Source organism: Demequina silvatica (assembly GCF_000971215.1).
GTDB lineage: Bacteria > Actinomycetota > Actinomycetes > Actinomycetales > Demequinaceae > Demequina > Demequina silvatica.
In genome coordinates, this window is record NZ_BBMA01000005.1 from 57,672 (window position 1) to 112,611 (window position 54,940).

Here is a 54,940-nt window from a genome sequence, read left to right on the forward strand (position 1 = left end):
CGAACTTCGCGAAGGACACCGGCACCGTGTCGATGAAGCTCTTCTACAAGGGCCCGCTGGCGCGATTCCTACGCACCCCGGAGGACGGCGCCGCGAACCTCATCTGGGCGATGGATGGCGCGACGGCGCGCTCCGGCGAGACCTACACCGAACGCCGAGCGCTCCCCCGCAAGCGTCACCCCCAGATGGACGATGCGGCGCTCGCCGACGCGCTCTGGGCGGAGAGCGAGCGGCGGGTCGGGTGGGCGACGGTCACCGGGTGACCGCCTCTGGCGGCTACTGAACGGCGCGGACCGGAGGATGGCCAGGGGTCACGTGCACGATGAAGCGGCGCCCGTCGATCTCGACCACGCGGTCCTCCCCGACCTCACCCATCGCTGCGGCGCGGATATTGCCAGGCGTGTCGCGATGCTCGATCTGATCGAGCTCGACCTGCGTGTATGCGGCGGCCGCCTGGGCCTCCGTCACGGTGAACACCGGGAGCTCCTCCATCGGACCGCTCGCCTCCTTCCAGGGCATCCGCATCGACGTCTACCCTACGCGCCGGTGGACTCGCCCGGCATGGGGCCCACCGCCGCGACATGCGCCGCGATCGCACCCTGGATGAATGCGCGCTGCTCGGCGGTCGACGCCGCGCCGAGCAGGTAGGTACGGGTCGCGCGGGCGGCCCGAGCTCGCCCTTCCTCCGCCAGTTCGACTGCCCAGCGCGCCGTCTCCCACCAGTGGTCGAGCTCGCGTCGCCGCTGCTCCGCGCGGGCCTCGAGTGCGCGCTGAGCGGAGGTGTGGACCACACCCCACGCTGCGAGCCCGGCGGCCACCGCCGTTGCCAGCGGTCCGAGGTCACCGACGATCGAGGCGGCCCGACTCGCGTCGACAGTGCCGTCGATGACGATGGCCGTCACCAGGGCGCCGACGACCCCGCCGAGCACCACAAGCGCCGCCGCTCCCGCCCAGCGAAGCGGTCGAGCAATGCGCGTGCTCGCGGTGACCATGGTCTGACGGTAGGCATCCCGTCATCATCGGGACAGCCGCGACCGCTGATCTGTGGACAGCCCCCGAGGGTCAACCGCGGCGCGAGAACAGCTCCCACGCCGCCACCGGCGCGTTGAGCTCATCGGTGCCGCCGCCCATCATGCGGGGCAGGCGGGTCTCGGGGTTCGGCACGCCATGGCCGCCGCCCTCGACGGTGTACAGCAGCACTGGGGCCTCGGCGTCGGCGCCGTAGGCGGTCAGGGTGACGGCACCTGCCTCGCCCGGCTCTCCCCCGACCACGGACTCGGCCGGTTCGCCGCTCACGCCGTTGATCTCGGCGATCGCCGCCGCGGACTCCGCGGCCGACATCACCGTGCCGAGGTCCTGCCCGAACGCGCCGGCCTGGCCACCCTCGAACGGGTTGATCGGGTCGCCCGTGCCCTCGACCAGGATGGTCGGGATCGGCGCGGTCCAGGACTCGCAGAACCAGTTGTCCTCGGTGGGCAGGTTCGCCGCGTTCGCCTCGATGCCGGCGAACGTGCCCGGCGACTCGGCGGCCATGCGGAAGAGCATGTGGGAGCCGTTGGAGTAGCCCACGCCGTACACGTGGGACGTGTCGAGCCCGTACGCGCTCGCCGCCTCCGAGACGAGCGCCTCGAGGAACGCGACGTCGTCGACGCCCTGGTCGGTCGCCGGGTAGCCGGTGTCCGGTCGGCAGTCGTGCCAGGTGTCCTGGTAGCCGTCGGGATAGACCACCACGAAGCCGTGCGCGACCGCGAGCTCATCGAGCTGGTAGCCGGTCGCGGCGCGCATCCCGTCGCCGTCCATGCGCGACCCGTGCAGCGCGACCCACAGCGGCGCATCGTCCGCAAGCGACGACGGCACCACGGCCGTGAAGGTGCGCTCCATCCCGTCGACGGTGATCGAGCGCTGCTCGACCGTGGCGTCGAGCGTCGGCTCCTCGGGTGCAGGGGTGTAGGCGAAGTACCAGCCGGCGGCCCCGGCCGCGAGCACCAGCCCGCCGACCACGCCGCCGGTGATCGCGAGGCGGCGGCGCCAGCGGCGCGGCGCAGAGGGGCGGGACGATGCGCCGGTCGCCTCGGTCGTGCGGGCGGCGGTCATGCGTCGGCCGCCACGGTCTGCGGCGCGGTCGGACGCACGCGACGGAGGGGCCGCCCGCGATCCTTGTCGAGCAGCAGCGCGAACGCCCACCACATCAGCGCGGCGAACGCCGCGCCACCGAGCACGCCCGCGACCGCGTCCGTGAACCAGTGCGCGTTGATGAGCGTGCGCTGCCAGATCATCCCGACCGCGAGGACGGCGCCCACCGCCCACCACCAGCGCCGCACGGCCACAGGCACGAGGGCCGCGACGGCGACCACGAAGGCACCCATCGTGACCGAGTGCCCCGAGGGGAAAGAGCCGTGGTCCGTGTGGAACAGCGGCCCGTAGAGCCCGGCGGCCTTGTCCAGGGCGGGACGCTCCCGGTCGAGGAGGTGCTTGACCGCCTGCGACACCACCAGGTTCGCGCCCATCATCGCGGCGATCCAGAAGAGCGCGCTGCGCCAGCGACGGGTCACCAGCAGCGCGACCGGCACCAGGATCAGGTGCACCAGGAAGCCCGGACCCTCGCCGAAGTTCTGGAAGAACATCGGGAGCGGACCGTCGACGGCATCGACGGTGGAGGCACCCACGAGCGCCCGCCACGCGTCGTCGATGCCTTGCGAGAAGGCCTCCGGCAGCGTGGCGCGCATGGCGAGCGTGGTCAGCGCGAAGAGCGCGAGCCCCGAGAGACCGAGCAGCAGGGCGAGGCGCGGTCGGGACGTGGTCGGTGTCGTCATCGACTTTCCGTTTCTCTGAAGGAGGGGTCCGCAAGGGGACGATGCGCCGGCGGGGTTCACGCAGGTCGCGGGGCTGTGCACGGATAGGCAGGGCGGATCAGCGATCGATCCTGCATGCAGGTGGAGGGCCACCCGTATGGCGGACGGATGCGGGATCCGTCCGCCATACGGGTCGGGGGGAAGGTGGTCGGCGGCGCGCCCCGCTAGGACGCGTCCATCGCGTGCGATCCGGCGACGGTGAACAGGATGTTGTGCACGCGCTCGCGCAGCGCCTCACCCATGCCCACCGGGTCCGCGTCGACGGCGGCCTTGGTGGACTTCACGGTCGCGGAGGGGAACACCGCGAGCATCCAGTCGTTGCCGCCGCGCGCGGCGAGCTCGGGGTCCATCCAGCCGCCGAGCACGGCGTCGGTGGACACGAAGCCCTCGAAGCCCCACTCGCCGCGCAGGACCTCCTCGAGCAGGTCCTCGTTGCCGCCGGCCCAGCTCCCGCCGAGGTTGATGAACGAGCTCATCGCGCCCGCCGCATCGGCCTCCTTGACCGCGATCTCGAACGGCTGGAGGTACAGCTCACGCAGCGCCTGCTCCGACGCGAACACGTTGATGCCCGTGCGTGCGTTGGTCTCCTGATCGTTGAGCACGAAGTGCTTGATGGTGGTCGGCACGCCCTGGTCCTGCGAGCCCGACACCACGGCCGCGGCCATCTTGCCGGTGAGCAGCGGGTCCTCCGAGAAGTACTCGAAGTCACGGCCGCCCAGCGCCGTGCGGTGCAGGTTCATGCCGGGGGCGTACCAGACCTCGACGCCGTACGCCTTCGCCTCGTTGCCCACCGACTCGCCCCACGCGTACGCGAGCTCGTCGTTCCACGTCGAGGCGATGACCACCTCGGTCGGGTAGGCCGCGGAGTCGAGCGGCGAGAAGAGCGAGTTGAGACCCGCGGGGCTGTCGAGCATGGTGATCGAGGGGACGCCCAGGCGCTCCACCGCGACCGACTGGTACGCGCCGTAGGAGAACAGGTCCACCTGCTCGTCGAGCGTGAGCTGGTCCAGGAACGCGTCCCACTGCGGGTCGTCGTGCTCGAGGCCCACCATGTCGGCGAGCGTCAGCCCGTTCTCGGCGCCGTAAGTGGGCGCCTCGCCCTCGGCGGGCTCGAACGTCGGGTCCATGAGCGCGAGCACCTGGTCGGACGCCTCCTCGGTGCCGTCGGGAGCGGCCGGGTAGGTGGCCTCCCAGTCCGCGCGGGAGAGGTAGGTGAGGTCGCCCTCGACGTAGTCGAAGCGGTTCTCGTACGCGACGCCGGTGCCCGCGTCCGCGTCGAAGGTGACGTCGTTCGCGACGGTCACGGTGGACGATGCGACGGGCGAGTGGACGTCGGAACGTGCGGAGATCTCGTAGTCGCCGGCCTCCAGCACGTACGCGCCGCCCGCGGCGGTGTCCCAGGACGCCATGTCCTGGACCGCGAACTCGACGGTGACGGTCTCGGAGGCGCCGGGCTCGAGCAGCCCCGTCTTCGCGTAGCCGGCAAGCTCGATCGAGGACTTCTCGATGTCGCCGGTGTACGGTGCGGAGAAGTAGACCTGGACCACGTCCTTGCCCGCGACGTCGCCGGTGTTGGTGACGGTCACGTCGACGGACACGGTCTCGTCGGTCATCACCGGCTCCGCGGTCTCCCAGTCGAAGGAGGTGTAGCTGAGGCCGTAGCCGAACGGGAACTGCACCGTCTCGGCGTAGCCCGCCTCGTCGCCCTCGTAGCGGGTCTCGTAGTACCGGTAGCCGACGTAGATGCCCTCCTCGTAGTCGAGGAACGAGCGCTTGACGTTCGTGTAGTCGTGGTCCCCGAAGTTCTCGGTCGCGGGGGCCGTCGACACGTCGTACGCGTACGTGTCGGTGAGGCGACCGGACGGGTTGACCTCTCCGGTGAGGACCTTCGCGAGCGAGGTCGCGCCCTGGGGCCCGGGGGTGCCCATCCACACGGCGGCGGTGATCTCGGGGTACTCGTCGAGGAAGCCGAGCTCCATCTGGTTGCCGGAGTTCACGACCACGATGACGTTGTCCTGGACCGCCGTGACCTTGTCGAGCAGCTCGCGCTGCGCGTCGTTGAGCTGGAGCTGCTCCTGCGAGAAGTCGGAGCCTTCGGAGCCGTCGTTGCCCACCACCACGATCGCGGTGTCGGAGAAGGACTGCGCCTGCGCGAGCACGTCCTCGGTGAGGTAGTCCGGAGCGGGCTCCTTCTCCCCGCCGAGCATCGCGCCGGCGATCTGCACCAGGAAGTTGCTGGAGCCCTCGGAGTGCTCGGCGCCCGCGTCCTCCATCGTCGCGTAGAGGTCCGTGTTGTAGGCGACGCCCTGGGCCTCGAGCGCCTCGTACAGCGTGGGCGCGCCCGCGGTGTCGGAGCCGCCGGAACCGCCGCCGCCCAGGCGCAGGTTGAACGAGGAGAACGAGAACACGTTGACGCCGCCGGTCAGGGGCAGCGCGTCGCCCTCGTTCTTGAGCAGCACCATGCCCTCGTCCGAGATGGACTCGGAGACGCCGAGCGCGGCCTCACGGGCGGCGGCCGCCTCGGGGGTGTCGTCGGTGAAGCTGAGCGACGCGACGCGCGCGAGCCCGCCCACGTAGGGGGCGGCCAGGGCGCCGATCCCGATGACGGCGACGCCGGTGACGCCCCAACCGATCGCGCGGCGACGGCGGTGGCTGACCTTCCGGTAGACGCGCTCGCGTCGCTTGAGCTCGCGACGCTGGGCGCGGTTCATGGTGGCGCGCACCTCCGCGCGCTCCTCCTTCGCCGTGGCCTTCGCCTCCTTCGCGGCGGCCTTGTCGGCGGCCTTGGCGGCGGTGCGCTCGTCGGGCGTCATCGCCTTCAGCTCGTCGCGGCGCGCCTGCGTGGCCGCGCGCTCGTCCTTGACGCGCGCGACGGCCTCCTGCTTGATCTCTTTGCGGGTAGCCATGTCTCTCTCAATCCTTGCGTGACGCGCGCTCGCTCCTTCGCCGAGCGCGCCAGGCGCCTCCGACGCGGGCGAGCCCGCGCCAGAAGCGACGGTTGACCATGAGCAGCAGGCCGTCGAGCATCGCCTCGTCGACCCTGCCGCCGCTCATGCGCGCGACCGACCGGAACGGCAGGTCGAGCACGAATCTGGTGTTGTTGGCCGCGAGCGGCCTGCCGAGCGCCATGAGCACGGCGCCCGCCGTGTCGACCGTCCAGTACAGGAGGCCGCCGAAGCCGCCACGCCCCCGGCATTGGGCGATGATGTCGGCGCGCGTGAGCGGCCGGTCGCGGTCCCAGGTCGCCGCCGGCAACGGCCGTCCGAGCAGGGCCTCGAACTCGGCCGCGTCGACGTCCTCGACGTGGCCCGACAGGTAGTGCGGAAGCCGCGCGGCGTCCGGCGTGGTCCAGGGGTCGCCCGCGACCACCAGTTCCGCGCGCGCCCGGATGTCGCGGGACGATGCACCGGCCAGGATCGCGTACGAGCCTCCGACGGCGCGCCACCGGTCGGCGGCGGCGTCGTAGACGTGGAACGCGTGCTCGGCGTAGGCGATCTCGACGGTCACGCTCTCCCCCGGCGCGAGGGCGACCTTGGCGAAGCCGACCAGTTCGCGGGGGGCGCGGAGCTCGCCCTCGGAGGCGCCGGGCGCCTCCGCGTAGAGCTGCACGGTCTCATGGCCGTCGCGGTGGCCCACGTTCGTCACCGTCACCCGCGCGGATGCGGGACCTGCCACCAGCCCGGTCATCTCGAACGCGGTGTAGCCGAGTCCGTGCCCGAACGGGTAGCGCACCTCTGCGCCCACCTTGTCGAAGTAGCGATAGCCCAGGTAGATGCCCTCGCGGTGCTCGGAGCTTGCCTCCGTGCGACCGAAGGCACGGTGCGAGGGCACGTCCTCGTAGCGCAGCGGGTAGGTCTCAGCGAGGCGACCCTCAGGGTTGGCGACCCCGGTGAGGACGTCCGCGATGGCCCGTCCGCCGCCCTGGCCGGCGAGGTAGCCGTGGAGGATCGCGTCGACGTCCTCGGCGAACGGGAGCTCGATCGGCGCACCGCCCGCGAGCACCACCACCACGCGCCTGCCCAGCCGGGTGATCGCGCGCACCAGGTCGAGCTGGTTCGCGGCGAGCCGCATGTGGGCGCGGTCGACGCCCTCGGCCTCGGCGGACTCGTCGAGGCCCAGGAACAGCAGGATGGTGTCCGCGCGCATCGCGAGCGCCAGCGCCCGGTCCCGAAGGCGCGTCGACGCCTTGTCGCGGCGCGCGAAGCCGGGCTCGAAGCCGACGATGTCGAGGCCCGTGGAGCGCAGCGCGTCGAGCGGCGCGTCGACGCGGGTGGGGTTGACGAGCGAGCTGCCGGCACCCTGGTAGCGGGGAGTGGCGGCGAAGTCGCCGATGACGGCGACGCGGCCCGCGTCGGGCCCGAGCGGCAGCGCGTCGCCCTCGTTGCGCAGCAGCACCAGCGAGCGGCGCGCGGCCTCGACCGCGAGCGCGTGGTGAGCGTCGTGGTCGGCGACCGGCGCATCGTCCCCCCGCGCGCCGGAGGTGCGCTCGATGAGCGCCAGGACCTCGTCGACCCGCGCGTCAAGGACGGCCTCGTCTAGCGCGCCGGATTCGACGGCGCGCACGATCTCGGCGTCGGTCACGCCGTCCGCGGATGGCATCTCGAGGGCGTTGCCGGCGAGCAGGCCAGCGACGCGGTCGTTGTTGCCGCCCCAGTCGGTGACCACGAGCCCGTCGAAGCCGAAGCGGTCGCGCAGGATGCCGGCGAGCTCGAGGTGCTCGTTGGCGTAGGTGCCGTTGACCTTGTTGTACGAGGTCATGACGCACCAGGGCCGCCCGTCGCGGACGGCGATGCGGAAGCCCTCGAGGTAGAGCTCGTGGAGGGAGCGCCGGTCGACCACCTCGTCGATGGTCATGCGGTGGGTCTCCTGGCTGTTGACCGCGTAGTGCTTGAGGCATGCGGCGACGCCCTGGGACTGGATGCCACGGACGAGCGCGCCGGCGAGCGTGCCGGACAGGAGGGGGTCCTCGGAGAAGTACTCGAAGTTGCGGCCGGCGAGGGGGTTGCGCTTGATGTTGAGGCCGGGCCCAAGGAGGACGCTCACGCGCTCCGCGGCGGCCTCGGTGCCGAGCGCCCCGCCCACTCGCTCGAGCAGCGCCGGGTCCCAGCTGTTCGCGAGGGTCGCGGCGGGCGGGAAGCACGTCGCCGGGATGGAGGCGTTGAGGCCCAGGTGGTCGGCGGCGCCGCCCTGCTTGCGCAGGCCGTGGGGGCCGTCGGTCAGCATGATCCCGGGAACGCCGAGCCGCTCGACGGCCTTGGTGTTCCAGAAGTTGGCGCCCGACATGAGGGACGCCTTCTCCGCGAGCGTCATCGCGCTGCGCGTCAGGAGCCTGTCGCCGTCGACCGTCATGAGAAACTACCTCGCATCAAGTTCCACCGGTTGGTGGGGTTCTGGCGTGGAGCGTAACAAATTCCACCGCGTGGTGGAAAATCCGGCGCGACACGCCTGCACAGGAGAGGAACGGCCATGCCCGACGGGTACGCCACGGGACGCGCGACCAAGCAGTCGATCGTGGAGAGCGCGGCGACCGCGTTCGCCCAGAAGGGCTTCTACGGCGCCTCGCTGCGGTCGATCGCGCGCGAGGCCGGCGTCGACCACTCGACGCTGCTCCACCACTTCGGCAACAAGACCGCGCTGCTGCTCGCGGTCATCGAGTGGCACGACGCTCAGGGCATGCCCACCGAGCTGCCCGAGGAGCTGACCGCGGAGTACGTCGTCGAGGGGTTCGCCGAGCAGGCCGCGCGGAACGCCGAGACGCCGGGCCTGGTCCAGCTCCTGTCGGTGCTCACCGCGGAGGCGGGGGCCGAGGATCACCCGGCTCGCGAGACGCTCCAGAAGCGCCACGACCTGGTCGCGGGCGTGTTCGCGTGGATGATCATGCAGCAGCGCGCGAAGCTGCCCATCGACGACCCGCTGTCCCCGGCCGAGCGGGCCGCGTTCCTGGTAGGCGCCTGGGACGGGCTGCAGATGTACGACGCCCTCCACCCCGGGGTGATCGACGTGCCCGCGCAGGTGCGCCGGATGCTGCGCGAGGCGTTCGGCCTCGACTGAGTCCCAGGCGGGTCCCGGGACGCGGGGGGTCTCGCATGGCAGGCTGGGCCCCATGAGCGATCAGAGCGCGCTGTTCCCTGGTAAGCAGTTCATCTCCACGGTCCTCGACGCGCTCGAGACCAAGACCGCCATGAGCGGCGGGCTGGCCCGCGTCTACCTCATGCGCGCCGCCATGGCTGGCGTCATCATCGGCATCATGTACCTCACGAACTTCGCGGTCATCGCGGCGTTCGAGAGCGCCGGGGACGGCTCGTTCGTCAACATCGGCAAGATCCTGGGCGCGATGATCTTCGGCTTCGCGCTCGTGTTCATCTACTACTCGAAGTCCGAGCTGCTGACGTCGAACATGATGATCGTCACCATCGGCCTGTACTGGAAGCGCACCACCCCGCTGCGCTCGCTCCGGGTTCTGGCCATGTGCTACGGCGGCAACATCATCGGCGGCCTCGCGGTCGCGATCCTCGTCGCCGGCTCCACCATGGCCAGCGGAGCGATGGGCGCGCAGCTCGACGCCTCGGTCGAACACAAGCTCGCCTACTTCGATCAGGGCTGGGCGGGGATGTCGGACCTGTTCGTCCGCGCGATCCTGTGCAACTTCATGATCAACCTGGGCATGCTGCTGGTCTACAACGGCGTGATCAAGGAGGACCTCACCAAGGCGATCGCGATGATCATGTCGGTGTTCGTGTTCGCCTTCGTGGGCTTCGAGCACTCGGTCGCGAACACCGTGGTGTTCTCCGTCTCGGCCCTCACGCACGGCCTCGACTGGGGGCTCGCGCTCGCGCAGCTCGCGATCGTGCTGGTCGGCAACTTCGTCGGGGGCGGGCTGCTCATCGGCTGGTACTACGCGTACGCCAACGACGACCGGAAGTACCTGCGGCGCCAGGCCGCGCGCGACGGGCAGTAGGGCGGCCTACCCGAGCTCCTGCTCGTAGGAGTCGAAGAACCTCCCGAGCAGCGCCAGGAGCTCGCGCTCCTCCTCCGGGGTGAGCGCACCGAGGCCGGTCCCGATCGCGCCCATCGCGGTCGTGACGTCCCGGTCCAGCACCTCGAGCCCCGCCTCGGTGACCTCGAGGACCGCCGCAGCGCTCCCCTGAGGCCGGGTGCGCCGGAGGTACCCGTGCCGCCGCGCCCCGGCGACCTGCCGGTTCACCGTCGACTGCTCGAGCCCCAGCTGCTCGGCCACCTCGCGCATGGTCCGCGGCTGCCCGTCGCCCAGCAGCCACAGGAGCCGGAGATAGGCCGTCCCTAGCGTCTGCCGGTGCTCGACCAGGCGACGCGCACGCTCCGCCCGGCTCAGCAACGCGGCCATGCGCATCGCCGGAGAGGCCACGGTGGTGTCACGAGCGCCCATGTCGTGTATCGTACACATCGTCATATGTATGTAACTTACATACGGCGACGCCCGAGGTGCGATGCGCGCCCGAGGCGCCCGTGACATCGTCCCCTCCCCACAGGAAAGGCACACCCATGTCCTCCTCCCCCCAGGGCGCCACGGCCGCCGCGAGCCCTCGGGCCGCGACCGGGCGGCTGTCCATGCTGCCGATCGTGGTGCTCGCGTTCGGGTCGCTGTGCGCGGCGCTCATGCAGACACTCGTGGTGCCGATCCAGAGCGAGTTCCCCGAGCTGCTCGGCACGTCCGCCTCCACCGCATCGTGGGTCATCACCGCGACCCTCCTCGCCGCCGGCGTCGCCATGCCCGTCATCGGCCGCCTCGCCGACATCTACGGCAAGAAGCCGGTGCTGGTCGGCTCCGCGCTCGGCCTCATCGTCGGCTCGATCGTGTGCGCGCTCGCGGACAGCGCGACGCCCATGATCATCGGCCGCGTGCTCCAGGGCTTCGCCATGGGCTACGTGCCCGTCGCGATCTCCGCCGTGCGCGAGCTCGCCCCCGCCGACAAGCGCAACGGCGCCGTGGCGATGGTCAGCGCCACGCTCGGCGTCGGCGGCGCGCTCGGCCTGCCGCTCTCGGCGTGGATCGCCGACACGTTCGACTGGCACATGCTGTTCTGGGTCTCCGCCGGCCTCGCCGTGGTCGTGAGCATCCTCACCATCGTCACCGTGCCCCACCGCCACGACGCCCACCCCGCCCGCCTCGACATCGTCGGCGCGATCGGCCTCGCGATCGGCCTGGTCGGCGTGCTCGTCGGCGTGTCGAAGGGCAACGACTGGGGCTGGGACTCCGCGACCACGTGGGGCATGATCGGCGGCGGCATCGCGGTCCTCGCGCTGTGGTCCGCCTACGAGCTGCGCCACCACGACCCGCTCGTGGACCTGCGCACCTTCGCCCGCCGCCCGGTCCTGGTCGCCAACCTCGCCGCGGTGCTCATCGGCTTCGGCATGATGGCGCAGTCGATCGTGGTCCCGCAGCTGCTCGAGATGCCCGAGGCCACCGGCTACGGGCTGGGCCAGACGATCCTTCAGGCCGGCCTGTGGATGGCGCCCGGCGGCATCGCGATGATGCTCTTCACACCGCTGTCCGCGCGCCTGCTCAACACCATCGGCGCACGCCTCACCATGGCGATCGGCGCCGCGGTGCTCTCCGGCGGCTACATCATCGGCATCTTCCTCACCGATGCGCCATGGCAGCTCATGCTGCTCGCCTGCGTGGTCTCCGCCGGCGTCGGCATCGGCTACGCCGCCATGCCCACGCTCATCCTCTCCAACGTGCCCGCCGAGGAGGCCTCGTCCAGCGTGGGCGTCAACACCCTGATGCGGTCGATCGGTACCACCACCGCCGGAGCCGTCATGGCGCTGGTGCTCACCAGCTCCACCATGGACCTCGGCGACCACCCCGTGCCCACCGCGAGCGCCTTCACCTGGTGCTTCGTGATCGGCGCGGCCGCTGCGGCGCTGGGCGCCGTGGTGGTGCTGTTCGCCCCGAAGGACGGCGCGTCGGATGGGGACGATGCGCGGGTCGCCTCCGCGTCGATGTCCGGCACCCCGGTATCAGCGTCCGCGAGCTGACGCACGCCGGCGCGCGGACGGCCCTCCCCGCGGGGGGAAGCGCCATCCGCGCGTCGGTGCTCGGCGCCGGGCGCGCTCAGTGCCGGATCGCGTCGTCCAGATGAAGATCCTGCGCGAGGAACAGCTCGAGCAGCAGGCGCCGCCAGCGCACCGCGCGGCTGCGGCCGTAGTCGCGGAGGATGGCCTCCGCCCGCTCGATCACCTCGACATCGTCGCCCATGGCGGTTCCTTCGGGTCACGCGGAGCCTCATCGCCCCGCCCCCTGAAACCTATGCCCGTCCGCGGCCGCCGCGCGGGACCATCGGCCCGCCGGGCTGCGGAATAGACCGCACCCCGGTTACGCTCAGTAGTTGACGCCTCAACAACCGGCGCCGACCACGAGGAGCCCGCATGACCACCCCCGCAGCCGACGTGAAGTTCGGCATCGAGACCTTCGGCGACCTGCCCCTGCACGACTCGGGCGAGCCGATGTCCCACGCCGCGTCCCTGCGCCAGGTGGTCGAGGAGGCGGCGCTCGCCGACCAGGTCGGGATCGACGCCGTCGCGCTGGGCGAGCACCACCGCCCGGACTTCGCGATCTCCTCCCCCGAGATGGTCCTCGCGGCCATCGCGTCGCGCACCGAGCACGTGACCCTGGGCTCCGCCGTCACCGTGCTGTCCTCCGACGACCCGGTCCGCGTGTTCCAGCGCTTCTCCACCCTCGATGCGGTGTCGAACGGCCGCGCCGAGGTCATCCTGGGCCGCGGCTCCTTCACCGAGTCCTTCCCGCTGTTCGGCTACGACCTCGCCGACTACGAGGTGCTCTTCGAGGAGAAGCTCGAGCTGTTCGCGCAGCTGCTCACCGAGAAGCCGGTGACATGGCAGGGCACCACGCGTGCCGCGCTCACGGAGGCCGACGTCTACCCCAAGACCGACTCCGGCGCCCTCACCACCTGGGTGGGCGTGGGCGGCTCCCCCGAGTCCGTGATCCGCACCGCACGCTACGGCCTGCGCCTCATGCTCGCGATCATCGGCGGCGACCCGGGCCGCTTCGCTCCGTATGTCGACCTGTACCGGCGTGCGACCGCGCAGCTCGGCACCACCGCGCACCCCGTCGGCATGCACAGCCACGGCTTCATCGCCCCCACCGACGAGGAGGCGCGCGAGTCCTACTTCCCCGGCTACAAGGCCATGCGCGACCGTATCGGGGCCGAGCGCGGCTGGCCCGCCATGACGCGCGCCCAGTACGACGACGAGGTCGACTTCGGCTCCCTCTACGTCGGCTCCCCCGAGACCGTCGCCATCAAGATGGCCGCCGCGATCCGCGCGCTCGACGTGGGCCGCTTCGACTTCGTCTACACCGGCGGCGGCGCCATGCCCGCGTCCTCGCGCCTGCGTGCGGTCGAGCTGTTCGGCACCCAGGTCATCCCGCGCGTGCGCGAGGTGCTCGCCGAGGGCGCCGCGTGACGGGCACCGCCATCCGCACCGTGGGGATCCTGGGTGCGGGCAAGCTCGGCACCGTGCTCGCGCGCCTCGCCGTCGCGGCCGGCTACGAGGTCGCGGTGGCCGGCTCGGGCGACCCCGACCGCATCGCGCTCATCGTCGAGGTGCTCGCGCCCGGCGCGCGGGTCGCGACCGCGGCCACCGTCGCCGCCGAGGCGGACGCCGTGATCCTCGCGCTGCCGCTCGGCAAGCACCACACCGTGGACGCGACCGCCCTCGACGGCGCGCTCGTCATCGACGCGATGAACTACTGGTGGGAGGTGGACGGCGTCCGCGACGACCTCACCGACCCCACCACCACGTCCTCCGAGACGGTCGCCCGGCGCCTGGCCGGCGCGCGCGTGGTCAAGGCCTTCAACCACATGGGCTACCACGACCTCGACGAGGGCCCGCGCCCCGCCGGCACGGCCGGCCGCCGCGCGATCGCGCTGGCGGGTGGGGACGATGCGGCGGTCGCCTCGGTCTCGGGCCTGATCGACGCGCTGGGTTTCGACCCGGTGCCGATCGGCGGCCTCGACCAGGGTCGCCACCTGCAGCCGGGTGCCCCGGCGTTCGGCGCGAACGTCGCCGCGGAGGAGCTCATGCGGCTCGTCGCCGCGTCGCGCGAGCAGGAGCGGGAGGCCGCGCGGGCGTGAGCTGAGGGCATGCCCGCGCGGCCGAGGGTCGCCTCTCGGCGAGCCTCGGCCGCGACGCGCGTCAGCGCGCCCCGAACCGCTCGATGTCGGCGAGCACCTCGGCCGGCTCGTCCGCGAGCGCGACGCCCGCGTCCTGACCGCCGGCCAGGGCCACCGCATCGTCCCGCCGCAATGGCGCGAACACGCCGTCCCAGCCGGTCGGCATCTCGCCCTCCTGGGCGAACAGCTCGAGCGTCACCCCGGCGGCGGCCTCGGAGAGCAACGCGTGGACCAGCACGGCCGCGATCTGCGAGCGCGCGACGCCGCGGTGGCTGTCGACCGGGGAGGTGTCGCCCTGCTCGATGAGCAGCGCGCGCTCCCCCGCGGCCTGGTAGTCGAACCAGCCCGGCCGGACGATCGTGTACGCCGCGCCGTACGCGCGTACCAGCCGCTCGGACCGGCGCTTCCAGTCGAGGACGCCGCCGTACTCGGAGCCGCCCTTCGACGTCGACATCGAGGTCATGAGCGCGATCCGCGGTCGCCTCCCGGCGAGCGCGTCGAGCACGTTCACCACGCCCTGGTAGTCGACCGGGCGGGGCGCGCCGCCGTGCGTGAGCACGATGCCGTCGACGCCGTCGAGCGCCGCGTCAAGGCCGGCGCCCGTCTCGATGTCGCCGACCGCGAGCTCGACGCCGGCGGGCAGCACCCGGCGGGCGCGGGACTCGTCGCGCACGAGCGCGCGGACCGCGAGGCGCTCGTCGAGGAGCGCGGGCACCACGTGGCGCCCGATGGAGCCGGCGGCGCCGATCGCGAGGACCGTCGCTCCGGGTTGCAGTGCTGAGGTCATGATGTCCTCCCTGGAAGTGAAGGGATGGGCCGCGGTCGCCTCCCGGCGAGCGCGGCCCATCCAAGGTTGGTCAGAGGCTCGGGTTCACCATGACCTTGAGCGCCTCGCGGTCGTTCATCGCGGCGTAGCCCGCAGGGACGCCGTCGAGGCCGACGGTCATGTCGAACACCTTGCCGGGGTTGATCTCGCCGGACACGACCTGCTGGATCGCGTCCTCGAGGTAGGCCCGGACCGGCGCGGGGCCGCCCGCCAGCCGGGCGTTCTTGCCGAAGAGGGACCCGAACCCGATGGGTGCCTCCTCGTACTGCGGCACGCCCACGCGGGAGATGATGCCGCCCGCGCGGACCACGCCGTAGGCCTGCTCGTAGGCGGGCATGTGCCCCACCGCCTCGAGAACCACGTGGCTGCCCTCGCCGCCGGTGATCTCCATGACCTTCGCGACACCCTCGGCGCCGCGCTCGGCCACCACGTGGGTGGCGCCCCACTCGCGGCCCAGGTCGGTGCGGGACTCGTGCCGACCCATGAGGATGATGCGCTCCGCGCCCATCTGCTTCGCGGCGAGGACGGCAGACAGGCCCACCGCGCCGTCACCGATCACGGTGACCGTATGGCCCGGCTTGATCTCCGCCATGAAGGCGGCGTGGTAGCCGGTGAGGTAGACGTCCGACAGCGCGAGCAGCGACGCGAGGAGCTCCTCGGAGGCGGTCTCGGGGTCGACGTCGTGGACCACCACGGCAGAACCGTCGGCCTGGGGGACGCGGGCGTACTCGGCCTGGAGGCCGGGGACCGCGGGGGTGCCGTACCAGCCGCCGTGCGGGCACGCGGTCTGGAAGCCCTCCTTGCAGATCGCGCAGGTGTTGTCCGAGAACGCGAACGGCACCACCACGAAGTCGCCGACCTCGAGGTTCTTCACCTCGGAGCCGATCTCCTCGACCACGGCGATGAGCTCGTGGCCCATGCTCTGGCCGTGCTCGGACGCGGGCATCGAGTGGTAAGGGTGCAGGTCGGAGCCGCAGATGCACGCGCGCACGGTGCGCACGATCGCGTCCGTGGGCTGCTGGATCTCGGGCTTGGGAGTGGTCTCGACGCGGACATCGCCGGCGCCGTACATGAAAGCGGCCTTCATCAACTGAGGTCTCCTTGTGGGGGTGTTGCTGGGGACTTCTCCAGCCTCCCGGCTGGGGACGATGCGCGGGAGAGCGGGTGGGGACGGGTACCGGCAGTACCCCTCAGCCGCGCCCGTGCACCTCTCCACGCACCGATGGGTGAATGTCGCAGTCAGCAGCCATGCGCACGTTCACATTCGGGGATCTGGTGGGGCAGCGCCTCGGGCGCGTGGATAGGTGTTCGCGGTCAGCGGGCGCGTGGATAGGTGTTCGCGGTCAGCGGGCGCCGGGCAGGTGCTCGTCGGCCACGTGTTCCTTCCACACCGTGGTGGTCGCCGGGTCGTCGCCGTTCTCGAGGATCGCGAGGTGCTCCATGAACGCGTCGCCGGCCGCGTGGAAGTGGTCCTCCCCCGGCGGCGTGTACAACGTCTCGCCGGCACGCACCTCGATGAGGCTGCCGTCGCGGCCGCCGAAGTACGCGACTCCCTGCGTGACGTGGAGGTACTGGCCGCGCGCGTGCGAGTGCCACGCGGTGCGGGCGTGCGGCGCGAAGCGCACCTTCGCCACCACGGCACGCTGGTCGTCGGTGTGCGGCATCACGACGGGGTCGAGCCACACGTCGCCCGCGAACTGCTCCGGCGGGTTCTTGATGGTCGGGATGGCGGGGTCGATGTTCATGCGGCGTCTCCTGTCGATGCGAACAGCTGCTTGGCGAGGGTGAGCGCGGACACGGCGCGCGGCCAGCCGGCGTAGAACGCGACGTGGGTGATCGCCTCGACGATCTCCTCCTGGGAGAGCCCGTTGGCCAGGCCCATGGGGATATGCGCGGACAGCTGCTCGATGTTGCCCGCGCTCACCAGGCTGGTGATGGTCACGAGGCTGCGGTCACGCGCGGACAGCTCCTCGGTGCGCGCCCAGACGCGCCCGAACAGCACGTCGTCCGTGAGCGCCGCGAACTCGGGCGCGACGTCGCCCAGCATGCACTGGATGGGGGTCTCGGACATGGGTGTCTCCTTCCGACGTGGTCGGTTCCAGGATGGAACCGCGCGCACACGGGAGGGAGACCCTTCGTAGAGGGGTACCCGCAGTACTCGTCTCTTGTACGGCTCCCCGCTCGGTCGCGAACCGGCGCGCCCTGCGGCGGGCGGGGATGACGGGGCGATCAGCCCCAGTAGGCGTTCTTGCCGACCACCGTGTAGGCGCCGTTCTTCCACTTGAAGTCGACCTGCGCGTATCCGTACTCGGAGTCGACGGGCCACTCGACCGTGATGGTCTTCTGGTACTGCGAGAGGTACTCGTAGACGTTGGTGCCCTTGGTGCCCGCGATCGAGCGCACCTGCGCGATGGTCTTGCCGTTCCAGATCTTCTGGAACTCGGCCTTGGTCATCTTGTCAGCGGTGTTCGTCGCGTCGACGCCCCAGTGCACGGCCTTCGAGTCCAGGACCCACACGCCGTTCTTCTTGGTGAAGTCGACGATCACCCAGCCGTACTCCGACGTGGTCGTCTTCCACTCGCGGGTCTGCGACTTCACGTAGGTGCCGATGTACTCCGACGTCTTCTTGCCGGTCGCGTCGAAGGTCGACTGCACCTTAGTCAGCGAGGTGCCGCGCTTCACGGCCGCGAACTCGGTGCGGTCGACCTTGGGCGTCGAGTCGGCGGACGCCGGGACCGCGACGCCGATCGCGAGTGCCGCGCCGGCGAGGGCGACGACGATGCGCTTGAGCATGATTCTCCATTCGATGAGTGGGTATGCCTGTGAGGGCGCGACGCGAACGCACGTACCGCTGCTCATGAATGCCCCCCGGCGTAGACCACGCGCATCCGACGGTGGAGCGTGTGGTGTGGCATCACCATAACCGACCTATGGGACACCCCCGGACCACGCGCCGGAGCTAAGCCGAGGAGTGCCCCGCGGTCACCTTGCGCGACGCCCACCAGCTCGCGAGCAGCCGCAGCTTCTCCTCGGAATCGGACCCTGGCGGCGCCGTGTACGTGGTGAGGTCGAGGCCCGGATCCGCCGGCAGCTCGAGCCGGGTGAAGTCCAGCTCGACCAGCCCCACCTCCGGGTGGACGATGCGCTTGCGGCCCAGCTGGTGAAGGCGGACGTCGTGGCGGGCCCAGCGCGTACGGAAGTCCTCCGACCGGGTCGACAGCTCGCCGATGAGGTCCGAGAGGGCCCGGTCGAACGGGTCGCGCCCCGCGGCGGTGCGCATGGTCGCGACGTTGCCGTCGGCGATCTCCTCCCAGTTCGGGTAGAAGGTGCGCGCGGCGGGGTCGAGGAAGATGAACCGCCCGTAGTTGACGGGCTCGTCCTGCCGCTCGTACATGGGCGAGTACAGCGCGCGACCCAGGGCGTTCGCCGCGACGATGTCTCCGCGCGGGTTGCCCACGATCGCGACGGCCTCCCCCATCGCGTCGATGAGGTGCCGCAGCTCAGGCCGCAGACCCGGCGTGCGCGCCGCGCGTCGGCGCGCCTTCACGCCGGCGTTCGCCGCCCGGGCGAGGTCGAAGAGGTGGGCGCGCTCCGCATCGTCCATCCGCAGGGCCGTCGCGATCGCCTCCAGAACCTCGTCGGAGACCCCGCGCAGGTCGCCGCGCTCGACCTTGGTGTAGTACTCGACGCTCACGCCGGCGAGGATCGCGACCTCGCCGCGGCGCAGGCCGGGCACGCGGCGGGTCCCGAGGTCCGGCAGGCCGAGCATCGCGGGCGTCACCTTCGCGCGGCGGCTGGTGAGGAAGTCCCGTACGTCGTCCTTGGAGGCTGTCATGGCACCGACGCTACGCGCCACGCATCATGGGAGGGAGACCCTGGCGGTACCCGCCAGCCCGCGTCCGGGTCACCCGGGACCTTTACCCAAGGAATCGCAAAACTCATGCCATAGATTGATCGCATCGCAAGCCGTTAAACCGGACGACCCGCCCGAACGAGACTCATATGACAACGACACTCCTGCCCCACGCCTCGTCCCCCACCTCGGTGCTCGCCGCGCTCGACGCGTCGCGCACCGGCCTCAGCGCGGCCGACGCCGCCGCCCGTCTCGAGCGCCACGGCCGCAACGAGCTCCCACCGCCGCCCCGCAAGCCGGCGATCCTGCGCTTCCTCGCCCACTTCAACGACGTCCTCATCTACATCCTGCTCGGCGCCGCCGTGCTCAAGGCCCTGATGGGCGACTGGGTGGACTTTTCCGTGGTGCTCGGCGTCGCGGTGATCAACGCCGTCATCGGGTTCGTGCAGGAGGGACAGGCGGAGCGGGCCCTTGACGGCATCCGCACCATGCTGTCGACCGAGGCGCACGTGCTACGCGACGGGGAGTGGCGAGCCGTGCCCGCGGAGACGGTGGTGCCGGGCGACGTGGTGCGGGTGCGCGCGGGCGACCGCGTCCCTGCGGACGTGCGCCTGCTCGACTGCGCGAACCTCCAGGTCGACGAGGCGGCCCTCACCGGCGAGTCCGTCGCCGCGATCAAGGACGCCTCCGAGGTGGCCGCGGACGCCGGGATCGGCGACCGCATCTCCATGCTCTACTCCAGCACCCTGGTCGCGACCGGCTCCGGCAGCGGCGTGGTCACGGCGACGGGCCCCGCGACTGAGATCGGACGCATCCAGCAGATGGTCACGTCCGCCGAGTCGCTCGAGACGCCGCTGTCGCAGCAGCTCGACCGGTTCGGCAAGCAGCTGTCGATCGGCATCCTCGGGATGGCGGTGCTGATGGTGGTGATCGGGCTGTTCGTCCACGGCTTCGACCTGAACGAGCTCATCTCCGCGACCATCGGCTTCGCGGTCGCCGCGATCCCCGAGGGTCTGCCCGCGGTGGTGACCATCACCCTAGCCCTGGGAGTCGCGCAGATGGCGCGCCGTCAGGCGATCGCCCGCAAGCTTACCGCCGTCGAGGCGCTCGGCTCCGTCACCACCATCTGCTCGGACAAGACCGGCACCCTCACGCAGAACGAGATGACCGTGCGCGCCGTGGTCACCCGCGCCGGCGAGTACGCCGTCGAGGGCACCGGTTACGCGCCGCACGGCCGGGTGATGAGGGACGATGCGCCGGTCACCCTGGACGGCAGCGCGGACCTGGCAGCCCTGGTCGCCGCAGCGGCGGCGTGCAACGACGCCCGCGTGGTCGAGGAGGACGGCCGCTGGCGCGTGGTGGGCCAGCCCACCGAGGGGGCGATCGCGACCCTCGCGCTCAAGACCGGCGTCGACGCGCACGCGCACGAGCGGCTCGCTGAGCTGCCCTTCGACTCGGCCCACAAGTACATGGCGACGCTCGACCGCCTGGGCGACCGGCGGATCGTCCTCCGTGCCATGGGCGCGCCCGACAGGCTGCTCGACCGCTGCACCCACCAGCGCGGCGCGGACGGCTCGCTCGAGCCGATCGACGCGGCGCTGTGGCACCGTGAGATCGAGGCGCTCGCATCGCGAGGGCTGCGCACGCTGGCCGCCGCGGAGACTCCCGCGGAGGCGGAGCTCGCGGAGGACGGGATCTCCCAGGACGAGGTGAACGGCCTGGTGTTCCTGGGCTTGTTCGGAATCGTCGACCCGCCCCGGCCGGAGGCGATCGACGCGATCGCGCAGTGCCACGCGGCCGGCATCCGCGTGAAGATGATCACCGGCGACCACGCCGGCACCGCGACCGCGATCGCGCGCGAGCTCGGCATCGCGCCCGCCGAGGGCGAGGTGCGCCACCTCACCGGAGCCGAGCTCGAGCGGATGTCGCAGGAGGACCTCGAGGCGTGCGTGCGCGACGTCGACATCTACGCACGCACCTCACCCGAGCACAAGATCCGGATCGTGCGGGCGCTGCAGGCGCACCGCGAGGTGGTCGCGATGACCGGTGATGGCGTCAACGACGCGCCCGCGCTGAGGCGCGCGGACGTGGGCGTCGCGATGGGCATCAAGGGCACGGAGGCCACCAAGGAGGCCGCGGACATCGTGCTCGCGGACGACAACTTCGCGACCATCGAGCGTGCAGTCGAGGAGGGGCGGCGGATCTACGACAACATCCGCAAGTCCGTGGTGTTCCTGCTCCCCACCAACGGCGCCCAGTCGCTGGTGATGCTGGTGGCGGTGCTGCTGGGGCTGACGCTGCCGCTCGACCCGGTGCAGATCCTGTGGGTCAACCTGGTGTGCGGCACCACGCTGTCGCTGGCGCTTGCCTATGAGGCCGCCGAGCCCGGGCTGATGCGCCGGCCGCCGCGCGGCTCCGGCGGCGCGGTCCTGTCGCGCTCCTCGCTGGCCCACGTGGTGGTCGCCTCGCTGCTGATCGGCGGCGCGACGCTCGGCGTGTACGCGTGGACCCGGGCCGCCGACCTCGACACCGCGCACGCGCAGACCGTCACCGTCACCATGCTGGTGCTCGGCCAGGTCGCGTACCTGTTCAACTCGCGGTTCCTCGACAGCACGTCGCTCACCCGGCGGGTGCTCACGGGCAACCGGGCCGTGTGGATCGCGATCGGCGCGCTCCTCGCGTTCCAGCTGGTGTTCACCTACGCGCCGTTCATGCACGCGTGGTTCGGCTCGGCGCCGATCGGTGTCGGCGCGTGGGCGGTCACCGCGGCGATCGCGCTGGGCGTGTTCCTGGTGCTCGAGGGCTACAAGGCGGTCACGCGGAGGCGGTGACCTCGAGGCAGGATCAGACTCCCACCGCGAGCCTGATCCCGTCGCCCACCTGCCCAAGGAGATGAGCAGGGACGCGACCCACCGGGAACGGATCGATGAACTCCCGGCCCACGGGTCCCACCTGGGAAACGAGCGCAACCGAGTCGCGGTCCAAACCGCTCGCCTCGTTCGGGATCATCACGTTGCCCGGGAACGCAGCGAGTCCCGCGTTCGACGTGAGAGGAACCACGAGCACGGTCGCGATCTGGCTCGCAAGCAGCCACTCCGCCTGGACCACCACCGCCGGGCGGCGCTTCGCCGGCTCCGACCCCCGCGGCACGCCGAAGTCGACCCACACCACGTCGCCGCGCGCGATCACCAGTCCGAGCCTTCAAGAATCACGCGCTGAGACTCCTGGAGCAGCGGCGCGACGAGCGCCGCCAGACCTTCACGCTCAAGAACAGAATCCGCCACCGCGGTGAGCTGGGACTCGCCCTCGAGCTCGTCAGCTAGTCGCCCCGCAGCGATCCGGTAGAACTCGGACCGACTCATGCCATGGCGTGCGGCCACGCGCTCGAATCGCTCGAAGTCGCCGTCAGGGAGCGAGATCGCGGTCTTCATGACGCCAGTATAACTGGTTATACCGCTCCTCGGAAGATCGCGTGCTACTCGACCGGGATGCCCACCGCAAGCACGTGCGTCTCCGCGATGGTGCCGTCCTTGGCGGCCCGCACCTGGAGGATCGTGGTCGACGCGGGCGACGGCCAGATGGCGCCCCAGCGGTGAGCGGGCATCCCGAGGGCGACGCCCACGATCGACTTGATCGCGACCGCGTGCGACACCAGCGCGATCCCGCGCGGAACGTCGCGCCCGCCCATGCACTCGGCGGCGTGCTCGCGCGCGAGCGCCTCGACCACCGCGTGCCCGCGCGGGCCCACCCGGGAGATCGACTCGCCGCCCGGCGCCGCCACCTCCGCCCGGCGCCACTCGTGGATCGCGTCGCCGTCGCGCGCGATGATCTCGGGGACGGTGAGGCCCTCCCACGCGCCGAACTCGACCTCGCGCAGGCCCGCGTCGGTCTCGACGTGCGCACCGACGCGCCGGCCCAGCGCGCCGGCCGTCTCCTGCGTGCGCACCATCGGCGAGGCGATCACCCGCGTGACGTGCGGGAGCTGCACCCAGGTGCGGCGCCCCATCCCGTAGACCAGGTCGGCGGCCTTCGCGGCCTGCACCCGACCGGCGGCGCTCAACGCCGGTCCTGGCACTCCGCCGCCGGACATGCGGCGCTGCTCGGTGTGCTCGGTCACGCCGTGGCGCACCAGGACGAGCGTGAGCGGCGCGACCAGGTTCGCCTCGTCGGGTGCGAAGGGCGACTGCACGCGCACGGGGGACGATGCGGCGCGCGCCTCTCCCGCGGCGTCGCCGCCGAGGTCGGTGCCGTCGTCGTAGCGGTGCCCGCGGTGCGGGACCGGGGGCTCGACCTGGGTGTCGCTCACTTCGCGCCGCGCACGAGGATGCGCCCGCACTCCTCGCAGCGGACGATCGCGTCGGGCGCCTTGGTCTCGATGTCGCGCAAGTCGCCCGGGTTCAGGACGGTGCGGCAGCCGAGGCACTGCCCCTGCGCGAGCGCGGCAGCGCCGATGCCGCCCTGCGCGGCGCGGAGCTTGTCGTACAGCGCGAGCAGGGTCGCGTCGATGCCGTCGACCACCAGGTTGCGGTCGCGCTCGAGCGTCGCGACCTCCTCGTCGATCTCGTTCCACGCGGCGTCCCGCTCGGCGGCGAGCTCCTCGACCTGCGCGGTGATCGCGTCGACCTGCTCCTTCGCGGACGCGTGCTCGCCCTCGGCGGCCTCGAGCGCCTCCATGGCCTCGAGCTCGACCTCCTCGAGCGCGGACTGGCGGCGGCCGAGCACCTCGAGCTCCGACTGGAGCGCCTGGAGGTCCTTGGGGCTCCCCTGACCCGCGGAGAGGCGGGCGTTGTCGCGCGCGGCGCGGTCGCGGACCACCTGGACGTCGTCCTCCGCCTTCTGGACGGCCCGGCGCAGGTCGGACACACGGGTCGCGGTCGCGACGCGGGCCTCGTCGAGGTCCTTGAGGCGCGACTCGAGCTCCGCGATCTGGGTGAGGACGGGCAGGTGGTCGCGACGGTGACGCGCCTGCTGGGCGCGCAGGTCGATGTCCTGCACGTCGAGGAGGCGGATCTGGTCGGCGGCGGGTGCAGAGGGCACGTGTACTCCTTGCGCGCTAGAAGCGCGCGGTCCAAGGGTCGGTGGTGAGGGTGGAGACGAGGGTGTCGATGCCGGTCGCGTCGCCGAGGTACTCGGCGGCGGCCTCCAGCCACGTCCACTCGGACGCGTAATGGGCGACGTCGACAAGGTAGGGGCGGCCGTTGCCGAGCAGCGCGGTCTCGCGCGCGTCGGAGGCCGGGTGGTGGCGGAGGTCCGCCGTGAGGTAGACGTCCGCGCCGGCCTCGCGGGCGGCGGCGAGGAACGAGTCGCCCGAGCCGCCCACCACGGCCACGGTCTGCACCGTGCCGTCGAGATCCCCGGCGACGCGCACGCCATGCGCCGTCTCGGGCAGCACGGAGGCGGCCCGCTCGGCGAACTGTCGCAGGCTGATGGGGGCGTCAAGGCGACCGATCCGGCCGGTCCCTTGCTCCGCATCGTCCCTCAGCGGGACCAGGGGAAGCGCGCCGGAGACGCCCAGCACGGTCGCCAGGGCCTCCGCGACGCCGGTGCCGGCGTGATCCGCGTTGGTGTGGGCGTTGTAGAGCGCGATGCCGTTCTCGATGAGCGCGTGGATGACGGCGCCCTTCGGGGTGCCCGCGTGGACCGTGGTGACGCCGCGCAGCAGCAGCGGGTGATGGGTGACGATGAGGTCGCATCCGGCCTCGATCGCCTCCTGCACCACGGCCATGGTGGGGTCGACGGCGAACAGCGCGCGCGTGACGGTCGCGTCCGCACGCCCGACCGTGAGGCCGTTGACGTCCCAGTCCTCCGCGAGGTCGAGGGGGAAGCGACTCTCGAGCGCATCCATCACATCGGCCACAGAGGTCATGCGGACAAGGCTACTCGGTGGCGCCGCCCTCGGCCTTCGAGCGGCGGGGCTTCTTGGTGGCCGGCGCCGGCGTCTGATGCGGCAGGCCCGACAGCCCGGCGGACGGCTGGGACAGGCCGTCGATCTTGGCCTCGAGCTCGCCGATCCGCGCGAGCAGCTGCGAGCGGGTGACCTCCTCGCGCTGCTCCTCGCGAGCCTCGTCCTCGCCCTGCGTGAGGCTCACGAACCAGGCGGCGACGGAGGCGGTGACGATGCCGATGAGGGCGATGCCCAGCAGCATGAGCACCGTCGCGATGACGCGACCCTGCACGGTCACGGGCGCGAGGTCGCCGTAGCCGACCGTGGTGACCGTGACCATCGCCCACCACAGCGCGTCGCCGAAGTTGACGATCTGCGCATCCTGGTGGCCGCGTTCCGCGTCGAGCATCGCGACGGACGCGATCCACAGGAGCAGCAGCACGGCGATGATCACGGCCTGCGTGGACTTCACCACGCCCTTGCGGCTCGCGAGCATGGTGCCCGAGGCGAAGACGCTCAGCACCTTGAGCGGGCGCGCGGCCGGGATGATGACCGCGATCACGTCGAGCGGGTGCGTGAGGAGGAACCTGAAGCGCTGCTCGTGGAGCGCGACGCGGATCACGAGGTCCACCAGGAAGATCGCCCAGATGATGCCCTGGATGGTGAGCAGCGTCGCACGGACGCTGCCCGGCAGCTCCTCGCGCCAGACGATGCGCGCGGACCACACCACCAGGAAGGCGAACGCGAGCGCCGCCATCGCTCCGTCCGCGCGCTTGGCGAACGCGTTGTACTTCTCGCCTTTGCGCAGGCCGCCCTCATGCTCCTCGAGGTCGAATGACACCGGATGCTCCCCTCGCCCGTGACTGGTTCGAGGCTAGCGCGGGCGGCAAGGGCGTCCGCAGGTCACGCGCGCACGTGGCCGGGGATCTCCTCGAGGCTGAAGTAGACCGGGATGCCGCGATCGCGCGCGATGGCGACGTCCTGGTCGGCGCCCTTCGAGTCGCCGGGCAGGCGGAGGACGGCGTCGCAGTGCGCGAGCAGGCGCTCCGCGGTGGGGTACATCACCTGCGCGGCGAGCGGGTCCTGCGGGCCGTCCGCGCCGGCGCTGCGAAGCACGGGCAGGGCGACCCACTCGCCGATCATCGGGACGTGGCCCGCGGCGAAGACGGGCCATGCCGCCTCCTCGAGGCGCTCGAGGTTGCGCGCCATGAGGGCGGGGTCGCCTCCGGTTCCGGAGGCGTAGGGACCGGCGATGAGGATGAGCATGGGTGTGTTCATGAACGCACTGTAGGCACAATCATGCAAGAATGTGAAGAAGTCGGAAGGAATCGGAATGCTGGCAGCGTCACGACGGTCGCTTCTCCTAAACCGCCTCGCCCGCGACGGGCGCATCGTCGCGAAGGACCTGGCCGTCGAGCTGGGCGTCTCGGAGGACACCATCCGTCGCGACCTGCGCGAGCTCGACGCGGAGGGGCTCGCGGTCCGCGTCTACGGCGGTGCCCTGCCGGCGTCGCCGGCCGTAGCGGACTATGCGGCGCGCACCCGGGTGGCGCCCGACAGCAAGTCGCGGGTCGCCGCGGCGGCCGCCGGCCTCATCACGCCCGGGATGACGGTGATCCTCGACGGTGGCACCACGGCTCTCGCGACGGTGGCCGCGCTCCCCCGTGACCTGGACTGCACGATCATCACGCACAGCGTCACCGTCGCCGCGGCGCTGCTCGAGCACCGCGCTCCCGTGCTGGTGATCGGCGGACCGCTGTTCAAGCACTCGGCGGTGGCATGCGGGGCGGCGGCCGCAGAGGCGGCTCTCGGCGTGAGCGCGGACCTGTTCCTGCTGGGCGTCACGGGCGTGCATGCGGACGCGGGGCTCACCACGGGCGACGCCGACGAGGCCGCGATGAAGCGGACGCTCTCATCGCGCGCAGCGGAGACCTACGTGATGGCCAGCGAGGAGAAGATCGGCGCGGCGTCGCGCTTCGCGGTGCTGGGTCTGGATGAGGTGACCGGGGTGATCACGGACGCCGATCCGTCGCTGGCGTCCATGCGGGCGCTGGCCGATGCCGGAGTGCGGCTTGTGGGTGCCGGCGTCGCTCCGGGGGGCCGCGCCTAGGAGTCGTCGCCTGCGTTGGGGGCCGACCGGTCGACGATGGGGCCACCTGTGCTCGACCTGCTCATGACGCTCGCCTTGATCTCGATGTCCGCCAGGCCCAGGGCCGGATCGGCGTTCGCGAGGGCCTCTCGTACCCGCGCGACCTCGGCCTCGAGGAACTGCGCGCCGTCAACGCCGAGGTGGAGCCGCGCACCGTTGTATTCGGGACCCCAGGAGACGATGTGCGTGTCACGCGCCCAGTCGCCGACCACGTGGTCACCGATCAGCTCCGTGGCCGCCTTGAGGTCGGTGATCGAGTGGTCGACCTGGACCACCGTGAACAACGACGCGTCGCCGACGAGCTCGAGGACGCGCTGCTCGGCCTCGGCGACGCTGCGGGTCACGGTGTTGACCACGACCACGTTGCCGGAGATGTAGCACCCGCCCCACTCCTCGGGATGCTTGGCGAAGGCCGTGAACTCCATCTTGTTCGCGGCACGAATCACAGCGCGAGGCGTCGGCTGAAGGCCGTACCAGCGCACGCCCGGCGGTTCGGCGCTCGATGAGGCCTGTGGCGCCGGGCTCGCGAGGGCCGCCACGTCGGCGACCTGCACGCTGGCGTCCGGCGTGCTCGACGCCACGGCGTCCGGCGACCCCTCGGGTTCGGACCCGGCCGTGCAACCGGCCAACGCGATCGCCAGTGCGACCGCGGCCACCGCGGACCGGTACCGCCGGACATGAGCATGAGAATCCATTGTCGCCCCCTCGGATCGTGCTCCGGACACTAGCGGGGAGCGCGTGCGCGGCGAGGGATGTCCTCAGGCGTTTCGCCTGGTAATGACGTTATGCAGTGAGTGGTGGGCCCTGCCGGACTCGAACCGACGACACCTGCGGTGTAAACGCAGTGCTCTAACCAACTGAGCTAAGGGCCCGCGGACCATTGTGGCAGGTGCGGAGGGTCGCTCCATGCGCGCCGCGGCGGGCGCCGCGCCACCCGGAGGCGTGGGCGCACCCGGTCCGCTGATAAGCCGCAGCAGAAGTCTGGCCCGCGATCAGCACCGGCGTATCAGCGGAGCGCGGCGACCATGAGCGCGGCCGCTCCTGCGAGCGCCCAGCTGACCAGCGAACCGACGAGGAACTCCTCGAGGGCCGAGCCTCGCCCTCGATCGTCCGAGATCTCAGGGAAGCGTCCGATGCCCTTGGCCGCCATCAGTCCGACGATCACGGCCTCGGCGCCCACCAACGCGAGCGCCGCGATGAGCCAGCGCTCGAGAGGCCCGATCACTCGACCACCGCGAAGGTGCGCCACCGCACGAGGCGGCGGTGCATCGTCCCGCGGCGCGGCCCTGGCACGAGCGATCACGTCACGGCACACGTCATTGGACGTGCGCGACAACAGCACGGCAACGCCGAGACCCGCAATGATCGCCGCCGCCGGGTCCGGACCGCCATCTGCCAGGAGCAGCAGCCCCCCTACGACCACCAGCACGCCCATGGCGACGTCCGCGCCGGTGCGCCAACGCAGCACCCACCACGCGCCGGCACCCGCGCTCACCGCAGCGGCGCCCCACGGCCCGACCGCACCGGCGACACCCGCGGCCGTCACGGCGAGCACCAGCCACGCCGAGGTCGCCGCGACGAGCGTCCGACCGCGCAGCCACCACCCGAGCACCTCGACGCTCGCGACCGCTGCGACCAGGACCGCCGCCGTCACGCCGGGACCGCCGACATCACCACGAGCGCGTCACGCAGCGCGATCGCGCCCGACCGATGAGCGGCCTGCGAGACCGCCGCCTGGCTGATGGACTCGCGCGCGGCGATCTCGCTCTGCCTCTCACCCTCGAGGAGAGCCGCAGCGATGCGCCGCTCCCGTGCCTTCATGCGACCCAGCACATGGTCACGCAGGAGGAGCGTCGACGAGGCCATGCCCCCATGGTCGCCCGACCCTCCGACACACCAGGCGCGCACCTCGCCGCCGGCGTCCTCGCGCCGATGCGCCTCCTCGATGGCCTCGCGCGCGCGCCACCAGGCGCTGCCATCGGAGATGTCCCCTTCGACGGCGACCACCTCGCCCAGGCCGATGCCCGCGCGCACCTCGACCTCGTCGGGCAGCACGAGCGCGGCGACGGTGGTGACGCGGATGGCGTCAGCAAGACTCGCATAGATGCCCTGGAACTCGTCCCCCACGGTGGCGCCGAGCGGCCGGACGACGTCCGCGGACCGCTCCGCGCGCGCGAAGGCGTCGAGGACGGCCTCCTGCGCACCTGCGCGGTCTGCGAGAGCGCGCGAGCGCACGATGTCCACGATGACGGCCGCCACAGCATCCATGCAGCCCACATTAACACTTATATGCGTAAGATATAAGCAGTTACGCGGAGCGGTCTGCGATCACCGGGCTCAACCGAGCAGGAAGCTCACCGCGGACCGGTATTCGGCGAGGTCACGTGCCTCGCCCTCGGGGTTGACGATCGCCCAGCGCACGGTTCCGGAGGCGTCCACCAGGTAGGAGCCGCGGCCCGCGAGCCCCTTGTGCGGGTTGAACACGCCGTACTGGCGCGAGACCTCACCGTGGGGCCAGAAGTCGGACAGCAGGTCCGCCTTGTAGGAGTGGGTGTCCGCCCACGCCTTGAGCGTGTAGACGGAGTCGCAGCTCACCACGATCACCCGGAGATCGTCTCGGCCGAGCAGGTCGTCGGCGCTGCGCAGGTCGATGAGCTCGTTGGTGCACGTGTCGGAGAACGCGAACGGCACGAAGACCAGGAGGTACGCCGTGCCGGCGAGGTCCTCGGTGGTCACGGTCCGGCCGTGGGTGTCCGTCATGCGGAACGCGGGGGCCTGCTGGCCCACCAGGGGGTGGGTCACTTGGAGCGGCCCTTCTCGACCAGGTAGGTCGCGGTCCACTCGGAACCGATGACGAAGGTGGAGGTCGCGTGCAGGCCGGCGACGGAGGCCGCCTCCTGCACCTCGCGCGGAAGCACGTGGCCGTCCTGACCGGCCTTGGGGACGCACACGCAGACGGCCGCACCGTCGTCGAGCAGCGTCTGCGCGTCCATGAGCAGGTCGGCGAGGTCGTCGTCGCCGTCGCGGAACCACACGAGCGTGCCGTCCGTGACGTCGCCGTAGTCCTCGTCGACAAGGTCCTCGCCCGTGATGGACTCGATCGCCGCGCGGAAGTCCGCATCGGTGTCGTCGTCGTACCCGAACTCCTGAATGATCTGGCCGCTCTTCAGTCCGAGCTTGGCGACCACGGCGTCTACCGCCGCTTTCGCGTCCTCCTGCGTCGCCACGGTGGCGGGACCCCCTTCATCGGTGCTTCACACGCCTGAGCATGTGCCTGGCGTCCACAGTAGAGGCACCGCGCGGCGCGGTGCAATCAACGCGCTGGTTCGGCGCGCCAGCGGCGCGGCGGGCGCCGCCCCGAACGCCACGCCGGGCGCACCCCAGGTCGCGTACCGGTCGCGCCCCGGCCGCGGAACCATCGCCCGCTCCCGTGCGTAGCACCGTCGGCATGACAGTAACCTGGTCAGTGGCAAACAATGTGAGGAACGCCGGCCTACATGCTGCGCGAGCACCCCACTCATTAGGCGCGCCACCGCGCGCCCGACAGGAAGGTCACCTGTGGCACATCACGGCGAGGTCGACAAGGACCCGAGCGAGACGCAGGAGTGGCTCGAGTCCCTCGATGGGCTGATCGAGTCCGGCGGCGAGAGCCGCGCCGAGTACATCGTGGACCAGCTGGTGGACCACGCGGCCAAGAAGCAGCTGAGCGTTCCGCTCAGCCTCAACACGCCGTACGTCAACACCATCCACAAGGACGACGAGCCCGACTTCCCCGGCGATGAGGAGATGGAGCGTCGCTATCGCGGCTGGATCCGCTGGAACGCGGCCGTCATGGTGACCCGTGCGCAGGCCGGCGGCAAGGGCGTCGGCGGCCACATCTCGTCCTACGCCTCCGTGGCGACGCTGTACGAGGTAGGCCTCAACCACTTCTTCCGCGGCAAGGACCACGCGGGCGGCGGCGACCAGGTGTACTTCCAGGGTCACGCGGCTCCCGGCGTCTACGCGCGCGGATTCGTCGAGGGCCGCTTCAAGGAGGAGGACCTCGACTCGTTCCGCCAGGAGAAGTCCGGCCTCGGCCGCGGCCTGTCCTCGTACCCGCACCCGCGCCTCATGGAGGACGTGTGGGAGTTCCCCACGGTCTCGATGGGCCTAGGCCCCGCCTCGGCCATCTACCAGGCGTGGACCAACCGCTACCTGCAGATGCGCGGCATCAAGGACACGTCGCAGCAGCACGTGTGGGCGTTCCTCGGCGACGGCGAGATGGACGAGCCGGAGAGCCGCGGCATGCTGCAGCTGGCCGCCAACCAGCAGCTCGACAACCTCACCTTCGTGGTCAACTGCAACCTGCAGCGCCTCGACGGCCCGGTGCGCGGCAACGGGAAGATCATCCAGGAGCTCGAGGCGTACTTCCGTGGCGCGGGCTGGAACGTCATCAAGGTGGTGTGGGGCCGCAACTGGGACCCGCTGCTCGAGCGTGACGAGGATGGCGCCCTGGTCAACCTCATGAACACCGTCCCCGACGGCGACTTCCAGACGTTCCGCGCCGAGTCCGGCGCGTTCATCCGCGACCAGTTCTTCGGCGGCGACCCGCGCGCCAAGGAGCTCGTCAAGGACATGACGGACGACGAGATCTGGGCGCTCAAGCGCGGCGGCCACGACTACCGCAAGCTGTACGCGGCATACGCGAAGGCCACCACCGAGAAGAACGGCAAGCCCACGGTCATCCTCGCGAAGACCATCAAGGGCTACGGCCTGGGCTCGAACTTCGCGGCCCGCAACTCGACGCACCAGATGAAGAAGCTCGCCGCGGCGGACCTCAAGGTCCTGCGCGACACCTTCGACATCCCGTTCACGGACGAGCAGCTCGAGGCGGACCCGTACAACCCGCCGTACTACCACCCCGGCTTCGAGGACCCCGCGATCCAGTACATGCTGGCCCGCCGCCAGGAGCTCGGCGGGTTCGTGCCCGAGCGCCGCGACTCCGGTAAGCAGATCACGCTGCCCGAGCCCAAGGCCTACGACCTTCTCGCGAAGGGCTCCGGCAAGCAGGAGGTCGCCACCACCATGGCGCTCGTGCGCCTGTTCAAGGACCTGGTGCGCGACAAGGAGTTCGGCCACCGCCTGGTGCCGATCATCCCCGACGAGGCCCGCACGTTCGGCCTCGACTCGATCTTCCCGTCCGCGAAGATCTTCAACACGCAGGGCCAGAACTACCTGCCGGTGGACCGCGAGCTCATGCTTTCCTACAAGGAGTCCGAGTCCGGCCAGATCATGCACACGGGCATCAACGAGGCCGGCTCCGCCGCCGCGTTCCAGGCCGTGGGCACGTCCTACGCCACGCACGGCGAGCCGCTGATCCCGTTCTACATCTTCTACTCGATGTTCGGCTTCCAGCGCACGGGCGACCAGTTCTGGGCCGCGGGCGACCAGCTCACGCGCGGATTCATCGTCGGCGCCACCGCCGGTCGCACCACGCTCGCGGGCGAGGGCCTCCAGCACGGCGACGGCCACTCGCCGCTCATCGCCGGCACCAACACCGCGATCGTCCAGTACGACGCGGCGTACGGCTACGAGCTGCGCCACATCGTCAAGGACGGCATCGAGCGCTGGTACGGCCCCGACACGGGCCGTGACCGCAACGTCATGTACTACCTCACCGTCTACAACGAGCCGATCCTCCAGCCCGTCGAGCCGGAGAACGTCGACGTCGAGGGCATCCTCAAGGGCATCCACAAGGTATCCGAGGCCCCCGAGGGCCACGGCCCCGAGGCCCAGATCCTCGCGTCCGGCGTGGGCGTGCCGTGGGCGTACGAGGCGCAGCACCTGCTGCTCCAGGACTACGGCGTCCGCGCCGCGATCTGGTCCGTGACCTCGTGGAACGAGCTCCGTCGCGACGGCCTCGAGGCCGAGCGTCAGGCGTTCCTCCACCCCGAGCAGGGCGTCCGCGTGCCCTACGTCACGCAGAAGCTCCAGGGGGCGGCCGGCCCGTTCGTCGCGACCTCGGACTACGACCACCTGGTCCCCGACCAGATCCGCGCGTGGGTCCCCGGCGACTACGCGACGCTCGGTGCGGACGGCTTCGGCTTCTCCGACACCCGCGCCGCCGCCCGCCGCTTCTTCAACATCGACGGCGCGTCCACCGCGGTGCGCGTGCTGCAGATGCTCGAGAAGCGCGGCGAGGTGCCGGCCGGCACGTACGCGCAGGCGATCCAGCGCTACGAGCTGCTCGACCCCCGCAAGGGCACGTCGGGCAACTCGGGCGGCGACGCCTGACCTAGCGGCTCACGGCCTGGGGCCGGAGCCCTCGTCCTCGGACGGGGCCTCCGGCCCCTCGTCGTCTCCGGCCGTCTCACCGTCCGCGGGCTCGCCTTCCGAGGGGACGATGCGCTCGTCGCCCTCCTCCCCCGTCCCACCTTCGTCGGCGGCCGGCTCCTCGTCGAGCGGCTCGTCCTCGGGAAGAGGCTCGACCTCCTCGAGCGGCTCCTCCTCGACCACCGGCGGCTCGCGGAACATCACCTCGGTGGCCGGGGCCGCCGAGTCGGAGCCGTCGCCCCCGTCGGTTCCCGCACCGCGCGGCGCGAACGCCGAGCTCCGTCGCACCCGGTCCTCGGCGGGAGCCGCGATGATCTCGGTGTCATCCGAGGCCGCGGAACGCCGGTCCGGCGTCCACGCGGGCACGGGGTCGATGTGGTCGGCCGGCGTGACGTCGCCCGTCTCGCCCGGCTGTCCCGCCGCGAAGCCGGTGGCGGGCGCCCCGGCGACCACCGCATCGTCCCGCGTGGCGCCCGCGAAGGTGCGCCGCACCGCGAACGCCGCCCACGCGGTCAGGAGCAGCAGCACACCGAGCGCGATCCACAGGATCACCAGGGTGTTCGTCGCGAAGAGGCCGGCGGGTGCGACGCTCACGTACCCGTCGAGCGCGCACGCCGCGGCGCCCCCGGCCACGGAGCCGTACGCGTGATAGACGCCGGAGGGCTCGAGCCACGCGCGGTCCTGGATCCACGTGATCGCGTCCGCGACGGCGACCTCGCCGGAGATCTCCTGGGTCTCGGGCGAGGCCTCGCCGCTGAGGGTGCGGATCGGGATCTCGAAACCGCCGATGACCACGCCGGCCACGCGGTCGGTGACCGCGATCGGCGAGTCGGCGGCGGCGGTCCACGTCACCACGCCGTCCGCGGGCACGGCGAGCGGCGCGAACGCGGAGGTGCCTGCGGGCGTCACCGTCGTGTCCCCGACGGTCGCCTCGAGCGTGCAGCCGTCGGAGATCGAGCCGCGGGTCACCAGCTCGGGGATGCCCACGAGCGCGACGCCGCCGAGCATGGCCGCCACCACCACCGCGGCGGTGTAACGCCCGCGCGCCCGGGCCGGCTCGCGGGTGAGCAGCCCCGTCACGAGCGCGACCGTCAGCGCGGTGATGCCGAACAGCACGGTGCGCTCGGGAGGGAGCACGCCGAGCTGCCACAGCAGCCCCACCACCACCAGCCCCAGCAGCAGCCCGAGCAGCATCCCCAGCAGCGGTCGCGGACGTGGCGTCATGTCTCCTCCTGGCGTCTGGCCTGCTCGCGACGCTACGTGCGCGCCGCCCGACATTCGTGACGACACTCGGCAAACCCCCCAAACGCGACACCCGCAACGGATCTCGCCGCGACACCCACAACGGGTCTCACCGAGACGCCGCTCCCGTGAGCAGGGTGCCGTTGCCCGCCTCACGGGGGCGCCGGGTTGTGGGGAGTCACAGCGGAGGGACGATGCGCGGGCCGGCTTCGCGCACGCCGTCACCTCGCCATGGGGAGGGTCGTTGTGTCGAATCCACAAAGCGCCGGTACGCTTGCCCGCATGGCCAGCCCCGACACGCGCGCGGAGACGCTGCGCCGGCTGCGTGCCGGCACGGGCCGCCTCGCGACCATCGCGCTCAAGAAGCTGGACGCGGACTACCCGTGGTTCCGCGAGCTGTCCGCGCAGGAGCGGTCCTACGTGGGGTCCGTGGCGCAGGCCGGCATCGCGTCCTTCGTCGCGTACTTCGCGGACTCGCACGCCGGTCATCGCGGCGCGCTCGAGATGTTCGCCTCCGCCCCGCCGGAGCTCACCCGCTCCATCTCGCTGCAGCACACGCTCACCATCGTGAGGACGTTCGTGTCGATCGTCGAGGACCACTCCGACGACTTCGCGGCGCCCGGCTCGGAGGCCATGCTGCGCGAGTCGATCCTGCGCTACTCGCGGGAGATCGCGTTCTCGGCGGCCGAGGTCTACGCGCGCGCCGCCGAGTCGCGCGGCGCCTGGGACGCCCGGCTCGAGGCCCTGGTGGTCGACGCCCTGGTGCGCGGCGAGGTGGACGACGACCTCCCCTCGCGCGCCGCCGCGATGGGCTGGAAGCCCGGACCCACGCTCGTCATGGTGGGACGCACCGACGGACCGCTCGGCGAGGTCCAGTCCGCGGAGCTGCGCCGCACCATCCGCCGCGCCTCGCACGGCGCGCTCGTCGGCATCCACGGCGAGGACCTGGTGGTCATCGCCCGCACGGACGCGGACCTGGGCGAGCTGTCGCAGTCGCTGCTGCCCTGCTTCGGACCCGGCCCGGTGGTGGTGGGCCCGCCGGCCGTCACGCTCATCGAGGTGGCCCGCGCCACCCGCGCGGCCCAGCACGGCGCGACCGCCGCGCCCGCCTGGTCGCTGGCCCCCCGGCCGGTCAACGCCGACGACCTCCTCCCCGAGCGCGTCCTCGTGGGCGACACCGCGGCGGCGGAGCGCCTCATCGCGGTCGCCTACGACCCGATCTCAGCCGCGGGCGGCTCGCTCAAGGAGACGGTCGCGACGTTCCTCGACTGCGGACGCTCGCTCGAGCTGGCGAGCCGCACCATGTTCGTGCACGCCAACACCGTGCGCTACCGGCTCCGCAAGGTCGCGGAGCTCACCGGCTGGGACGTGCTCTCCACGCGCGACGCCCACGTGCTCCAGATCGCGTTCGCGCTCGGGCGGCTCAGGGACGCCCAGACCGCCTCTTTGTAGGTTTCCGACAACAACTCGCGCCCGAATCGGTACCCGGATGCCGCGGAGGGCCCTTCGATGTGAGGCAGGCTATAACCCGTGATTGCCCTTCTCTGTCCCGGCCAGGGCGCGCAGGCGCCCGGGATGCTCGCCCCGTGGCTCGAGCTCCCCGAGGTCGCCGCCTCCCTCGCCGCCCTCTCCGAGGCCGCCGGCGTCGACGTGGTCGCGCACGGCACCACCTCCGACGCGGACACCATCCGTGACACCGCGATCGCGCAGCCGCTGCTGGTCGCGACCGCGATCGCGACGGGCAGGGCGCTGCTCGGCGATGTCGCCCCCGCCCTCGCGGCCGGCCACTCCGTGGGCGAGCTCGGCGCCGCCGCGCTGGCGGGCGTCCTCACCGACGCGGACGCGATGCGCCTGGTCGCGGTGCGCGGCACCGCGATGGCCCGCGCCGCCGCCGCCTCGGAGGCCACGTCGATGGCCGCCGTGCTCGGCGGTGACGCCGCCGAGGTCGCCGCCGCGCTCGAGCAGCACGGCCTCACCCCCGCGAACGTCAACGGCGGCGGCCAGGTGGTCGCCGCGGGCGCGAAGTCCGCGATCGAGGCGCTGGTCGCCGCCCCGCCGGCGCGCGCCCGCGTCATCGAGCTGCAGGTCGCCGGCGCCTTCCACACCACGTACATGGTCCCGGCCGTCGCGGACCTGGACGCCGCCGCATCGTCCCTCACCCCCGGCGAGCCCGCCGGGATCCTGCTGTCCAACGCCGACGGCGCCCAGGTGACGGACGGCGCGGACGCCCTCGCGCGCATCGTCCGCCAGGTCGCCAACCCCGTCCGCTGGGACCTGTGCATGGAGACCATGCTGGAGCTCGGCGTCACCGGCATCATCGAGGTCGCCCCCGGCGGCGTCCTCACCGGACTGGCCACGCGCGCCATGAAGGGCGTCCCCGCCGTCGCGCTCAAGACCCCCGATGACCTCACCGCCGCCCGCGAGCTTCTGGAGACCGTCGCATGACCACCCTCAACGTCCGGCGCGGCCCGGAGTTCACCCGCATCCTCGGCCTCGGCGTCGCCCGCGGCGAGCACCTGGTCCCCAACGACGACCTCATCGAGCCCATCAACTCGTCCGACGAGTGGATCCGCAAGATGACGGGCATCGTCACCCGCGTCCGTGCGGACAAGGACACCTCGGTCATCGACCTGTCCGAGCGCGCGGCCCGCGACGCCATCGCGCAGGCCGGCATCGACGCGTCCGAGGTGGACGCGGTCATCCTGTCGACCATCACCTACCCGCACATCACGCCGGGCGGCGCGCCCGTGCTGGCCGAGCGCCTCGGCGCGACGCCCGCGGCCGCGTACGACATCTCGGCGGCGTGCGCCGGCTACTCCTACGGCATCGGCCAGGCCGACGCCCTGGTCCGCTCGGGCGCCGCGCGGAACGTGCTCGTGGTGGGCGCGGAGAAGATGAGCGACTTCGTCGACCCCGCCGACCGCTCGATCTCCTACCTGCTGGGCGACGCTGCCGGCGCCGTGGTGATCGGCGGCTCGGACACCGCGGGCATCGGCCCCACCGTGTGGGGCTCGGACGGCGGCGGCGCGGAGCTGATCCGCCAGACCGACTCGTGGATCGACGTGCGCGACAACGGCGCCCCGTTCCCCACCCTCCGTCAGGAGGGCCCGAGCGTGTTCAAGTGGGCGTCCTTCAAGATGGCGCCCGTCGCGCTCGAGGCGATCGAGGTCGCGGGCCTCACGCCCGACGACATCGACGTGTTCATCCCCCACCAGGCGAACGTCCGCATCATCGACCAGATGGTCAAGCAGATCGGGCTGCCCGAGCGAGTGGTGGTCGCGAAGGACATCGTCGACTCCGGCAACACGTCCGCCGCGTCCATCCCGCTCGCCACCGAGCGGGTCCTGCGCGACGGCGACGCCAAGAGCGGCGACGTCGCCCTGCAGATCGGCTTCGGCGCCGGCCTGGTCTACGCGGCCCAGGTGGTGATCCTGCCCTGACCCGGGGCCGCGCGTAGAGTTCACAATCGTTCGCCACGAACACGGCGCCTGAGGCGCCACCCATCCCCAACAAAGGAGCAGCAATGGCACTGTCCAAGGACGAGGTCCTCGCCGGTCTGGCCGAGATCGTCTCGGAGGAGACCGACATCGACACCGCCGAGGTGACCCTCGAGAAGTCGTTCACCGACGACCTCGACATCGACTCGCTGTCGATGATGACGATCGTGACGCTCGCGGAGGAGAAGTTCGACGTCCGCATCCCCGACGAGAAGGTCAAGGACCTCGTCACCGTCGGCGACGCCGTCGACTTCATCGCCGCGGCCTAAGACCGCACCCCGCATCACCGTCCCCTTCCCCCTCACCCTCTCGGAGGACCGCCCATGAACGTCGTCGTCACCGGACTCGGCACCACCTCGCCGCTCGGCGGGGATGTCGCGAGCACCTGGGAGGCCGCGCTTGCCGGCCGCTCCGGCGTGCGCACGCTGGAGAACGACTGGGCGGAGAAGTACGGCGTCCCCGTGACCTTCGCCGGTCAGCTGGTGGTGCAGCCGTCCGAGGTGCTGTCGCGTCCCGAGACCAAGCGCATGGACCCGTCCGCCCAGATGGCGATCGTGGCCGCGCGCGAGGCCTGGGCCGACGCCGGCTTCGGCGAGGACGGGGTGGACCCCGACCGCCTGGGGAGCATCGTCTCCTCCGGCATCGGCGGCGTGTGGACGATGCTGAACGCGTGGGACACGGTGAGGGACCGCGGCGCCGCGCGCGTGCTGCCCCTCACCGTGCCCATGCTGATGCCCAACTCCCCGACCGCCTACGTGTCTCTCGAGTTCAAGGCTCGCGCGGGCTCGCACTCGCCCGTCTCCGCGTGCGCCTCCGGCGCCGAGGCGATCGGCATGGGCTTCGAGATGATCCAGTCGGGCCGCGCCGACGTGGTGATCTGCGGCGGCACCGAGGCGGCCATCCACCCGCTGCCCATCTCCTCGTTCGCCGCGATGCAGGCGCTGTCCAAGCGCAACGACGACCCGCAGGGCGCGTCCCGCCCCTACGACGTGAGCCGCGACGGGTTCGTCATGGGTGAAGGCTCCGGCGTCCTGATCCTCGAGTCGGAGGAGCACGCGAAGGCACGCGGCGCGCGCGTCTACGCGAACGTCCTCGGCGTCGGCATGACGGCCGATGCCCACCACATCGCCGCGCCCGAGCCCAACGGCGCCGGACAGACCAAGGCCATGCAGCTCTCGCTCGAGCGTGCCGGCCTCACCACCGCCGACGTCGCGCACGTCAACGCGCACGCCACCTCGACCCCCGTGGGCGACATGATCGAGGCACGCGGCATCCGCACGCTGCTCGGTTCGCACGCGGACCAGGTGCTGCTGTCCGCGACCAAGTCGATGACCGGCCACCTGCTGGGCGGCGCGGGCGCGCTCGAGTCCGTCTTCACCGTCAAGGCCCTCGAGACGCGTCAGGCTCCCCCGACCATCAACGTCACCGAGCCCGACCCCGAGCTCCAGGTGGACCTGGTCCGCGACACCCCGCGCGCGCTGCCCGCGGGCCAGATCGCGGCCATCAACAACTCCTTCGGCTTCGGCGGCCACAACGTCGCGCTGGTCTTCGGCGCCTGATCGGGGTTACGTTCGGGGCGTGAGGCGCCCCATCCACGCAGGGCTGATGCTGGTGTGCGCGCTCGCGCTGGCCGCGTGCGGCGTGGGCGACGCGACCTCATCGCCCACGCACGCGCCCGCCGTCCCCGAGGACGATGCGCTGGCCGGGTACGCCCTTCAGCGCACCGTGGTCGACGAGCGGCTCGCGAAGGAGGCCGCCGCGCTCGACGCGTCGATCTACGTCGCCGCTCCCCTGCTGACCCAGGGCACCCAGGCGCTGATCGAGCTGGGCGGCGACCTGGAGCCCCTGAAGGTCGTCGACGTCACCGGAGCGAGCCTCGCGGCGCTGGGCGCCACGGAGGACTCGCTGATGGGGCTCAGCCGTGCGTGCGTCTCCGACAACGGCGGCTACGCGTTCTGCGCGCGCCCCACCGCGCTCTCCGGGGCTGGCGCGGAGATCGACGAATCCGCCGAGGCGCTCGACCTCGACCACCACGCGATCGAGCCGGACCCGGACGGCGCCGGGTTCTGGGCGCTGCGCTACGTCCCCGTCCCGTGCGACGGCGCCCTCCACCCGTGCGGCCTGGGCGAGCAGGACGAGCCGCTCGAGCGGATCCTCGACTGCGAGGTGGTGCACGTGCGCGACGGCGAGGCGGTGTGGGAGTGGTCGGCGCTCGATCACGTCCCCGACGCGACCCTCGACACCGCCGCGACCACGCCCCTCTACGAGCCCGCCGACCCCTTCCACTGCAACTCCGTGCAGCCCGACGCCACGGGCGAGGTGGCGTACGTGTCGATGCGCCACCCGAGCACGGTGATGGCGATCGACGTCGCCTCGGGCGCGATCCTCTGGACCTTCGGGATCGACGCGACGGATGCCGCGCTCGCCGTGGAGGACCCCGACGGGCTGCTGGGCGACCGCCCGGTGCTCAGCGGGCAGCACGACTTCCGATGGCTGGGCGACCACCGCTTCTCCGTGTTCGACAACGGCTCGGGAGGCGCGGGCCCCGCGCGGTTCGTGGTGTTCTCGGTCTCGGATGCGACGGCGACCGTCGAGAGCGTGGTCGAGGACCCGTCGGGCCGCGAGTCGCGCTGCACCGGCTCGGCACGGCCGCTCGACCAGGACGAGTCCTTCTGGGCCGTGTCCTGGGGGTGCAGCGAGTCGGGCGTCTCGGTGGTGACCGCCGACGGCCGCGAGGTCGCGCGCCTCGCCGTCGACCTCGACGCGGCCATCGAGGCGGACCTGCTCACCGCCGTCGCAGCGGAGCAGCCCGACCTCGGGCATACCGTCTCCTACCAGGCGGTCGTGGCACGTCCGGGACTGCTGGACTGACGCATCGTCCCCCGGCGTCCCGCGGCGGACGTCAGTGCAGACGTCAGTGCAGGCCGGACTCGAGCTGCGCGAGCCCGGCGTCCAGGACGTCCTCGATCGGGTCCTCGGAGTGGCCCGCCCACCACACGGCCGAGGCGATGATGGCGCTGGTGACGGCGTGGCCCGCGGTGCGCGCCTCGAGGCTGTCCTCGGCATACGCGCCGCCCTTGGCGAAGTGGCGCGACAGCTCCTCCGTCATGTCCCCGAGCCCGCGGATGCCGGCAGCGAACACCTCCGCGGATGCGCCGATGATCTGGAGCCGCACCCGGGAGATCTCCTCCTCCTCGGACGGGACGCCGAGCGTCTGGCGCATCGCGGCGCGCAGGCCGGACATGCCGGGCGCGGTCGCCGGGTCCTCGAGGAGCTCGGCCAGGCGCCGGTAGGTGGCGAAGAAGTCGCGCCACACCAGGTCCGCCTTGTTGGTGAAGTGGCGGAACAGCGTGCGCCGCGACACGCCGGACCGCTCGGCGATGTCGTCCATGGACACCGCCGCGTAGCCGCGCTCGGCGAACAGGGTCGCGGCGATGCGTGCGATCTGGTCGGGATCCGCGATCTGGGGGCGCCCGGGGCGGCGGTGCTCTGTCACACCTTCACCCTAACGCTCCTGGTGACCGCCCACACGAGTTCTGACACCCGCGGGTCAGCCGACCCGGTGGAGCCAGCGCACCGGCGCGCCGTGGCCCGCGTAGCGGAAGGGCTCGAGCTCCTGGTCCCAGGCGGTCCCGAGCGCGAGGTCCATGGCGCGCGCGAAGTCGCCCATGGTGGCGCCGTTGTCGAGCGCGGCGCGGATGCGGTCCTCGGGCACCACCGTGTTGCCGTGGACGTCGATGACGGCGTGGAAGATCCCGAGCGACGGCGTGTGCGACCAGCGGCCGCCGTCGGCGCCGAAGGACGGCTCCTCGGTGACCTCGTAGCGGACGTGCTCCCAGCCGCGCAGCGCGGACGCGAGCTGCGCGCCGGTGCCCTGCTGGCCCTGCCACGCCACCTCGGCGCGGAGCAGGCCGGAGCCGGCGGGCTGGTCGGTCCAGTCGAACTGGGCGCGCGAACCCAGCACTCCCTGGGCGGCCCACTCGATGTGCGGAGTCATCGCGCGGGTCGCGGAGTGCACGAAAAGGACACCACGGGTGATTGCAGCCATGACCTTTTCCTTCCTCTGAGGTGCGTCTTCCCCTACGACCTCGAAAAGAAACTGCCGGTTGCACCGGGTGTGCGGTCACGATTCTGCCTCACCCGGGCGGGATGCGCCAGCGCCGCGCCGCGAGTGTCGGAGGCTCGTGCGAGGGTGGAGGGCATGGGCACCAGCGAGAACATCGTCACGGTCGCGGACCTGCGGGCCGCGGAGGCGCGCACCATGCGCGAGGTCCCGGAGGACGTGCTGATGGACCGGGCCGCGGTCGCGGTGGCCGATGCCGCGGTCGGGTTGGCCTCGGAGCGCGGGCTGCCGCTCGAGCGGCTGGGGGTGTGCGTGGTCGCGGGGCCGGGCAACAACGGAGGCGACGCGCTGCTCGCGGGGGCGCTGCTCGCCGGGCGTGGCGCGCTCGTGGTGGCGGTCGCGGTGGGCGACCGGGTCCACGAGCGCGGCGCGCGCCTGCTCGCGGAGGCCGCCGGGCCGGGTGCGCTGTCCGGGGTGGACTTCCCGCTCGGTCGCGAGCGGGTCCTCGACGCCGACCTGGTGATCGACGGCTTCTCCGGCATCGGCGGCCGCCTGGGGCTGCCGGACGCGGCCTACGGGATCCTCGGGCGCGCCGTGGACGCCGGGCGGCCCATCGTGGCGGTGGACGTGCCGTCGGGCCTCGCGGCGGACTCCGCGGAGGTGCCCGCCCGCGACTCGCCCGACGCGCCGCCCCGTCACGTGGTCGCGGACGTCACCGTCACGTTCACGGCGCCCAAGCGCTGCCTCGTGGAGGCGCCGGCGTCCGCCGCGGCCGGACGCGTGGTGGTCGCGGACGTCGGGATCGACCTCGAGGGCTGAGTCAGCCCTGCTCGAGGGACTCGCGCAGCTCCCGCATCGCCTTCTTGCGCACGTCCTTGCGCAGGCGGTCCAGGTAGAGGTGGCCGTCGAGGTGGTCGACCTCGTGCTTGATGAGGCGCGCCCAGATCTCCTCGCCGTCGATCTCGACCTTGTCGCCGTTGAGGTCGGTGCCGACGGCGCGCGCGTACGCGGGCCGCTCGCACGGGTACCAGAGGCCGGGCACCGAGAGGCAGCCCTCCTCCCCCAGCTCCTGGTAGTCCTCGCTCACCTCGACGATGTCGGGGTTGAGGATGTAGCCGATCTCTCCGTCGATGTTCCACGAGAACGCCCGCAGCGACACGCCGATCTGGTTCGCGGCGAGCCCCGCGCGGCCGTCGTGGTCCACGGTCTCGACCAGGTCCTCGACCAGCTGCCGCACGCGGTCGTCGACCACGGTGATGGGCTCGCAGGGGGTGCGGAGGACGGGGTCTCCCACGACTCGGATGTCACGCATTGCCATGGCGGTATCCTCCCACGCCCGGGACGTGGGCGTATCGTCGGGATATGACGCTCGAGACCGCGAGACTCCTGCTACGGCCGTTCACCACGGAGGATGCCGCGGACGTCCACGTCTACGCCTCGGACCCCGCCGTGTGCCGGTTCACCGAGTGGGGACCCAACTCGGAGGAGGACACGCGGGCGTGGGTCGCGCACGCCGAATCCGCCGGTATCCCCTCGCATTGGGCGATCACGCTGAGGGACGATGCGGTGGGTGCGGCGGGCGCCATCCCCGCCGGCACGGTGGTGGGCGGGGTGGGCGTCTACGGCGAGGACCGTGGCCCGCTCGACGCGAGCCCGGGGGTGCGCGAGCTGGGCTGGGTGGTGCGCCGCGACCTGTGGGGACGCGGCATCGCGACCGAGGCGGTGCGCGCCGTCATCGAGGCGCTCATCAAGGAGGACGAGCTCCGGCAGGTCCACGCGCGCTGCCGGCCCGAGCACAAGGCCTCCGCCAAGGTGATGGCGCACCTGGGCCTTTCCCTGGTGCGGCGCATCGAGAACGACGTCGAGCGCGACGGCCAGTGGATGCACTCCGACCTCTACGCGCTGTCCCTGGCCCGTTGACCCCGATGCGCCGCTGGGAGCGCGCCGACGTCGCGGCCGCCTGGCCGGTCCCCGGCGCCGCGGACGACAAGTACTCGCGCGGCGTGCTCGGGGTGATCGCGGGCTCCGAGGCGTACCCGGGCGCGGCCGCGCTCGTGGTCTCGGGTGCGATCCGGAGCGGCGCCGGGATGGTGCGCTACGTCGGGCCGGCGCGCGCGCAGGATCTGGTGCTCGCTCACCGTCCCGAGGCGGTGGTCCACCACCCCGTCGACGTGGCCGAACGCGTCCCGCGCGCGCAGGCCTGGGTGCTCGGGCCCGGGGTCTCCGACTATCCGGAGCAGGACGCGGCGATCGGCGCGGTGATCGCGGAGTCCGCGCCCATGGTGGTCGACGCGGGAGCGCTCGAGACCGTCGCGCGGGCGCGCGCGGCCGGCGTGCGCGCGGTGGGCGCGGAGCGCGTGCTCCTCACGCCGCACGCGGGCGAGCTGGTGCGCACGCTCGAGGCGCTGCGGCACGACGTCACCCCCGCGGACGTCGAGCGGGACCGGGTGGGCCACGCGCGGCTGCTCGCCGAGACGGCGCGGGCGACGGTGCTGCTCAAGGGGGCGGTCACGCTGATCGTCTCCCCCGGCGGCGCGGCGATCGAGCTGCCCGAGGCGCCCGCGTGGCTCGCGACGGCGGGCGCTGGCGACGTGCTCGCGGGGATCGCCGGAGCGCTGCTGGCGTCGGGCCTCACGGCGGACGTCGCGGGCGCGAGCGCGTCGTGGGTGCACGCGCGGGCCGCCGAGCGCGCCTCGGACGGCGGACCCCTGGCGGCGCTCGACGTCGCGACCGCGGTGCCGCAGGTGGTGGCGGAGCTGCTGCGGTCCTAGACCCGGGGCTCAGAAGCCGGGGCCGAAGAGGACCACGATCGCCCACCACACCACCGCGAACAGCCCGGCGGCGCCGATCGCTCCCGCCCACCCGCGGCGCGCGGGGGTGGCCGCGACCCACGGCAGGATCGCGCGGGTGAGTCCCGCGGTCACGCCGCACGGCACCCCGATCGCGAGCGCCGTGTAGAGCCCGCCCACCGCGTGCAGCGACTGTCCCAGCGAGATGAAGACCACCAGCGGCACGGCGAGCAGCGCACCCATCACCGCGAAGCCGCGCGACGCCGCCCGGGTGGACGCGTGCGCGGTGCGGGCGAACACCCAACGGCCGAGCGTGTGCGCGATCACCGGCACCCCGATCACCGCGACGATCACGTTGACGATCGCCACCGCCACGAACATCGCGAGACCCTCCATGCCGGCGGTGTCCGGCGCGAGCGCGTTCGCCAGCGGCGCCGCCGCGAGCGCGCAGCCCAGGGCGATGAGTCCGTAGAGCGGGATCCCGATCGCGGTCGCGAGCCACGAGGCCTGCGCGCCGCCGAGGGCGCGCGCCGTGGGTGAGACGTCGGTGTCGGTGCTGGACATCAGATCCCTCCGATCGGGCGGCAGCGGTGGCGCCCACGCCTTCAGTGTGGCAGGGGACGCGGCCGTCAGTCCGGCGCCCCGCCGAGCGGCCACGCCGTCCCCAGCAGCGCCAGCACGGCGCACGCCAGCAGCACCGAGATGACCGCGGCGATGGCGAAGCCGGTGAACACCGTCTCCGAGCGCCACACGCGGGGCAGAAGCGCGCGCGTGAGGCCGGCGACCAGCGCGCACGGCGCCACGATCGCGATGGCGACGAAGGCGATCGCCGCGGGCTCACCGCTCAGCGCGGCCACCGCCGCGGCGGGCAGCAGCCCGAGCAGGCCGCCCATGAGGGCGAACCGACCCGCCGCAGCGGAAGTCGGCAGCGACCCGGTGCGCGTGTGGACCCAGCGGCCCACCGTGTGGGCGACCGCCGCGATCCCCACCACCACGATGAGCGCGGTGGTCGCGAGCACCGCGGCCTCCGTCGCGTCGAGCGTCGCTCGGACCTCCGCGTCCGCGTCGGTCAGCGCCTCCCAGACCTGGGCGCCCGCATACGCGAAGGCGGTGCCGAGCACCGTGTAGAGCGGCACGTCGACGGCGACGGCCACCCACGACGCGACGAAAGGGCTGGCCGGCGCCGGCGTCGCGTGCGCGCGGGTCATGACAGCGGGGTGAGCCTCAGCGACGCCGTCGCGCCCGGCTCGAGCGACTCGGCCTTGAGGACCGCGCGCTTGACGGGCAGCACGAACGTGCGCCGCTCCTTGGACGGGAAGATGCTGGTCCGCCACGTGGTGGCGCCGATCGCGACCTCGACCTTGACGGCGCCGAACCCGCGACGCGGCCCGGTCTGGGCGTCCTCGATCTCGTCGGCGATGTCGAACGGCAGGTCCGCGAAGATCCAGGTATCCGTGCGGGCGTCCCACGCGTAGAGGGTCGCCTCGAACTCGTAGCCGGTCACACGAGCGACGCTAGCGCGCTCTCCACGATCCGCGCCACGGGCTGCGTCGCGTCGACGCGCACGCCGGGCTCGTCGGGCGCGAGCGGCTCGAGCGTGGCGAACTGCGACGCGACCAGCGCGGGAGGCATGAAGTGGGACGCGCGCGCGGACGAGCGTCGCAGTGCCTCCTCCTCGCTGATCGCGAGCTCGACGCAGCGCGCCCCCGGAGCGGCCGCGCGGATGCGGTCCCGGTAGGCCCGCTTGAGGGCGCTGCAGGCGACCACGGCGCCTCCCCCGGCCGCCGCATCGTCCAACGTGCGCCCCACCCGATCGAGCCACGGCCACCTGTCCGCATCCTCGAGCGGGACGCCGGCCGCCATCTTCGCGACGTTCTCCGCCGGGTGGAGGTCGTCGCCGTCGATGAACGGCACGCCGAGCGCCGCGGCGAGCGCCGCCCCGACCGTGGACTTCCCGGTCGCGGAGGGTCCCATCACCACGATCAGCGGCGGTGCGGCGGCGACGACGGGATGGTGCGTGGGGGCCATGTCACGACAGTAGAGGCTGGGGCCCCGTGTTTCGCGCGCGTTAAATCTTCGCATTCCCTACATATCGGACACGCGAATGGGCTTAACCTGCCCCTCGGGGGCCGGCGCGTCCCTCGCGCTCTCACGCGGGTCGCCGGTCGAGGGGGACCATGCTGACAGGTTCATGGAGGCACGCGCGCCGCGCCGGAGCGACGCGCGCAGCCGTGCTGGCCGCCGCGATCGCGGTGGCGCTGCTCGGGCTGGTGCTGGCGCCCGCGAGCGCGATGGCGACCGGGCTCGAGACCGGATACCCGGCGCCCTCCCCTACCCCCCGCGAGCCGGCACCGGACCGCGAGCCGGCACCGGACCGCACGCCCGCGCCGCCCGCGGTCCAGGACCCGCCCGAAACCTCCTGGGTCGCGCCCGTCACCTGGTGGGTCGCGCCCGTCGCGGTCGCGGAGACCAAGAAGAAGCGCACGCGAGAGCGCCCCGAGCCCGCCGCGGAGCCGGTCGCCCTCGCTCCCGTGACCCCCACGCCGCTGACGCTCGCGTGGAGCTTCGACCTCGCGGGCGAGGACGGCCTCTCGCTCGACGGCAGGACCCTGAGCCCGGGCGACCGCATCCGGATCCGCGCCGGCGGCCTGCCGGCGGGCGGCGAGGTCACCGTCGACCTGCACTCGACGCCGCTGGAGATGGGCGCGGGCACCGTGTCCGCGACCGGCGACCTCACCATGACCGTGGCGGTGCCCGCCGCCGCCGAGCCGGGCGACCACCACGTGGTCGCGACCCTCACCGCCGAGGGCTTCGCCCCCTCCTCCGCGTCCGCGGCGGTGACGGTCGACGGCGGCTACCAGTGGCTCTCGCCCACGGTGCCGACGCTGGCGGACCTCCACTTCACCCCGCTCAAGGTCGCGGCGACCGCGACCCTCGCCTCGGCGTTCCTGCTGCTCGCGGCGATCCCGGCGGAGCTCCTCCAGTCCACCCTTACCGAGAACTACGGCCGCGCATTCGGTTGGACCGCGCGCCGCACCCGCCGCACACGCTGGCACCTGCTACCGCGCGCGCTCCGCCGGCCGTGGCTGCTGAGCGGCATCACCGTCGCGGTGGCGACGCTCATCCTCGGGTTCGGCCAGACGGGCTGGGGTTTCGGCAGGGAGGCCGCGATCACGTTCGTCAGCCTGTTCCTGTCGCTGACCGCGCTCAACCTGGGCCTCAACGCGGGACGCCTGGTCGCCGCGCGGCGACGCCTCCGCACGCCCGGGCGGATCATGCCGATGCCGGGCGCGCTCGTGGTGGTCGCGGTGTCCGTGGTGATCTCCCAGCTCCTGCAGGTCGAGCCGGCGCTGCTCTTCGGAGCCGTGGTGACGGTCCAGTACGGCCGGGCGCTCTCCGCGCGCAACGAGGGACGGCTCGCGCTGGTCGGCGTCGCGTCCGCCTTCACGCTGGGCCTGGTGGCGTGGCTGCTGCTCAGCCTGCTCGAGACGTTCTTCACGGGCGAGCCGGGCACCGCGGTGATCCTGCTCGAGGAGACCCTCGCCGGGATCGTGCTCGAGACTCTCGCCGCGCTCGTGGTGGGCCTGCTGCCCTTCACCTATCTGGACGGCAAGGCCATCCACGACTGGAACCGTCGCGCCTGGGGCGCCGCCTACTTCGTGGCGGCGGCGGCGTTCGTGATCATCGCGGTCCCCACCGGGGACGACTGGCAGGAGTCCCAGACCCCGCTGCTCACCTGGCTGCTGATCGTGGGCGGCTTCGGCGTGATCGCCCTGACCGCGTGGGCGGTGTTCCGCTTCATCCCCGAGCAGGCCCGGCGGGCGCAGGCGCAGCAGGACGCGCCACCCGCGGAACCCGAGCGGGAGACCGCCGGGGTCTGACCCCCGGGACCTCGGTCCCGCCCACGACACCCCCACCGGCATACCGTGAAGGGGTGGCCCGCCACGGGTGCCGGGCCGCGACGCGGTGCCGGTCGGAGGACCCCATGAGGCAGGTGAGGATCCATGGGCGCGGCGGCCAAGGGGTCGTCACGGCCGCGGAGATGCTCGCCCGCGCGGGCTTCCTCGCCGGCCACGAGGCGCAGGCCATCCCGTCCTTCGGATCCGAGCGCACAGGCGCGCCCGTGGTCGCCTACTGCCGGTTCGCCGACGTCCCGCTGCGCACCCGGGAACCGGTGCTCGCGCCCGACGTGGTGCTGGTCCAGGACCCCACGTTGCTCGCCTCGGAGCACCCGTTCGCGGGCCTCGCTCCCGGCGGGATCGTGGTGGTCAACACCGAGGCCGACGCCGTGGACGTGCGCGAGGCCGCCGGCGCCACGGACGTCGACGCGACGGTCCTCACGGTCCCCGCGCTGCGCATCGCCCTCGCGCGGCTGGGACGGCCCAAGCCCGCGGCCGCGATGCTCGCGGCGTACGCCGCGGCATCGGACGACATCACGCTCGACGCGGTGAAGGCCGTGTTCAGGGACCGGTTCCCCGGATCGGTGGGCGAGGCGAACGCCCAAGCGGCGGACGATGCGTTCGCCCACGTCCGTACGGCCCTCACCCGGGAGGGGGCGGACCATGCGTGAGGTGCTCGAGGGCTCGCAGGCCGTGGCCCGCACCGTGGCGCGCTGCCGCCCCGGGGTGGTGTGCGCGTACCCGATCTCCCCGCAGACCCACATCGTCGAGGCGCTGTCCGTGATGGCGCGCACCGGCGAGCTGGCCGACTGCGAGTACGTCAACGTGGAGTCCGAGTTCTCCGCGATGTCGGTCGCGATCGGCGCGTCCGCCGCCGGGTCGCGCGCGTACACCGCGACCGCCTCGCAGGGGCTGCTCTACATGGCCGAGGCCGTCTACAACGCGGCCGGGATGGGGCTGCCGATCGTCATGACCGTCGCCAACCGCGCGGTGGGCGCGCCCATCAACATCTGGAACGACCACTCCGACGCGATGGCGATGCGCGACGCCGGCTGGCTGCAGCTGTTCGCGGCAGACAACCAAGAGGCCGCCGATCTCCACGTCATCGCGTTCGCCGCCGCCGAGGAGCTGGGGATCCCCGCGATGGTGTGCATGGACGGGTTCGTGCTCACCCACGCCTCCGACGTGGTCGAGCTCGCGACCGCTGACCAGATCGACGCGTTCCTGCCGCCGTACCGCCCGCAGCAGGTGCTCGACGTCGACCACCCCACCACCATCGGCACCATGGCCGGTCCGGAGTCGTTCACCGAGACCCGCTACCTCCAGCACCTGCGCTTCCTCGACGCCGCCGACGTCATCGCCGCCTGGTCCGACCGCTTCCGCGCGGCGTTCGGGCGCGAGGCGGGAGGGCTGATCGCCCGCTACTCCCCCGACACGCTGGACCGGGACGCCCAGGCGCCCCCCGCATCGTCCACCGACCTCACCGTGGTCGCGATGGGATCGGTGGTCGGGACGCTGCAGGCGGCGCTCGCGCCGCTGCGGGCGGAGGGAGTGCCGGTGCGGCTGGTGGGGGTGTCCTCGTTCCGGCCGTTCCCGGAGGCGGCGCTGCGGGATGCGCTCGGCGGGTCCCGTCACGTGCTGGTGGTGGACCGGGCGCTCGAGCTGGGCGCGGGCGGGGTGCTCACCGGGTCGGTGGGGCGGGCTCTCGCGGGAACGCGGTCGCGGATCCACTCGGTGGTCGCGGGGCTGGGCGGGCGACCCATCCTCGAGGCGTCCCTGCAGGACGCGGTGCGGCGCGCCCTCGCCGGGGACCTGGGAGCGCTCGAGTTCCTCGACCTCAAGACCGGCGGCGTTCCGGTGCCGGCCGCGGGCGCGTCGGAGGTGACGCGATGACCACCGTGCACATCCCGTTCCTGCAGACCGGCACGCTCGCGGTGGGCGGGCGGCTGCTCACCGAGGAGGAGCGCTCCGTCCAGTCCCACGCGGACCGGCCGTCCTCGCTCACCAAGGGCCACCGGGCGTGTCAGGGCTGCGCGGAGGCGCTCGCCGCGCGCTGGGTGATGGACACCGCGGTCGAGGCGGCGGGCGGCAAGCTCGTCGTGGCGAACGCGACCGGCTGCCTCGAGGTGTTCTCGACGCTGTACCCGGAGAGCGCGTGGAAGCCGCCGTGGATCCACTCGCTGTTCGCCAACGCGGCGGCGGTCGCGACCGGGATCGCGGCGTCGCTCCACGCGCAGGGTCGCGACGACGTCCGCGTGCTCGCCCAGGGCGGCGACGGCGGGACGGTGGACATCGGGCTCGCGGCGGTGTCGGGCATGTTCGAGCGCAACGACGACGTCCTCTACGTCTGCTACGACAACCAGGGCTACATGAACACGGGCGTCCAGCGGTCCTCGGCGACGCCGGCGACCGCGCGCACCGCCACCACTCCCGCCGTCGGGCGGCATCCGGGGCAGGCCTTCGGGCAGGGCAAGTCGATGGTGAAGATCGCGATGGCGCACGAGATCCCGTACGTCGCCTCCGCGACGCCCGCCGACCTGCGCGACCTCGAGGCGAAGGTCCGCATCGCGATGTCGATCCGCGGCGCCCGCTACCTCCACGTGCTGGTGCCGTGCCCGCTCGGGTGGGGCTCCGCATCGTCGGCGTCGATCGCGCTCGCGCGCGCGGCGGTGCAGTCGGGGATCTTCCCGGTGGTCGAGGCGCGCGCGGGCGAGCTCACCGGGGTGGAGCGGATCCGCGAGCGCGTCGATGTGTCCGAGTACCTGCGCCCCCAGGCCCGGTTCGCGCACCTGTTCAAGCCGGGCGGCGAGGACGCGCTCGAGCGGTGGCGCGCGCTCGCGGAGGCGAACATCCGCCGCTACGACCTGCTCGGAGGTGCCCGATGAGCGGCCACGACTCTCCCCCGACTGTCGGCGTCTCGACCGGCCCCGCCACCTCGCTGGCGTATCACACCGGGACCTGGCGGACCGAGCGCCCCGTGTACGTCGACCTCGCTCCCCCGTGCTCGCTGGCCTGCCCGTCCGGCGAGGACATCCGCGGCTGGCTGGGCTCCACCCAGGAGGGCGAGGCGGGCTTCGAGAAGGCGTGGCGGCGCCTGGTCGCGGCCAACCCGCTACCGGCGGTGATGGGTCGCATCTGCTATCACCCCTGCCAGACGGCCTGCAACCGGGCCTCGGTGGATGAAGAGGTCGGTATCAACGCGGTCGAGCGGTTCCTGGGCGACACCGCGCTCGAGCGAGGCTGGGCGCTGCCGGCGCCCGCCGCACAGTCCGGACGCCGCGTCCTGGTGGTGGGTTCGGGGCCCGCAGGGCTGTCCGCGGCCTACCAACTGCGCCAGCGGGGCCACGCCGTCACGGTGCGGGAGGCCGCCGCGGAGCCGGGAGGCATGATGCGGTACGGGATCCCCGCGTACCGGCTGCCGCGGGACGTCCTCGCGGCGGAGATCCGCCGCATCGAGGCGACCGGGGTGCGCGTCGAGTGCGGGCGACGGGTGGACAGCCTGGACGATGCGCTGGCGGAGTACGACGCCGTGGTCCTGACCGTGGGGGCCGGGGTCGCGCACCACGTGGACATCCCGGCGGGCGCGGCGTCGAAGATCGTGGACGCGATCGACGTGCTGCGCGACGTGGCCTCGGGTCATCCGCCGCTGCTGGGCCGGCGCGTCGCGGTGTACGGCGGCGGCAACACGGCGATGGATGCGGCGCGGACCGCGCGAAGGCTTGGGGCGTCGGACGCGGTGGTGGTCTACCGGCGCACGCGCGAGCAGATGCCCGCACACCCCACGGAGCTCGCGGACGCCGTGGGCGAGGGCGTGCGGGTGCAGTGGCTGTCGACCATCTCCGCGGTCGACGGGCCGCGCGTCACCATCGAACGGATGGCGTTGGACACGGATGGCGTGCCGCGCGGGACGGGCGAGTTCGAGGAGCTCGACGCGGACACCGTGCTGCTCGCCGTCGGGCAGGACGCGGACCTGTCGCTGCTCACCGACGCCCCGGACGTGGTGGTCGCGGAGGGGGTCGTGCAGGTGGATCCGGTGACGCTGATGACCGGGCGTCAGGGGGTGTTCGCCGCGGGCGACGTGTCGCCGGGGTCGCGGACCGCGACGTACGCGATCGGGCGTGGGGCGCGGGCGGCGAAGGCGGTCGACGCGTGGCTGGCTCCGCGGGTGCTGCCGGCGGAGCCGGTGGCGCGCGAGGCGGGCAGCGACCGGCTGAACCCCTGGTACTACTCGGATGCCCCGAAGCAGCACCGGTCGGAGCTGGAGGCGGCGCGGCGGGTGACGGGCTTCGAGGAGGTGCTCGCGGGCCTCGACGCGGAGCACGCGGTATTCGAGGCGCGGCGGTGCATGTCGTGCGGCTCGTGCTTCGAGTGCGACAACTGCTACGGCATGTGCCCCGACGACGCGATACGCAAGCTCGGCCCGGGGATGCGCTACGAGATCGACTACGACTACTGCAAGGGCTGCGGCATCTGCGCCGCGGAGTGCCCGTGCGGGGCGATCGACATGGTGCCGGAGGTCCGGTAGCGCCTCCGGGCACGGCGAAGGCCCGCCCCGGCGATCCCGTGAGGGACGCCCGGACGGGCCTTGCGAGTCCGCTGAAGCTTAGAGCGGGCGGATGTTCGCGGCCTGCATGCCCTTGGGGCCACGCTCGGCGTCGAACTCGACACGCTGGTTCTCCTCGAGGGTGCGGAAGCCCTGCGAGTTGATCGCGCTGAAGTGCGCGAAGACGTCGGCAGAGCCGTCGTCGGGGGCGATGAAGCCGAAGCCCTTGTCCGGGTTGAACCACTTCACGATGCCTGTAGCCATGTTGCTTGTCCTTCGTATTGCTGACCGCGATGCGGTCGGTGTTGCTACGCCGGCGGCGCCGACGTGCGTGGGTGACCGGCGGCGGATGCCGACGGACGAGTGTGGTGGGCCACGATGCGGTTCGCGCCCTGGTGGGCGGCGGGGCCGATGCGCGGTCCTGGCGGAGATATACACGCCTGGGCGCTAACGAGGCTCGGAACCCGGGTCCGCCGGGCTCGACGAGCATGCGAGCGGCTGCTCGCTCCCACGAGTGTACGGCATCGGCGCTGGGACGCCCAGGGCCGGGACTATGCGCGGGTTCAGTTGCGATGTCGACGTGTCAGTCGTGCTCCCACGGCGCCGCGATCGACTCGATGAACTCCTGGTCGTCGGAGCCCATGTCGGCCGCGGCAACTGTGGATGCCTGGCGCTTCGGATCTTGCATTCGCACCACGTACCTCATGTGCACAACCCGATCGCCTTGGATCACGTCGACGGGATCGTCGAGCATCTGCTGCGCGTCGACCGCACCGAAGAATCGCTTGCCCGTGCCGAACACCACGGGCACCACGTCCATGCGGACCTCGTCAACCAGGCCCGCGGCGAACACCTGCCCGCCCACGTCGCCGGCCGAGACCTCGACGATGCGGTCGCCGGCCAGTTCCTGAGCCGTCGCCACCGCTGCGGCAAATTCGTCGACGAAGGTGAACGGCGCATCGTCCCTCCACCCGTCCGGCGGCGGCCGGTGGGTGACGACCACGACGTGCGCGACGCCGCTCGGCGGAACGCCGTCCCAGCCGCCCGTCATGTCGAACACGTGGCGGCCGACCACGGTGACGCCGACCGAGTCCCAGTACGCGCGGGTGTGGTCGTAGGACGCTTGCGAGACCTTGAGGATGCCGCCGTCGTCGAGCGGGACGTCGCCGCTGAGGAGCCAGTCGAACAGCGGACCGGTGTCGTCGGCGTCGTCGGCGATGAAGCCGTCGACGGAGACCGAGGCGTACATGACGACCTTGCCCATGGGGTGCTCCTCCGCTCGGGGATAGCCCCAGGCTAAGCGCTCGCTCCCGACATCAGAACGTGGCGTCCCGCAGGTACTCGAGGCCGGCGATCGCGGGGCCGAACGGGTCGTAGTCCGCGTCATCAGGCGGGTCGCGCTCGATCACGTAGAACTGCACGTCCTGCCCGGCCGCGGCGAAGATCGACGGGAAGTCGATGGTGCCCTCGCCGACGGTGGCGATCTCCCCGGCCTCGTCCATGTCCTTGACGTGCAGCAGCGGGATGCGGTCACCGTGCTTGGCGACGATCGCGGCCGGGTCCTCGCCGGCGGCGGTCGCCCAGTACAGGTCGAGCTCGAACGCGACGTTCTCGGGCGAGGTGTGCGCCATGAGGAGGTCGAAGGCGCTCTGGTCGCCGTAGACCTGGGTGAACTCGTAGTCGTGGAGATGGACCAGGTACCGCAGGCCCTCATCGCGAGCCATCGCGCCCAGGTGGTCGATCCTCTCCGCGAACGCGACCCACTCCTCGCGGGAGGTGAACGTGCGGGGATCCTCGCCCGCGCCCACGAACTCGGCGCCGAGCGTCGCGGCGGTCTCGACCTTCTGCGCCCACTGC

The 54,940-nt window shown here is 72.2% G+C and carries 59 protein-coding genes, 1 tRNA gene and 1 pseudogene (2 of these 61 only partly in view); 23 read left to right on the top strand and 38 right to left on the bottom strand.

Annotated features, from left to right (window positions below; genetic code table 11):
• On the top strand, positions 1-263 hold the 3' portion of the coding sequence (locus tag AOM05_RS07750) for an SDR family NAD(P)-dependent oxidoreductase (protein ID WP_062520987.1). It extends 574 nt beyond the left edge of the window; 263 of the gene's 837 nt are visible here — the last part of the coding sequence; its start codon lies off the left edge, out of view; its stop codon occupies positions 261-263.
• Between the two features lie 13 nt (positions 264-276).
• On the opposite strand, the gene AOM05_RS07755 is transcribed toward AOM05_RS07750, so the two are convergent.
• The 6 genes from AOM05_RS07755 to AOM05_RS07780 form a co-directional block, all read right to left on the bottom strand.
• On the bottom strand, positions 277-477 hold the full coding sequence (locus AOM05_RS07755; protein WP_156165104.1) for a hypothetical protein: 201 nt from the start codon (positions 475-477) through the stop codon (positions 277-279).
• A gap of 59 nt (positions 478-536) precedes the next feature.
• On the bottom strand, positions 537-992 hold the full coding sequence (locus AOM05_RS07760; protein WP_156165105.1) for a hypothetical protein: 456 nt from the start codon (positions 990-992) through the stop codon (positions 537-539).
• 70 nt (positions 993-1,062) lie between these two features.
• Complete coding sequence (locus tag AOM05_RS07765) at positions 1,063-2,094, bottom strand: CE1 family esterase (RefSeq protein ID WP_062520991.1); 1,032 nt, start codon at positions 2,092-2,094, stop codon at positions 1,063-1,065.
• On the bottom strand, positions 2,091-2,813 hold the full coding sequence (locus AOM05_RS07770; protein ID WP_062520993.1) for a phosphatase PAP2 family protein: 723 nt from the start codon (positions 2,811-2,813) through the stop codon (positions 2,091-2,093). Before AOM05_RS07770 ends, AOM05_RS07765 begins: the two co-directional genes overlap by 4 nt.
• Positions 2,814-3,016: 203 nt before the next feature.
• Complete coding sequence (locus AOM05_RS07775) at positions 3,017-5,758, bottom strand: glycoside hydrolase family 3 C-terminal domain-containing protein (protein ID WP_062520994.1); 2,742 nt, start codon at positions 5,756-5,758, stop codon at positions 3,017-3,019.
• Positions 5,759-5,765: 7 nt separating this feature from the next.
• A complete protein-coding gene (locus AOM05_RS07780; protein WP_062520996.1) occupies positions 5,766-8,201 on the bottom strand; it encodes a beta-glucosidase family protein in 2,436 nt (811 codons plus the stop codon).
• Between the two features lie 117 nt (positions 8,202-8,318).
• On the opposite strand from AOM05_RS07780, the gene AOM05_RS07785 reads away from it, so the two are divergent.
• Together AOM05_RS07785 and AOM05_RS07790 are read left to right on the top strand one after the other, a co-directional pair.
• The gene (locus AOM05_RS07785; RefSeq protein WP_062520998.1) at positions 8,319-8,903 is read left to right on the top strand and encodes a TetR/AcrR family transcriptional regulator; all 585 of its coding nucleotides are present in this window, start codon (positions 8,319-8,321) and stop codon (positions 8,901-8,903) included.
• Between the two features lie 52 nt (positions 8,904-8,955).
• On the top strand, positions 8,956-9,810 hold the full coding sequence (locus AOM05_RS07790) for a formate/nitrite transporter family protein (RefSeq protein ID WP_062521000.1): 855 nt from the start codon (positions 8,956-8,958) through the stop codon (positions 9,808-9,810).
• A gap of 6 nt (positions 9,811-9,816) precedes the next feature.
• On the opposite strand, the gene AOM05_RS07795 is transcribed toward AOM05_RS07790, so the two are convergent.
• Complete coding sequence (locus tag AOM05_RS07795; protein ID WP_062521002.1) at positions 9,817-10,257, bottom strand: MarR family winged helix-turn-helix transcriptional regulator; 441 nt, start codon at positions 10,255-10,257, stop codon at positions 9,817-9,819.
• Between the two features lie 116 nt (positions 10,258-10,373).
• Here AOM05_RS07795 and AOM05_RS07800 point away from each other — a divergent pair, with 116 nt between their 5' ends.
• On the top strand, positions 10,374-11,870 hold the full coding sequence (locus AOM05_RS07800) for an MFS transporter (protein ID WP_062521004.1): 1,497 nt from the start codon (positions 10,374-10,376) through the stop codon (positions 11,868-11,870).
• A 76-nt stretch (positions 11,871-11,946) separates the two neighbouring features.
• On the opposite strand, the gene AOM05_RS14215 is transcribed toward AOM05_RS07800, so the two are convergent.
• Positions 11,947-12,090, bottom strand: coding sequence for a hypothetical protein (locus tag AOM05_RS14215; RefSeq protein ID WP_156165106.1), 144 nt, complete (start codon positions 12,088-12,090; stop codon positions 11,947-11,949).
• A 170-nt stretch (positions 12,091-12,260) separates the two neighbouring features.
• Between AOM05_RS14215 and AOM05_RS07805 the strand changes: the two genes are divergently transcribed.
• Positions 12,261-13,316 carry an LLM class flavin-dependent oxidoreductase gene (locus AOM05_RS07805; RefSeq protein WP_062521006.1) on the top strand — a complete coding sequence of 352 codons (1,056 nt, stop codon included), beginning with the start codon at positions 12,261-12,263 and terminating at the stop codon, positions 13,314-13,316.
• A complete protein-coding gene (locus tag AOM05_RS07810; RefSeq protein WP_062521008.1) occupies positions 13,313-13,987 on the top strand; it encodes an NADPH-dependent F420 reductase in 675 nt (224 codons plus the stop codon). Before AOM05_RS07805 ends, AOM05_RS07810 begins: the two co-directional genes overlap by 4 nt.
• A 61-nt stretch (positions 13,988-14,048) precedes the next feature.
• Here the strand turns inward: AOM05_RS07810 and AOM05_RS07815 are convergent, their stop codons facing one another.
• The 6 genes from AOM05_RS07815 to AOM05_RS07840 form a co-directional block, all read right to left on the bottom strand.
• Positions 14,049-14,813, bottom strand: coding sequence for an SDR family oxidoreductase (locus tag AOM05_RS07815; RefSeq protein WP_062521010.1), 765 nt, complete (start codon positions 14,811-14,813; stop codon positions 14,049-14,051).
• Between the two features lie 70 nt (positions 14,814-14,883).
• Complete coding sequence (locus tag AOM05_RS07820) at positions 14,884-15,939, bottom strand: zinc-binding dehydrogenase (protein ID WP_174442361.1); 1,056 nt, start codon at positions 15,937-15,939, stop codon at positions 14,884-14,886.
• Between the two features lie 256 nt (positions 15,940-16,195).
• Positions 16,196-16,597, bottom strand: coding sequence for a cupin domain-containing protein (locus AOM05_RS07825; RefSeq protein ID WP_062521012.1), 402 nt, complete (start codon positions 16,595-16,597; stop codon positions 16,196-16,198).
• A complete protein-coding gene (locus AOM05_RS07830) occupies positions 16,594-16,923 on the bottom strand; it encodes a carboxymuconolactone decarboxylase family protein (protein WP_062521014.1) in 330 nt (109 codons plus the stop codon). Before AOM05_RS07830 ends, AOM05_RS07825 begins: the two co-directional genes overlap by 4 nt.
• Before the next feature lie 158 nt (positions 16,924-17,081).
• Entirely contained in the window at positions 17,082-17,645 is a 564-nt protein-coding gene (locus AOM05_RS07835) for a hypothetical protein (RefSeq protein WP_062521015.1), read from the bottom strand.
• Between the two features lie 166 nt (positions 17,646-17,811).
• Positions 17,812-18,687 (bottom strand): helix-turn-helix transcriptional regulator, encoded by an 876-nt coding sequence (locus AOM05_RS07840; protein WP_062521016.1) that lies wholly within the window; start codon positions 18,685-18,687, stop codon positions 17,812-17,814.
• 167 nt (positions 18,688-18,854) lie between these two features.
• On the opposite strand from AOM05_RS07840, the gene AOM05_RS07845 reads away from it, so the two are divergent.
• Entirely contained in the window at positions 18,855-21,536 is a 2,682-nt protein-coding gene (locus AOM05_RS07845) for a cation-translocating P-type ATPase (RefSeq protein ID WP_062521017.1), read from the top strand.
• A 13-nt stretch (positions 21,537-21,549) separates the two neighbouring features.
• Here the strand turns inward: AOM05_RS07845 and AOM05_RS07850 are convergent, their stop codons facing one another.
• From AOM05_RS07850 to AOM05_RS07880, 7 genes are all read right to left on the bottom strand, one after another.
• The gene (locus AOM05_RS07850; RefSeq protein ID WP_062521018.1) at positions 21,550-21,894 is read right to left on the bottom strand and encodes a type II toxin-antitoxin system PemK/MazF family toxin; all 345 of its coding nucleotides are present in this window, start codon (positions 21,892-21,894) and stop codon (positions 21,550-21,552) included.
• Positions 21,891-22,136: a CopG family transcriptional regulator gene (locus AOM05_RS07855; protein ID WP_062521019.1), complete on the bottom strand. Its 246-nt coding sequence runs from the start codon at positions 22,134-22,136 to the stop codon at positions 21,891-21,893. Before AOM05_RS07855 ends, AOM05_RS07850 begins: the two co-directional genes overlap by 4 nt.
• A 44-nt stretch (positions 22,137-22,180) precedes the next feature.
• Positions 22,181-23,011, bottom strand: a complete 831-nt coding sequence (locus tag AOM05_RS07860) for a histidine phosphatase family protein (protein WP_062521020.1) — start codon at positions 23,009-23,011, stop codon at positions 22,181-22,183.
• Complete coding sequence (locus tag AOM05_RS07865; protein WP_062521021.1) at positions 23,008-23,742, bottom strand: zinc ribbon domain-containing protein; 735 nt, start codon at positions 23,740-23,742, stop codon at positions 23,008-23,010. Before AOM05_RS07865 ends, AOM05_RS07860 begins: the two co-directional genes overlap by 4 nt.
• Before the next feature lie 16 nt (positions 23,743-23,758).
• Positions 23,759-24,571, bottom strand: a complete 813-nt coding sequence (locus AOM05_RS07870; RefSeq protein WP_062521023.1) for a Nif3-like dinuclear metal center hexameric protein — start codon at positions 24,569-24,571, stop codon at positions 23,759-23,761.
• Positions 24,572-24,581: 10 nt separating this feature from the next.
• Positions 24,582-25,430 carry a potassium channel family protein gene (locus AOM05_RS07875; RefSeq protein WP_062521025.1) on the bottom strand — a complete coding sequence of 283 codons (849 nt, stop codon included), beginning with the start codon at positions 25,428-25,430 and terminating at the stop codon, positions 24,582-24,584.
• A 62-nt stretch (positions 25,431-25,492) separates the two neighbouring features.
• On the bottom strand, positions 25,493-25,867 hold the full coding sequence (locus tag AOM05_RS07880; protein WP_082097367.1) for a TIR domain-containing protein: 375 nt from the start codon (positions 25,865-25,867) through the stop codon (positions 25,493-25,495).
• Between the two features lie 55 nt (positions 25,868-25,922).
• Here AOM05_RS07880 and AOM05_RS07885 point away from each other — a divergent pair, with 55 nt between their 5' ends.
• Complete coding sequence (locus AOM05_RS07885; RefSeq protein ID WP_062521027.1) at positions 25,923-26,699, top strand: DeoR/GlpR family DNA-binding transcription regulator; 777 nt, start codon at positions 25,923-25,925, stop codon at positions 26,697-26,699.
• On the opposite strand, the gene AOM05_RS07890 is transcribed toward AOM05_RS07885, so the two are convergent.
• The 6 genes from AOM05_RS07890 to AOM05_RS07915 all read right to left on the bottom strand — a co-directional run bounded on the left by AOM05_RS07890 (position 26,696) and on the right by AOM05_RS07915 (position 29,965).
• The gene (locus AOM05_RS07890) at positions 26,696-27,184 is read right to left on the bottom strand and encodes a hypothetical protein (RefSeq protein ID WP_156165107.1); all 489 of its coding nucleotides are present in this window, start codon (positions 27,182-27,184) and stop codon (positions 26,696-26,698) included. The genes AOM05_RS07885 and AOM05_RS07890 overlap by 4 nt on opposite strands.
• 349 nt (positions 27,185-27,533) lie before the next feature.
• A tRNA-Val gene (locus AOM05_RS07895) sits at positions 27,534-27,610 on the bottom strand.
• A gap of 134 nt (positions 27,611-27,744) precedes the next feature.
• The gene (locus AOM05_RS07900; protein WP_062521031.1) at positions 27,745-28,392 is read right to left on the bottom strand and encodes a hypothetical protein; all 648 of its coding nucleotides are present in this window, start codon (positions 28,390-28,392) and stop codon (positions 27,745-27,747) included.
• The gene (locus tag AOM05_RS07905; RefSeq protein WP_082097368.1) at positions 28,389-29,006 is read right to left on the bottom strand and encodes a SatD family protein; all 618 of its coding nucleotides are present in this window, start codon (positions 29,004-29,006) and stop codon (positions 28,389-28,391) included. The genes AOM05_RS07900 and AOM05_RS07905 overlap by 4 nt, the downstream gene beginning before the upstream one ends.
• A gap of 69 nt (positions 29,007-29,075) precedes the next feature.
• A complete protein-coding gene (locus AOM05_RS07910; RefSeq protein ID WP_082097369.1) occupies positions 29,076-29,540 on the bottom strand; it encodes a redoxin domain-containing protein in 465 nt (154 codons plus the stop codon).
• Entirely contained in the window at positions 29,537-29,965 is a 429-nt protein-coding gene (locus AOM05_RS07915) for a DUF3052 domain-containing protein (protein WP_062521036.1), read from the bottom strand. Before AOM05_RS07915 ends, AOM05_RS07910 begins: the two co-directional genes overlap by 4 nt.
• A gap of 331 nt (positions 29,966-30,296) precedes the next feature.
• Between AOM05_RS07915 and aceE the strand changes: the two genes are divergently transcribed.
• Positions 30,297-33,011: a pyruvate dehydrogenase (acetyl-transferring), homodimeric type gene (gene aceE / locus AOM05_RS07920; RefSeq protein WP_062521038.1), complete on the top strand. Its 2,715-nt coding sequence runs from the start codon at positions 30,297-30,299 to the stop codon at positions 33,009-33,011.
• Between the two features lie 9 nt (positions 33,012-33,020).
• On the opposite strand, the gene AOM05_RS07925 is transcribed toward aceE, so the two are convergent.
• Positions 33,021-34,274, bottom strand: a complete 1,254-nt coding sequence (locus tag AOM05_RS07925; RefSeq protein WP_156165108.1) for a hypothetical protein — start codon at positions 34,272-34,274, stop codon at positions 33,021-33,023.
• Positions 34,275-34,574: 300 nt separating this feature from the next.
• On the opposite strand from AOM05_RS07925, the gene AOM05_RS07930 reads away from it, so the two are divergent.
• From AOM05_RS07930 to AOM05_RS07955, 6 genes are all read left to right on the top strand, one after another.
• The gene (locus AOM05_RS07930) at positions 34,575-35,744 is read left to right on the top strand and encodes a PucR family transcriptional regulator (protein ID WP_062521042.1); all 1,170 of its coding nucleotides are present in this window, start codon (positions 34,575-34,577) and stop codon (positions 35,742-35,744) included.
• A gap of 78 nt (positions 35,745-35,822) precedes the next feature.
• Positions 35,823-36,737, top strand: coding sequence for an ACP S-malonyltransferase (locus AOM05_RS07935; protein WP_062521044.1), 915 nt, complete (start codon positions 35,823-35,825; stop codon positions 36,735-36,737).
• Positions 36,734-37,732: a beta-ketoacyl-ACP synthase III gene (locus tag AOM05_RS07940; protein ID WP_062521046.1), complete on the top strand. Its 999-nt coding sequence runs from the start codon at positions 36,734-36,736 to the stop codon at positions 37,730-37,732. Before AOM05_RS07935 ends, AOM05_RS07940 begins: the two co-directional genes overlap by 4 nt.
• Before the next feature lie 83 nt (positions 37,733-37,815).
• Complete coding sequence (locus AOM05_RS07945; protein ID WP_062289298.1) at positions 37,816-38,058, top strand: acyl carrier protein; 243 nt, start codon at positions 37,816-37,818, stop codon at positions 38,056-38,058.
• Between the two features lie 54 nt (positions 38,059-38,112).
• A complete protein-coding gene (gene fabF, locus AOM05_RS07950; RefSeq protein WP_062521047.1) occupies positions 38,113-39,348 on the top strand; it encodes a beta-ketoacyl-ACP synthase II in 1,236 nt (411 codons plus the stop codon).
• Positions 39,349-39,367: 19 nt separating this feature from the next.
• Positions 39,368-40,660, top strand: a complete 1,293-nt coding sequence (locus AOM05_RS07955) for an arylsulfotransferase family protein (protein WP_156165110.1) — start codon at positions 39,368-39,370, stop codon at positions 40,658-40,660.
• Positions 40,661-40,703: 43 nt separating this feature from the next.
• On the opposite strand, the gene AOM05_RS07960 is transcribed toward AOM05_RS07955, so the two are convergent.
• On the bottom strand, positions 40,704-41,285 hold the full coding sequence (locus tag AOM05_RS07960; RefSeq protein ID WP_062521051.1) for a TetR/AcrR family transcriptional regulator: 582 nt from the start codon (positions 41,283-41,285) through the stop codon (positions 40,704-40,706).
• A 54-nt stretch (positions 41,286-41,339) separates the two neighbouring features.
• Positions 41,340-41,837, bottom strand: a complete 498-nt coding sequence (locus AOM05_RS07965; protein ID WP_062289286.1) for a DUF3145 domain-containing protein — start codon at positions 41,835-41,837, stop codon at positions 41,340-41,342.
• A gap of 153 nt (positions 41,838-41,990) precedes the next feature.
• Between AOM05_RS07965 and AOM05_RS07970 the strand changes: the two genes are divergently transcribed.
• Positions 41,991-42,671 (top strand): NAD(P)H-hydrate epimerase, encoded by a 681-nt coding sequence (locus AOM05_RS07970; RefSeq protein ID WP_062521053.1) that lies wholly within the window; start codon positions 41,991-41,993, stop codon positions 42,669-42,671.
• A gap of 1 nt (position 42,672) precedes the next feature.
• On the opposite strand, the gene def is transcribed toward AOM05_RS07970, so the two are convergent.
• Positions 42,673-43,170, bottom strand: coding sequence for a peptide deformylase (gene def / locus AOM05_RS07975; protein ID WP_062521056.1), 498 nt, complete (start codon positions 43,168-43,170; stop codon positions 42,673-42,675).
• A 44-nt stretch (positions 43,171-43,214) separates the two neighbouring features.
• Here def and AOM05_RS07980 point away from each other — a divergent pair, with 44 nt between their 5' ends.
• Both AOM05_RS07980 and AOM05_RS07985 read left to right on the top strand, forming a co-directional pair.
• Positions 43,215-43,772 (top strand): GNAT family N-acetyltransferase, encoded by a 558-nt coding sequence (locus tag AOM05_RS07980; RefSeq protein ID WP_062521058.1) that lies wholly within the window; start codon positions 43,215-43,217, stop codon positions 43,770-43,772.
• A gap of 5 nt (positions 43,773-43,777) precedes the next feature.
• The gene (locus tag AOM05_RS07985) at positions 43,778-44,623 is read left to right on the top strand and encodes an NAD(P)H-hydrate dehydratase (RefSeq protein ID WP_062521060.1); all 846 of its coding nucleotides are present in this window, start codon (positions 43,778-43,780) and stop codon (positions 44,621-44,623) included.
• Positions 44,624-44,632: 9 nt separating this feature from the next.
• Here the strand turns inward: AOM05_RS07985 and AOM05_RS07990 are convergent, their stop codons facing one another.
• From AOM05_RS07990 to AOM05_RS08005, 4 genes are all read right to left on the bottom strand, one after another.
• On the bottom strand, positions 44,633-45,205 hold the full coding sequence (locus AOM05_RS07990; RefSeq protein WP_062521062.1) for a hypothetical protein: 573 nt from the start codon (positions 45,203-45,205) through the stop codon (positions 44,633-44,635).
• Positions 45,206-45,270: 65 nt separating this feature from the next.
• The gene (locus AOM05_RS07995) at positions 45,271-45,849 is read right to left on the bottom strand and encodes a hypothetical protein (protein WP_062521064.1); all 579 of its coding nucleotides are present in this window, start codon (positions 45,847-45,849) and stop codon (positions 45,271-45,273) included.
• Positions 45,846-46,145, bottom strand: coding sequence for a DUF1905 domain-containing protein (locus tag AOM05_RS08000; protein ID WP_062521066.1), 300 nt, complete (start codon positions 46,143-46,145; stop codon positions 45,846-45,848). Before AOM05_RS08000 ends, AOM05_RS07995 begins: the two co-directional genes overlap by 4 nt.
• Entirely contained in the window at positions 46,142-46,669 is a 528-nt protein-coding gene (locus AOM05_RS08005; RefSeq protein WP_062521069.1) for a gluconokinase, read from the bottom strand. Before AOM05_RS08005 ends, AOM05_RS08000 begins: the two co-directional genes overlap by 4 nt.
• A 149-nt stretch (positions 46,670-46,818) precedes the next feature.
• Between AOM05_RS08005 and AOM05_RS08010 the strand changes: the two genes are divergently transcribed.
• From AOM05_RS08010 to AOM05_RS08030, 5 genes are all read left to right on the top strand, one after another.
• Positions 46,819-48,522: a hypothetical protein gene (locus AOM05_RS08010; protein WP_156165112.1), complete on the top strand. Its 1,704-nt coding sequence runs from the start codon at positions 46,819-46,821 to the stop codon at positions 48,520-48,522.
• A 104-nt stretch (positions 48,523-48,626) separates the two neighbouring features.
• Positions 48,627-49,211, top strand: a complete 585-nt coding sequence (locus tag AOM05_RS08015; protein WP_062521073.1) for a 2-oxoacid:acceptor oxidoreductase family protein — start codon at positions 48,627-48,629, stop codon at positions 49,209-49,211.
• Complete coding sequence (locus tag AOM05_RS08020) at positions 49,204-50,433, top strand: transketolase C-terminal domain-containing protein (RefSeq protein ID WP_062521075.1); 1,230 nt, start codon at positions 49,204-49,206, stop codon at positions 50,431-50,433. The genes AOM05_RS08015 and AOM05_RS08020 overlap by 8 nt, the downstream gene beginning before the upstream one ends.
• Positions 50,430-51,425, top strand: a complete 996-nt coding sequence (locus tag AOM05_RS08025) for a thiamine pyrophosphate-dependent enzyme (protein WP_062521077.1) — start codon at positions 50,430-50,432, stop codon at positions 51,423-51,425. Before AOM05_RS08020 ends, AOM05_RS08025 begins: the two co-directional genes overlap by 4 nt.
• Positions 51,422-53,065 (top strand): NAD(P)-binding protein, encoded by a 1,644-nt coding sequence (locus tag AOM05_RS08030; protein ID WP_062521079.1) that lies wholly within the window; start codon positions 51,422-51,424, stop codon positions 53,063-53,065. The genes AOM05_RS08025 and AOM05_RS08030 overlap by 4 nt, the downstream gene beginning before the upstream one ends.
• A gap of 78 nt (positions 53,066-53,143) precedes the next feature.
• On the opposite strand, the gene AOM05_RS08035 is transcribed toward AOM05_RS08030, so the two are convergent.
• The 3 genes and pseudogenes from AOM05_RS08035 to AOM05_RS08045 all read right to left on the bottom strand — a co-directional run.
• Positions 53,144-53,347 carry a cold-shock protein gene (locus AOM05_RS08035; RefSeq protein WP_062521081.1) on the bottom strand — a complete coding sequence of 68 codons (204 nt, stop codon included), beginning with the start codon at positions 53,345-53,347 and terminating at the stop codon, positions 53,144-53,146.
• Positions 53,348-53,771: 424 nt separating this feature from the next.
• Positions 53,772-54,347, bottom strand: a pseudogene (locus AOM05_RS08040) (dihydrofolate reductase family protein); the annotation flags it as partial.
• A gap of 52 nt (positions 54,348-54,399) precedes the next feature.
• Positions 54,400-54,940 carry the 3' portion of a sugar phosphate isomerase/epimerase family protein gene (locus AOM05_RS08045; RefSeq protein WP_062521083.1) on the bottom strand. Its footprint extends 353 nt past the window's final position, so the window shows 541 of its 894 coding nt (coding positions 354-894); its start codon lies beyond the right edge, outside the window; the stop codon is at positions 54,400-54,402.

Bases quoted from the DNA above. Each gene is read 5' to 3' on its own strand.
- AOM05_RS07820 (WP_174442361.1), bottom strand. From the start codon at position 15,939: ATGAAGGCCGCTTTCATGTACGGCGCCGGCGATGTCCGCGTCGAGACC.
- AOM05_RS07985 (WP_062521060.1), top strand. From the start codon at position 43,778: ATGCGCCGCTGGGAGCGCGCCGACGTCGCGGCCGCCTGGCCGGTCCCC.
- AOM05_RS07760 (WP_156165105.1), bottom strand. From the start codon at position 992: ATGGTCACCGCGAGCACGCGCATTGCTCGACCGCTTCGCTGGGCGGGA.
- AOM05_RS07970 (WP_062521053.1), top strand. From the start codon at position 41,991: ATGGGCACCAGCGAGAACATCGTCACGGTCGCGGACCTGCGGGCCGCG.
- AOM05_RS07880 (WP_082097367.1), bottom strand. From the start codon at position 25,867: ATGAACACACCCATGCTCATCCTCATCGCCGGTCCCTACGCCTCCGGA.
- AOM05_RS07825 (WP_062521012.1), bottom strand. From the start codon at position 16,597: ATGAACATCGACCCCGCCATCCCGACCATCAAGAACCCGCCGGAGCAG.
- AOM05_RS07965 (WP_062289286.1), bottom strand. From the start codon at position 41,837: ATGGCTGCAATCACCCGTGGTGTCCTTTTCGTGCACTCCGCGACCCGC.
- AOM05_RS07870 (WP_062521023.1), bottom strand. From the start codon at position 24,571: ATGACCTCTGTGGCCGATGTGATGGATGCGCTCGAGAGTCGCTTCCCC.
- AOM05_RS07845 (WP_062521017.1), top strand. From the start codon at position 18,855: ATGACAACGACACTCCTGCCCCACGCCTCGTCCCCCACCTCGGTGCTC.
- AOM05_RS07990 (WP_062521062.1), bottom strand. From the start codon at position 45,205: ATGTCCAGCACCGACACCGACGTCTCACCCACGGCGCGCGCCCTCGGC.
- AOM05_RS07855 (WP_062521019.1), bottom strand. From the start codon at position 22,136: ATGAAGACCGCGATCTCGCTCCCTGACGGCGACTTCGAGCGATTCGAG.
- AOM05_RS07790 (WP_062521000.1), top strand. From the start codon at position 8,956: ATGAGCGATCAGAGCGCGCTGTTCCCTGGTAAGCAGTTCATCTCCACG.
- AOM05_RS07775 (WP_062520994.1), bottom strand. From the start codon at position 5,758: ATGGCTACCCGCAAAGAGATCAAGCAGGAGGCCGTCGCGCGCGTCAAG.
- AOM05_RS08015 (WP_062521073.1), top strand. From the start codon at position 48,627: ATGAGGCAGGTGAGGATCCATGGGCGCGGCGGCCAAGGGGTCGTCACG.
- def (WP_062521056.1), bottom strand. From the start codon at position 43,170: ATGGCAATGCGTGACATCCGAGTCGTGGGAGACCCCGTCCTCCGCACC.
- AOM05_RS07980 (WP_062521058.1), top strand. From the start codon at position 43,215: ATGACGCTCGAGACCGCGAGACTCCTGCTACGGCCGTTCACCACGGAG.
- AOM05_RS07785 (WP_062520998.1), top strand. From the start codon at position 8,319: ATGCCCGACGGGTACGCCACGGGACGCGCGACCAAGCAGTCGATCGTG.
- fabF (WP_062521047.1), top strand. From the start codon at position 38,113: ATGAACGTCGTCGTCACCGGACTCGGCACCACCTCGCCGCTCGGCGGG.
- AOM05_RS07925 (WP_156165108.1), bottom strand. From the start codon at position 34,274: ATGACGCCACGTCCGCGACCGCTGCTGGGGATGCTGCTCGGGCTGCTG.
- AOM05_RS14215 (WP_156165106.1), bottom strand. From the start codon at position 12,090: ATGGGCGACGATGTCGAGGTGATCGAGCGGGCGGAGGCCATCCTCCGC.
- AOM05_RS07905 (WP_082097368.1), bottom strand. From the start codon at position 29,006: ATGGATGCTGTGGCGGCCGTCATCGTGGACATCGTGCGCTCGCGCGCT.
- AOM05_RS07945 (WP_062289298.1), top strand. From the start codon at position 37,816: ATGGCACTGTCCAAGGACGAGGTCCTCGCCGGTCTGGCCGAGATCGTC.
- AOM05_RS08005 (WP_062521069.1), bottom strand. From the start codon at position 46,669: ATGGCCCCCACGCACCATCCCGTCGTCGCCGCCGCACCGCCGCTGATC.
- AOM05_RS08030 (WP_062521079.1), top strand. From the start codon at position 51,422: ATGAGCGGCCACGACTCTCCCCCGACTGTCGGCGTCTCGACCGGCCCC.
- AOM05_RS07780 (WP_062520996.1), bottom strand. From the start codon at position 8,201: ATGACGGTCGACGGCGACAGGCTCCTGACGCGCAGCGCGATGACGCTC.
- AOM05_RS07815 (WP_062521010.1), bottom strand. From the start codon at position 14,813: ATGACCTCAGCACTGCAACCCGGAGCGACGGTCCTCGCGATCGGCGCC.
- AOM05_RS07840 (WP_062521016.1), bottom strand. From the start codon at position 18,687: ATGACAGCCTCCAAGGACGACGTACGGGACTTCCTCACCAGCCGCCGC.
- AOM05_RS08010 (WP_156165112.1), top strand. From the start codon at position 46,819: ATGCTGACAGGTTCATGGAGGCACGCGCGCCGCGCCGGAGCGACGCGC.
- AOM05_RS08035 (WP_062521081.1), bottom strand. From the start codon at position 53,347: ATGGCTACAGGCATCGTGAAGTGGTTCAACCCGGACAAGGGCTTCGGC.
- AOM05_RS07800 (WP_062521004.1), top strand. From the start codon at position 10,374: ATGTCCTCCTCCCCCCAGGGCGCCACGGCCGCCGCGAGCCCTCGGGCC.
- AOM05_RS08025 (WP_062521077.1), top strand. From the start codon at position 50,430: ATGACCACCGTGCACATCCCGTTCCTGCAGACCGGCACGCTCGCGGTG.
- AOM05_RS07885 (WP_062521027.1), top strand. From the start codon at position 25,923: ATGCTGGCAGCGTCACGACGGTCGCTTCTCCTAAACCGCCTCGCCCGC.
- AOM05_RS07765 (WP_062520991.1), bottom strand. From the start codon at position 2,094: ATGACCGCCGCCCGCACGACCGAGGCGACCGGCGCATCGTCCCGCCCC.
- AOM05_RS07835 (WP_062521015.1), bottom strand. From the start codon at position 17,645: ATGCTCAAGCGCATCGTCGTCGCCCTCGCCGGCGCGGCACTCGCGATC.
- AOM05_RS07930 (WP_062521042.1), top strand. From the start codon at position 34,575: ATGGCCAGCCCCGACACGCGCGCGGAGACGCTGCGCCGGCTGCGTGCC.
- AOM05_RS07995 (WP_062521064.1), bottom strand. From the start codon at position 45,849: ATGACCCGCGCGCACGCGACGCCGGCGCCGGCCAGCCCTTTCGTCGCG.
- AOM05_RS07770 (WP_062520993.1), bottom strand. From the start codon at position 2,813: ATGACGACACCGACCACGTCCCGACCGCGCCTCGCCCTGCTGCTCGGT.
- AOM05_RS07830 (WP_062521014.1), bottom strand. From the start codon at position 16,923: ATGTCCGAGACCCCCATCCAGTGCATGCTGGGCGACGTCGCGCCCGAG.
- AOM05_RS08020 (WP_062521075.1), top strand. From the start codon at position 49,204: ATGCGTGAGGTGCTCGAGGGCTCGCAGGCCGTGGCCCGCACCGTGGCG.
- AOM05_RS07940 (WP_062521046.1), top strand. From the start codon at position 36,734: ATGACCACCCTCAACGTCCGGCGCGGCCCGGAGTTCACCCGCATCCTC.
- AOM05_RS07805 (WP_062521006.1), top strand. From the start codon at position 12,261: ATGACCACCCCCGCAGCCGACGTGAAGTTCGGCATCGAGACCTTCGGC.
- AOM05_RS07795 (WP_062521002.1), bottom strand. From the start codon at position 10,257: ATGGGCGCTCGTGACACCACCGTGGCCTCTCCGGCGATGCGCATGGCC.